Raw genomic sequence first — 57671 nt, 5'->3', positions numbered from 1 at the left:
GCTTGCTTTGCGTGTGTGACGTGGCTTACATTCGGCCATCGATCGCTCAGAGGGAGACCCGCCACCCATGCCCCAGCCCACCACCGTCTGTGCAGCGTTCCAACGCACCGTCACGGTCCAGCCGTCCGCCGTGGCCCTGCGCACGCCGGGTGATGCCGTCTCCGTCACCTGGCAGGAGTACGCCGACCGCGTCCGCAAGGTTGCCGCGGGCCTGGCCAAGCTCGGCCTGGAGCGCGGGGACACCCTTGCGCTCATGCTGACCAACCGCCCCGAGTTCGCCTGGGTCGACGCCGGAGCCATGCACCTCGGCGTGATCGCGTTCTCGATCTACAACACCTCGTCGCCGGACCAGATCGACTACCTCTTCGGCAACGCGGAGAACACGGCAGTGGTCACCGAGACCGCGCTGCTCCCGGCGATCCTCGCCTCCGGGATCTCGCTCGAGCACGTGATCGTGGTCGACGGGAAGCCTGAGGGAGCCACGATGAGCCTCGAGGAGCTGGAGGCCTCGGGCGACCCGGACTTCGACTTCGAAGCCGCCTGGCGGGCGGTCCAGCCCGACGACGTCCTCACCCTGATCTACACCTCGGGCACCACCGGACCGCCGAAGGGCGTGCAGCTGACCCACGCCAACATCATCGACACGGTGGAGTCCGCGTTGAAGGTGGTGCCGGTCGAGTTCGGCGACCGGATCACGTCCTTCCTGCCCGCGGCCCACATCGCCGACCGTGCGTCCGCGCAGTACTTCGCGGCCACCAGCGGCGTACAGGTCACCTATGTGGACGACCCGCGCGCGATCGCGGCCGCCCTGCCCGACGCCCGGCCGACGATCTGGTTCGCCGTGCCGCGGGTCTGGGAGAAGATCAAGATGGCCGTCGAGGCGAAGCTCGCCGCCGAGGAGTCCCCGGTCAAGAAGAAGATGTTCGCCTGGGCCCTCGAGCTGGCCGCGATGCGTGCCGAGGCCGTGCTCACCGGCAAGCAGCTCGGCACCCTCGACCGCCTGCAGGTCGGGCTGGCCGACAAGCTCGTGCTCTCCAAGGTGCGCGAGGCGCTCGGCATGTCCGAGCTCAAGTGGGCCTGGTCGGGTGCCGCCGCGATCGCGCCCGAGACGCTGAAGTTCTTCATGGGCCTGGGCGTCAACGTGTGCGAGCTGTGGGGCATGTCGGAGCTCTCGGGGGCCGGCACCATCAACCCGCCCGGCAAGGCCAAGGTCGGCAGCGTCGGCCCCGGACTGCCCGGCACCGAGATCCGCATCGCCGAGGACGGCGAGGTGCTGTTCCGCGGGCCCGGCGTCATGCCCGGCTACCGCAAGGACCCGGAGAAGACACGCGAGGCGATCGACGAGGACGGCTGGCTGCACACCGGCGACGTCGGCACCCTCGACGCCGACGGCTACCTGACCATCGTCGACCGCAAGAAGGAGCTGATCATCAGCTCCTCGGGCAAGAACATGTCGCCGTCCAACATCGAGAACACGCTCAAGGTGACCACCCCGTTGGCCGCCACGATCACCGTGATCGGCGACGGCCGCCCCTACAACGTGGCCCTGGTGACGCTCGACCCCGACGCTGCTGCCGCGTTCGCCGAGAAGGCGGGCGTGGCGGCGGACCCGGCCACGCTGGCCAAGCACCCGGAGCTGCTCGCTGCCGTGCAGGCCGGAGTCGACGCGGGCAACGCCAAGCTGTCGCGGGTCGAGCAGGTCAAGAAGGTAGAGGTGCTGCCGGAGTTCTGGCTGCCTGGCAGCGAGGTGCTCACCCCGACCCTCAAGCTGCGCCGCAAGCCGATCAACGACAAGTACGCCGACGTGATCACGCGACTCTACGAGTGACATGAGCCAGCCGCAGCAGGAGAGATCTCGGGCCACCCGGCAGCGGTTGCTGGACGCCACCATCGACAACCTCGCCGAGGTCGGCTGGTCGGGCACCACGGTGGTGGCGGTGGCCGCGCGCGCGGGCGTGTCCCGCGGCGCGGCCCAGCATCACTTCGCGACCCGCGACGACCTGGTGCGTGCCGCCGTCGAGTCGGTCACCGACGAGCTCACCCGCGAGATGCGCGAGCAGGAGGCGCACTTCGCCGAGGGAGGGAACCGGCCGCTGGCCGTGGTCGAGCTGCTCACCGACATGTGGGCCGGACGCTTCGGGCGGGCGGCCACCCAGCTGTGGGTCGCCGCCGCCACCGACCCGGGGCTGCGCGCCCTGGTGCTGCCACTCGAGCAGCGCTTCAGTCGCGAGCTGTTCCGCACCACCGCCGAGCTGCTGGAGGTCGACCGGAGGGAGCCGCGGGCCGCCGAGTCGGTGCGGTTGACCATCGATCTGACCCGCGGCGTCGGCCTCGGTGCCCTGTTGCGCAGCGACCTGCAGCGCCGCAAGGCCGACCTGGCGCAGTGGGCTGCCGTGCTGGCCACGCTCCCCGGCATCGGCTCCTAGTCAGACTCGACTGACGTAGAGCCAGTACTTCTCCTCGCGCGTGCCGAGCTGGACGTCGTACGACAGGGGCTCGCAGTTGCCGAACACCTCGGTCATCGCGGTCTGCAGCGTGGAGGTCTCGGCCGCCGACCAGATGGCCAGCACCTGACGGGTCACCCGACGTGCGGCCTGCAGGAACGGCGGCAGGTAGATCGCCTCGTTGGCGTCGTGCACGAGGTAGTCGGGGCCGTTGTCGACGTCGAGCAGGACCAGGTCGTACGCCGAATCGTCCGCCTCGGCCAACGCGGTGGCGACGTCCGCGACGACCACGTCGAGGCGTTCGTCGGCCAGCAGCGCGGGGCCGTGCGAGATCGTGCCGTCGCGCATCCAGTCGACCAGTGACTGTTCCAGCTCGACCACGGTGCAGGACTCCACGCGGCGATCGGCGAGCACCTCGGCAAGCGTGAAGCCCAGCCCGAGTCCGCCGACCAGCACGCTGCCCGGGCGGTCGACCAGGCCGAGTGCGGCGGTGGCCAGGGCTCGTTCACTGCTGGTCTCAAGGGTGTCCATCACGAACACGCCGTTGACCCGCAGCTCCAGCACGGTAGGGGCGTTGTCCTCGCGGCGTTCGCGCAGCACGACCTCGCCGCGCGGGGATTCGTGGCGCGCGATCTCGACGGAATCCATGGGTCCACTCTGGCGGATGCGACTGGCCGTCGGGTGTGGCGGGTGCGTCGGACGGGCAGGATGTCCCCATGAAGTGCCTTCTCGCCGCGTTCGTCGTACCAGCCCTGTTCCTGGCGGGGTGCTCCGACGACCAGGGGGCCTCCGGGCGCGCCGGCGACCCGGCGTCCGCGGCCTCCTCGTCCGACTCACCGACGGAGTCGACGACGGAGATCCCGACCGAGCCCACGGACGACAGCGGCATGGCGCAGAGCGACGACGACTGCGAGGCACTGCTCGACGCCGACGAGGTCCGCGCGATCGCCACGCCCGACGAGGTGCGGCTGTTGACGGTCGCGGGTTCGCCCACGTGCGTGGCCAGGCTGAGCGGCGACCTGAGCCAGCTGAACGTGTCGATCACGCCGGCTGACGTCTGGGCGCGCACGGTGAAGGTGGCGATCAGGCAGGTGATCGACCAGGGCCTCCTCGACGACGCGGAGAACCAGGCCAAGCTGCAGGAGGGACTCGACCTGCTCGAGTCGGGTGACGGGCTCGACCCCGACCAGGCCTGCGACCTGTTCACCACGATGGTGGTCGACATCCAGGGCCGACCCGAGGGATCCAACAACGTGGTCAACGTCGTGCCGTCACCCGACGAGCCGCTCAGCATCAACGCGCAGGCCTGCTCTGACGGCGTCTACACGTCGGTGTCGGTGATCGCACCGAGCCCGATCAAGAACCCTGAGGCGCTCCAGCCGAAGATGATGGCCGCGCTGGACCACTTCCACGAGGGTCCGCTGCGTTGATCTCCGGGCCCGTCAGCGCCCCGGTCCGGACCACCACGCGTCGATCGGCAGCGCGTCGTCCGGGGTGAACCTCTGGCCGGGCATCGGCGCCGCCACGCGCACGCCGTCCGCCTCGCGCACCAGCCACTCGATCGGCTCGGCCCAACGATGGAAGGCGAGGTCGAACGTGGCCCAGTGGATCGGCAGCAGCGCGTTGCCGCCGAGCACCCGGTGCGCGCGCAGTGCCTCGGCAGGGTCCATGTGGACGTCGGGCCAGCGCTTGTCGTAGGCGCCGATCGGCAGCACGGTCAGGTCGAAGGGGCCGTACGCCGACCCGATGGCCTCGAACGCGTCGGTCCAGCCGGAGTCCCCTCCGAAGAAGACCCGCCGTTCGCCGGCGGCCACCACCCACGACGACCACAACGTCGGGTTCGGGGCGAAGAGTCGGCCGGAGAAGTGCTGTGCCTCGGTGCAGGTGAGGACGAGGTCGTCGACGGTGTGCGACTGGCCCCAGTCGAGCTCGACGATGCGCTGCTCCGGGACTCCCCAGTGGCGCAGGTGGCTGCCGATGCCGAGCGGCACCACGAAGACGACCTCCTGGTGCCGGGCCAGCCATTCGATGGTCCCGGTGTCGAGGTGGTCGTAGTGGTCGTGCGAGATGAGCACCGCACTCAGCCGCGGCAGCTCACGCAGCGCCAGCGGCACCGGGTGGTGCCGGCGCGGACCCACGCGCGACGCGGGCGAGACACGGTCGCTCCACACCGGGTCGGCCAGCACCCAGTGGCCGCCGACCTCGAGCAGGACGGTGGCGTGGCCGAGCCAGGTCGCGGCGCACTGGTCGGCCGTCGCCGGCAGTGCGGGTGTGGCCAGCGGGACCGGGCCGCTGGGCCTGCCCGTGCGGCCCTTCCGGGCGAAGTCGCGGGCGATCGAGGCCCGGCTCGTCTCCTCGACCATGAGGGATGGTCGACTGTTGTGGAAGGACCCGTCGCGGTATTGCGGGGAGTCCGCGAACGCATCGGCGGGAGGTCGCGTGCCGAGGCTGCGGAGCAGGGGGAGTCGCTGGAGGGTCACGCTCCTGATTCTCGCTCACCCGCCCAAGCACCGCGGCCAGGGCGAGTAGGTTCGAAGGATGACCCTGTCGAACACGGAGACCGTCCGCGCCATGTTGGGTGCCTTCCGGGCCCAGGACCTGCCGACGGCCACCGGGCTGCTGGCCGACGACGTGACGTTCACGAGTCCCCAGGACGACCACATCGACAAGGCGACCTACCTCGAGGTGTGCTTCCCGACCGCCGACCGGTTCACCTCACAGGAGGTCCTCCACGTCGTGGAAGCCGGCGACGGCGGGGTCTTCCTCATGTACGAGTACGAGCTGACGACCGGGGAGCGCTACCGGAACACCGAGCTCATCACGGTGCGTGACGGCCTGATCACCGAGATACAGGTGTTCTTCGGCGGTCGGGCCTGACCGGGCCGGTGCCCGGCACACTGGGCATGCCGGGGCGGCCGGATCAGTCGAAGAGCTCGCTGAGCCAGCTCTCCTTCTTCTTCTTGCGGTAGGGCTGCTGCTGGTAGGAACGGTCGCGGTCTCGGTCGTACGACGATGACGAGCGGTCGCGGTCGTCGTACCGCTGCTGCGGGGGAGCAGGTGCGGCGGGGGCCGGAGGAGCCTGGGTCATCGACCGGTCGATGATCTTGTCCAGCTCGCCACGGTCGAGCCAGACGCCGCGACAGGTCGGGCAGTAGTCGATCTCGATGCCGCTGCGCTCGCTCATCACGAGGGTGGCGCCGTCGGTGGGGCACTGCATGGGGGATTCCTTTCGTTGCCTGCCCAGCCAACGTACGGCGACCGCCCGGCGTTCCCTCAGGCCCTCAGTCGTCCACGTCCGCCGGTCAGTCTTCCTTGGAACGCACCCGGATGCCCGAGATCGGGATGTTCACCGCGCCCGACGGGTCGGTGAAGAAGTCGTTGCCCTTGTCGTCGACCACGATGAAGGCAGGGAAGTCCTCGACCTCGATCTTCCAGATCGCCTCCATGCCGAGCTCTTCGTACTCCAGCACCGAGACGTCCTTGATGCAGTCCTGGGCCAGGCGCGCCGCGGGCCCGCCGATCGAGCCGAGGTAGAAACCACCGTGGGTGTGGCACGCCTCGGTGACCTGCTTGCTGCGGTTGCCCTTGGCCAGCATCACCATCGAGCCACCGGCCGCCTGGAACTGGTCGACGTAGGAGTCCATGCGGCCCGCCGTGGTCGGACCGAACGAGCCCGACGGCATGCCCTCGGGCGTCTTGGCCGGGCCGGCGTAGTAGACGGGGTGGTCCTTGAGGTACTGCGGCATCTCCTCGCCGGCGTCGAGCAGGTCCTTGATCTTGGCGTGCGCGATGTCGCGGGCGACCACCAGCGGGCCGGTCAGCGAGAGCCGGGTCTTGACCGGGTGCCTGGCCAGCTCGGCGAGGATCTCGCTCATCGGCTGGGTGAGGTCGATCTTCACGACGTCGTCGGCCGCGGCCAGCTGCTCCTCGCTGGGCTCGGGCAGGTACTTCGCCGGGTCGGTCTCGAGCTGCTCGAGGAAGACGCCCTCGGCGGTGATCTTGCCCAGCGCCTGGCGGTCGGCCGAGCACGACACGGCGATCGCGACCGGGCAGCTGGCGCCGTGGCGGGGGAGCCGGACCACGCGGACGTCGTGGCAGAAGTACTTGCCGCCGAACTGCGCACCGATGCCGAACGACTGGGTGAGCTTGAAGACCTCGTCCTCGAGCTCGAGGTCGCGGAAACCGTGGGCGCTCATCGTGCCCTCGGTCGGCAGGTTGTCGAGGTAGTGCGCGCTCGCGTACTTCGCGGTCTTGAGCGCGAACTCCGCGCTGGTGCCGCCGATGACCACGGCCAGGTGGTACGGCGGGCACGCGGCGGTGCCGAGCGAGCGGATCTTCTCGTCGAGGAACTCCAGCATCCGCTTGGGGTTCAGGATCGCCTTCGTCTCCTGGAACAGGAACGACTTGTTGGCCGAGCCGCCACCCTTGGCCATGAAGAGGAACTTGTACTCAGGCCCCTTCTCACCCTGGGCCGTGGAGTAGAGCTCGATCTGGGCCGGCAGGTTGGTGCCGGTGTTCTTCTCCTCGTACGTCGTGAGGGGTGCGAGCTGGGAGTAGCGGAGGTTCAGCTTGGTGTACGCGTCGTACACGCCCTTGCTGATCGCCTCGCCGTCGTCGGCGCCGGTGAGCACGCCCTCGGACTTCTTGCCCATCACGATCGCGGTGCCGGTGTCCTGGCACATCGGCAGCACGCCGCCGGCGGAGATGTTGACGTTCTTGAGCAGGTCGGTGGCCACGAAGCGGTCGTTGCCCGACGCCTCGGGGTCGTCGATGATCTTGCGCAGCTGCGCGAGGTGGGCCGGGCGCAGGTAGTGGCTGATGTCGTGCATCGCCTCCGCGGTCAGCTTCTGGATCGCCTCGGGGTCGACCTGCAGGAACGTCTTCCCGTTCGCCTCGAACGTGGAGACGCCCTCGGTGGTGATCAGCCGGTAGGGCGTGTCGTCCTTGCCGGTCGGGAGCAGGTCGGAATAGCGGAATTCAGGTTCGGTGGCCACGGACGTCAAGATTACTCCGGTCGGCGGGCGGTCCTGACTCCGGATCAGAGGAGCGTCCTGGCGAGATCCGAGACGAAGGCGTCAGCCGCCTCCAGGGGCTTCCGGTCCGCCGGAGCGGGAGCACCGCTCGAGGTTCGGTAGATCCCGCTGCCTCGTGCCGGCCAGACCCTCAGGTCGACGGCCAGCAGGCCGGGTTCGCCCATGGCGTCGCGTGCGACGACGTACGACCGTGCGTCCTCGTCCCTGTTGACGTGGGCCGGGTGACCGCCGAGCTCGTCCCCGTCGCGGAATTTCACCGTCGAGTCAGTGGTGATGACGACCGAGATCTCCAGGGTGTGCGTCGGATCTGCGAAGGAGCACTGTGTGGTGCCGTCGCGAGCATCGTCGGCCGCCAACACCAGGCTGTTCGGGGGCGCGACCGTGGTCACGCCGGTGAACGAGTCACCGAAGTGCTCGCGCACGACGGGCGTCGCCGCGGCGCACAGCACGTTCGGGTCTGCCTCGGCCTCCATGATGAGGTCGCGGCGGTTGTCCGGCACGTCGGCGTCTTCGGTCGGAGCACACTCCAGCTCTGCCTGGTCCTGGATGTCGACGCAGGCACCCACCGCAGACGTGTCCGCCTCGTCCCACGCATGGAGGAGGTCGACCGGATCGCGGTCCGGGGACGGGACCTTCGTCGCCGTCGGGATCAGGGCCCTGGCGAACGTGAGGCCCCGCTGGCACGACTCGGCGGTCACGAAGGCGACGAGCTTGTCCCCGTCACGCACGGCGACGTCAGCCTCGCCGAGCGTCCACTCCAGGTAGCAGCCGGTGCTGTCGCCGTTCGCGCGGACCGTCGTCCCGGCCACCTCGTGGGTCGTCTGGTAGTCCTGCACGTCCGTGCTGCGGTACCGGAGCTCGAGATCGGCCCCTGACTCCTTGTCCTGGCACCGGTCGAGCACGGTGTAGTTGGTCGCGCCCTCGTAGGGAACCGGGGTGCGGCCGGCCCGCTCGATCAGGTCGCAGGTCGCGGCGCGTTGCAGCCCTCGCGGCCGCGTGGCTCGCGCGGGGTGGCCCTGCAGCAGGCCGGCGGCGGCTTCGGCGTACGCCGTCACGGTGGCGCACGGTGCCAGTCCACTGAAGCTGATGGCGCGGGTGTGACTGATCGGCAGGTGGACGAGGCACTGTCCGGAGTCCAGGTCGGCTCGGTAGGAGACGGTGCCGGCCAGGTCGCGTCGGGCCAGTCGGTGCCGTTGCGTCTCGCTCAGGAGGGTGTAGACGTCGGCCTTGACCGAGCTGTCGGACATCCAGCAGGAGTGGGGCTTGTCGGCCTGCGGGACGGCTCCCGTCGTACGCGCGCCCGCTGGATCGGCCGCCCGTAACAGCGCGCACGGGTCGAGGGCGGCGGCCTTCTCGGCCACCTCGACGGCGTTCCGGTCGGGGTTGGTCTGCGCGGCGCGCTCGACCCGGGGGAGTGCCGACAGCGCCTCCTCCTCGTCGTCACCGAAGCAGCCGCTCAGGAGCAGCACCGCGAGGACGGCGACCAGGGTGGAGATGTGGCGACGGGGCATGTCGCGATGCTCCCCAGCGCACGGCTCCGCCAAACTCGTGATAAAAGTATAGTGACTCGGGTGACTTTGGAGGCTTTGCGTGAAGAAGAGAACAGTGGCAGCGATCCTCGGGACGGCCGTGCTCGCACTCGCCACGTTCGTGGGCGCGGCGCCGACCGCGGGCAGCGCCCCACCGGACGATGAGACCGAGGCCCGCCCCAACATCGTGTTCATCCTGATGGACGACTTCTCCACCGAGCTCCTGGAGACCATGCCGACTGCGCAGCAGATGAAGGCCGAGGGCGCGTCGTACGACAACTCGTTCGTCATCGACTCGCTCTGCTGCCCGTCGCGGGCGGCCCTGCTGACCGGCCAGGCCCCGCACCAGACCGGCGTCCTGACCAACACGCCCAACGATCCGGACAACCCGATCGGTGGCTACGAGGCGTTCGAGCAGTACGGCAACACCGCTAAGCAGTTCAGCGTGACCCTGCAGGACAGCGGCTACACGACCGGGTTCATCGGCAAGTTCATGAACCGCTACGAGGCGAAGACCGTCGACGGTGAGCTGGTCGCACCCCCGAAGGTGCAGGGATGGAGCGACTGGGAGGCGATCCTCGGCGGCGGCTACAACGGGTGGGGCTACAAGAGCACCTATCTCGACGACAACGGCGACGTGCAGCTGCGCAACCATCCGAAGCCGGCGCTGACCCAGCCCGTCGAGGCCCGCGACCAGCGCTACGCCACGAATGTCGCGGCAGACAAGGCGATCGACTTCATCGAGCGCCACGACGACGAGGACGCGCCGTACTTCCTCGAGATCGCGACGTACGGACCGCACAGCCAGCTCCAGGCCGCCTACCCCGACAGCCCGCAGTTCCCCTCGGCGTTCGCGGACCGCGCGCCGGCCGGCGATCCGACCGGCGGCAACTGCGGCCTCGCCGCCTGCGGTGACCTCACCCTCGACGACCTCGTCGGGTACGGCGACGACCGCACCGACAACGCCCCGACGTACCTGCACCGCGACGGGCGTACGTCGCCCGCACCGGCCTGGCGCACCAACGAGGTCTCGCTGACCGACGACCAGGCGCTGACCCGCTACCGAGACCGGGCCCGGATGGTGCAGTCGATCGACCGGCTGATCGCGCGGGTGCGCGCGGCGGTCGGTCCGAACACCTACGTCTTCCTCACGGCAGACAACGGCTTCCACCTCGGCCAGCACCAGCTCAACGGCGGCAAGGGCACGCCCTACGACAGCGACAGCCGGGTTCCGCTGGTGGTGGTCGGTCCCGACGTCCAGCCCGGCGCGCGCAACCAGTTCGTCAACAACATCGACCTGGCGCCCACCTTCGAGGCGCTGGCCGGAGTGGAGAGTCCGGCGTTCCGGGCAGGCAACTCGTTCGCGGGGTCGCTGAGCGCGCCGAAGGTGGCCGGCGGGCGCTACGCGTTCTTCGAGCACACCTACGCCAAGACCCAGCCCGGCGAGGTCGACACGGACCAGGGGTCCGGCGGCACCATCGACATCATCCCGTCGTTCATCGCCGTGCGGAGTGCCCGCGGACTGCTGGTGCGATTCGACCTCGACAACGCCTGGACCAGCACTGACCACGCATGGGAGCTCTACCGCTACGACGTGCCGTGGGAGGACCGCAACGTCTTCGCGGAAGACCACGCCGAGCCGTGGGTGCAGGACCTCAAACGGCGCATCGAACGCTTCGACGGGTGCCGCCCGGCAGTGTGCAGGTCCTTGAGCCGCTGATCGCATGGCCGGCTCCGGCCGGTCGATGCCCGATTCCGCTGCGCGCGTGGGTAGTCTCCTGCCAAAATGCAGTGAAAGACTGCAGAAACATCGGGGGAGAACAATGGGGCGCAGGTCCTGGGGAGCCGCTGCGTCCTGCGGCGTGCTGTTGCTCGTCGCGTTGGTGCTCGGCGGCCTGCCGACGCGCGGTCCCGCGGCCGTTCGGGACGACGCCACGATCTCCCAACAGCGCGTGGACGATCGTCCCGACATCGTCCTGATCCTGATGGACGACTTCTCCATGGAGCTGTTGTCGACGATGCCCGAGGCGCAGCGCATGGTCCGCGAGGGGGCGGCGTACCGGAACTCCTACGTGGTCGACTCGCTGTGCTGCCCCTCGCGGGCCGCGCTGCTGACCGGGCAGGCGCCGCACCAGACCGGGGTGCGCACCAACACCCGCAACGGAACGCCCGCCGTCGGTGGCTACCCGGCGTTCGCCGCGCACGACAACCCGCGCAAGCAGTTCAGCGTGGCCCTGCAGGGCAGCGGCTACACGACAGGGTTCATCGGCAAGTTCCTCAACGTCTACGACGTGCGCCGGGTCAACGGGAAGATCGTCCCGCCGCCCAAGGTGCCCGGTTGGGACGACTGGCAGGCGATCCTCAGCGGTGGCTACAACGGTTGGGGCTTCCGGTCGACGTACCTCGACGAGGACGGCACGATGCGGTTGCGCACCCACGCCAAGCCACCGCGGAACGCCTCGCACGAGGAGCGTGACCGCGGCTACGCCACGAACGTCACTGCCGACATGGCGGTGCGGTTCCTGCGCGATCACCGCGACGACACCTCGCCGTACTTCCTCGAGATCGCCACCTACGGCTCGCACGCCCAGATCCGCAAGGCCTACCCGGGCAGTCCCGCCTTCCCCTCGGCCTTCCGGGACCGGGCTCCCCGCGGAGACCTCGACGGCGGCAACTGTGGCCTGAAGCGTTGCGGCTCCCTGAGCCTGCGCGACCTGTTGGGGTACGACGACCCGCGCGACGACAACGCGCCGACCTACCTGCGTCCCGGCGGGCGAACGGCGCCGGCACCGGCCTGGCGCACGAACCCGATCATCCTCTCCGACAAGTCGGCGCTGCGGCACTACCGCGACCGGGTCCAGATGGTGCAGTCGATCGACCGGTTGATCGCCCGCGTGCGACGCGAGGTCGGCCCGGACACGTACGTCGTGCTCACCGCCGACAACGGGATCCACCTCGGCCAGCACCAGCTCAACGGCGGCAAGGGCACGCCGTACGACTCCGACGTACGGGTGCCGCTCGCCGTCGTCGGGCCCGACGTGGTGCCCGGCCGTCGGTCCCAGTTCGTCAGCAACATCGACCTCGCCTCGACCTTCGAGGAGCTGGCCGGCCTGGAGAGTCCGGCCTTCCGGTCCGGCACGTCGTTCGCGGCCAGCCTCCGGGCACCGCAGGCCCGGGGCGGGCGCTACGTCTTCTTCGAGCACACCTGGTCGAGGGCGCGCCCCGGCGAGTTCGACCCGGACAAGGAGTCCGGTGGGTCGACAGACGTCGTGCCGTCCTACATCGCGGTGCGCAGTGCCCGCGGGCTGCTGGTGCGCGTCGACCTCGACAAGGACTGGCGCGGCACGGACTATGCGTGGGAGCTCTATCGCTACGACGTGCCGTGGGAGGACCGCAACGTCTTCGCCGAGGACCACGCCAAGCCCTGGGTACGAGACCTCAAGCGGCGCATCGAACGCTTCGACGGGTGCCGCCCCGCGGTCTGCCGGGCACTGTCCCGCTGAGATGTGCCGGTGACCGGGCGGTGGGTGTCGCCACCGCCCGGCCGCCACCGGGTCAGACGCCGGCGGGCACCCGGTCGAGCTGACGCACCAGGAAGTCCGCGGCGGCAGCCCGCTGGTCATTGCATCGGGCCACGGCCAGCGACATCCAGAAGACGCCGTGGGCCAGCCCGTCGAACCGCACCACCCGGGTGTCGACGCCGCTCTCGGCGATCTTCGCGGCGAGCAGCTCGGCCTCGTCGCGAAGGGTGTCGCACTCATTGGTGATCACCAACGTCGGCGGGAGTCCCGACAGGTCCGCGGTGTCCAGGGCCAGGCGCGGGTCGGCCAGGTCGTCGGGCGACCCGACGTACTGCTCGCCGAACCACGCAAGGTCGTCGAGCCCGATGATGTGGTCGGTGGCGAACTCCTGACGGGACGCGGTCTCGATGCTGGCGTTGACCAACGGGTAGACCAGCACCAGGCCTGACAGTTCCGGGCCGTCCTTCGCGGCCCGGAGCGCAGCGGCGGCGGCGAGGGTGCCACCTGCCGAGTCGCCGGCCAGGGCGATGCGACGAGCGTCACCGCCGTGGGAGGCGATGTTCTCCGCCGTCCACAGCAGGGCGGCGTACGCGTCGTCGTGGGCGGCCGGGAACCTGTGTTCCGGAGCGCGGCGGTAGGTCGCGGACACCACCATCGCTCCGGTGCGCACCGCGAGGTCACGGGCCGGCTCGTCGGCCACGTCGAGGCTGCCGCCGACGAAGCCGCCACCGTGCAGGTAGACCAGCACCGGCTTCTCGTGACCGTCGGACTCGGGCGTGTAGATGCGCACCCGCTGGTCTGCGTGCTCGCCGTACGACGCCTCGACGACGCGAGCGACCTCCTTCTTCGGGGCCTGCATCTCGACGAAGGACTCCACGACCGCGCGGGTGCCCTCGACTCCTACCGCCCGGAAGCCGGTGAACTGCTGGTCCTTGAGCGCCTGGACCACGAACATCACCGACGGGTCCAGCGCCCGCGAGCAGCCGGCACCGTCCAGCTGTCGTGAGGTCTCGGCGAACCGGAACCCGCGATAGTCGTGCGCCTGCACGTTCTCGCAGATCGCCCGGTAGCGCGGCGCGCCGCCCAGGTAGACGAGGACGCGACGCGGCTTGCCGGGGATGTTGGCACCCATGTACCAGGACGAGGCCGACTTCGGCAGCAGCGTCATCTCGGAGATGGCCGTGGTCTCCGCGACCCACTGGTCCTGCGCCTGCTCGCTGGCGTCGATGACGTGGTGGCCGTGCTGGGCCATGTAGCTGATCGTGTCGCCGATGAGGTCTATGTGGTCCTCGATCGCCAACGGCATGTTGTAGAGCACCGACGGGCTCTGCGGGCCGGTCACCATGAACAGGTTCGGGAAGCCGTGCACCGTGACGCCGAGGTAGGTCTGCGGGCCGTCGGCCCACTCGTCGGCCAGCCGTACGCCGTGACGCCCGGTGATGTCCATCGCCAGCAGGGGGCCCGTGCAGGCGTCGAACCCGGTGGCCAGGATGAGCACGTCGAACTCGTGGACCGAACCGTCGGCAAGTCGCACGCCCTCGGGCACGACCGCGGCGATCGGGTTCGCGGCGACGTCCACCAGCGAGACACTGTCGCGGTTGAACGCCTCGTAGTAGTCCGTCTCCAGCGGGGGTCGCTTGGTCCCGTAGGGGTAGGTCGTGGGGGAGAGCAGGTCAGCGGTGGTCGGGTCGGTGACCCGTTCGCGGATCCGCGAACGGATGTAGTCGGCGGCGGTGTCGTTGGCGTCCTGGTCGAGCAGCACGTCCGCGAAGCTGTCGATGAAGAGGCGGAAGCCGCCGCGGTCCCAGCGGTCGTCGAAGATCGCCCGGCGCTCCTCCGCGCTCACCGCGAGGGCAGACGGCCGTACGTCGGAGTACGGCACGCCGAGGAAGTGGTTGCGTGACGCTGCGCGGAGCTCTGCGTAACTCGCCTTCTCGGTGGCCTCCTCGGCCGGGTCGGTGGCGTAGTTGCCGATAGGGGTCGCGAAGTTGGGGGTGCGCTGCAGCACGGTGAGGGAGTCGGCCACCTTCGCGATCTCGCTGATCGCCTGGATCCCGCTCGAACCGGTGCCGATGATGCCGACCCGCTGGCCGGACAGGTCGACGTCCTCGCGCCAGTTGCCGGTCAGCAGGGTACGGCCGGCGAACGTCTCGATGCCGGGGAAGTCCGGGGTCTTGGGGACCGAGAGGGTGCCGCCGCCGGAGACGAAGAACCGTGCGGTGTGCTCGCGGTTGTCGTCGGTGGTGACCCGCCACAGGCTCGCGTCGTCGTCCCAGGTCACCGAGGTGACCCGGGTGTCGAACGTGACGTCGCGGCGTACGTCGAAGCGGTCGGCGACATGGTTGAGGTACTCCAGGATCTCGGGCTGCGCCGGGTAGCGCTCACTCCAGTGCCACTCCTGCTGGAGTTGCTCGTCGAAGGAGTAGGAGTAGTGCACGCTCTCGATGTCGACCCGGGCGCCCGGGTACCGGTTCCAGTACCAGGTGCCGCCGACGTCACTGGCGGCATCGAAGGCGTGGACGTCGAGGCCCATCTGGTCGCGGAACTTGTGGATGGCGTAGATGCCGGCGAATCCGGCACCGACCACGATGACGTCGTGGGTCTGGTCCTGGGTCATGGTTTCTCCTCCAGTCGGCGGAGCGCCATCGTGACCGCGGTCACACGGCCGGGGCGCGGGTGGAACCACCCGTTCGCCCACCCGTTTCCTCCCGCGGGTGGGCAGAGCGTGGCACGGGTCACAGTGCGCGACTAAGGTCTCCCAGCATGAGCCCCGGCACCGGTGAACGGCTGACGACCTTCATCGGCCGTGACGACATGTTGCGCGACGTGCGCTCGCTGGTGGGCTCCTCACGGCTGGTCACGCTGACCGGGACCGGCGGCGTCGGCAAGACCCGGCTGGCCCTCGAACTGATCGAGCGCACCCGGCACCTCTTCGCCGACGGCGGTGTCTTCGTCGACCTGGCCAGCCTGGCCGGAGCCGCGGCGGTGGCGCCCGCGATGGTGTCTGCCCTCGAAGTCGCGGACCAGTCGACCCGCACGCCACTGGAGCAGCTGTGCCGGCACCTGGTCGGCAAGGCGATGCTCCTGGTGATCGACAACTGCGAGCACGTGCTCGACGAGGTGGCGGACCTGGTCTCCGAGCTGCTCGACGTGGCGCCCGCGCTGCGGATCGTGACCACCAGTCGGGAACCGCTGGGCCTGGCGAGCGAACAGGTCTTCCCGGTCGGACCGCTCGATCTGCCCGAGGCAGTGCGGCTGCTGGTGGACCGCACCAGACACCAGGTTCCCGACTTCGCCGTCACCGAGGCCAATCACGACGACGTGGAGCGGCTGTGCGCGACGCTGGACGGGCTCCCGCTGGCGATCGAGCTCGCGGCCACCCGGTTGCGCAGCCTGTCGGTCAGCCAGCTGCTGGAGCGGCTCGACCACCGGTTCCAGCTGCTGAAGGGTGACGTCAGGGGCCGTCTACCGCGACACCAGGCGCTCTGGGACCTGGTGGACTGGAGCCATGAGCTGTGCGGTGCGGAGGAGCGGCTCCTGTGGGCCCGGTTGTCGGTGTTCCGCGGAAGCCTCGACCTGGCCGCGGCGGAGGCTGTGTGCGGGTTCGACAACCTGGCGCCGGAGCGACTGCTGGACGTGCTCGACCAGCTGGTCGCCAAGTCGATCGTCATCGCGGAGTCCGGCGGTGCCGAGATGCGGTATCGCATGCTGGTGACGATGCGGGAGTACGCCGCGGAGAAGCTCGACCAGTCCGGCGAGGCGGACGAGCTGAGCCGTCGGCATCGTGACCACTACCTGGCCCGTGCGGAGTCGATGGTCGCGGCCTGGTGCGGGCTGGGCCAGCCGGCGGCCCTGGCGGCGATGCGGCGCGACCACGCCAACGTGCTCGCGGGCCTGGAGTGGTCGACCACCACCACGGGAGAGGAGGAGCAGGCGGCTGCGTTCGGTTCGCTGCTGCGCTACCACTGGATCGCCGGCGGCTTCCTCAGCGACGGACGGCGCTGGCTGGAGCGGATCCTGGCCCTCGATCTCGGACGGACCCCGGAGCACGGAGCGGCGCTGTGGGTCGCGGCGTGGGTCTGCCTCATCCAGGGTGATCGTCAGGCGGGGAGCGTCCATCTCGAGCATGGTCGTGCCCTGGCGCTGGAGCTCGAGGACGAGCACCTGCTGGCGCACGTGGACGCCTGGACCGGGATCCATGGGTTGTTCAGTGGCAACCTCGGTCCCGCGATCGCGGCGTTCCGGCGTGCGCTGGTCACGTTCGAGAAGGTCGGCGATGATGCCGCTGCCCAGACCGCGATGTTCCAGCTGGCGATGGCGGAGTACTTCGAGGTGGGGCCGACCGAGGCCTTGGCCACGTGCCGTGAGGTGCTCGCGCTGAGTGCGCCGCGCGGCGAGGGCTGGTGCCGGGCCTACACCCTGTGGATCGCCGGCATGTGCCACTGGCGCCTCGGCGACCAGGTCTCGGCCAGGGCGGCTGCGGTCGAGGCGCTGGAGCTTCAACGCGACTTCCAGGACGGGATCTGCATCGCGCTCACCCTCGAGCTCACGTCATGGATCGCGGCGGCCAACGACCACCTCGAGAACTCGGCTGCCCTCTTCGGGGCGGCCACAGCGGTGTGGCGACTGCTCGGCACCGACATCGACGCCTTCGGGCCCGACATCAGCGCCGACAGTCGGCGCATCGTCTCGCACGTGGACGCCGCGATCGGGCACCCGCAGGCCGAGCGGCTGCGTGAGGCGCAACGGGGGCTCGACCGCGTGGGGGCGGTGATGCTCGGGCTCGGCACCGCTGCCGTCGCCACCGACAGCCCCCGGGACAGTCCGCTCACCAAGCGCGAGCAGCAGGTGGCCGAGCTGGTCGCCGAGGGACTGAGCAACCGGCAGATCGCCGAGCAGCTGGTGATCTCCAACCGCACCGTCGACGGTCACCTGGAGCGGATCCTGGCCAAGCTGGAAGTGCGCTCACGGACCCAGGTGGCCACCTGGGTGATGGGCCAGCGGTCCTGACCCGCGGCACGGCATAACCGCCGGGCGTCGGGCGTTGACGTGGGTGTGCACATCCTCGACTCCCTCGTGATCGGCGCCGGGCAGGCGGGGCTCTCCACGAGCTTCCACCTGCGCCGCCTCGGCATCGACCACGTCGTGCTTGACGCCAATCCGCAGGCGGGCGGGGCCTGGCAGCATCGTTGGGACTCGCTGACGATGGCCGACGTGCACGGTGTCGCGGACCTGCCCGACGCGCCGGCGCCCGGTCGGTCGCACGACCGGGCGAACGAGGTCGTCCCGTCCTGGTTCGCCGACTACGAGGGCGCGCACGGACTGCCGGTGATCCGCCCGGTCGACGTACAACGTGTGGAGGACGACGACGGGCTGCTGCGGGTGACCGCCGGCCCGCGCCACTGGTTCACCCGCACCCTGGTCAACGCCACCGGCACGTGGACCCGGCCGTTCGTGCCGGCGTACCCGGGCATCGAGACCTTCGCGGGGGAGCAGTGGCACACCGCCGACTACCCCGGCCCGGAGCACCTCGCCGGGAAGCGGGTGCTTGTCGTCGGTGGTGGCGCCTCGGCCGTGCAGTTCCTCGGTGAGCTGGCTCCGATCGCGGACACCGTCTGGGTGACCCGGCGGGAGCCGATCTGGCGCACCGACGACTTCACCCCCGAGATCGGTCGGGCCGCGGTCGCCATGGTCGAGGACCGGGTCCGCCGAGGGCTGCCGCCCCGCAGCGTGGTCAGCGTGACCGGTCTGGTGCTGCGCGAGCAGGAGCGTGCGGCCGAGCGGCTGGGCGCCTACGACCGGCGCCCGATGTTCGCCCGGATCGAGCCGTACGGCGTGCGCTGGGAGGACGGCACCTTCGAGGCTGTCGACGTGATCCTCTGGGCGACCGGCTTCCGGCCGGCGGTCTCGCATCTCGCGCCGCTCCACCTGCGCAGCGAGTACGGCGGCATCCGCCTCGACGGCACCACAGCGGTGGCCGACCCGCGAGTGCAGTTGGTCGGCTACGGACCCTCGGCCAGCACCATCGGCGCGAACCGGGCCGGACGTCGTGCCGCGGTGGCGGTCTCGGGCTTCCTCGGGTCCGACGGGCTGACCGCCGCGGGCTGAACCGCTCCGACTGACCCCTCGGGCGGCTCGCCGAAGGATGGACCCGGTCGGGGATTCGTCACTGCCGTGTGTGAAACTGTAGTAAGTCACTACAGATAAGGGTTTTAAGAATGCGGTACAGGTTCTCGGGCGGCGTCCTCGGCACACTTCTGCTCGTCGTGACCCTCGTGATGGGTCCCTTCTCGTCGGCTGGCCAGAGTGCCGGCCAGCCCTCGTCGGCCGGTGCGGCCGGCGACCGGCGCCCCAACATGGTGCTGATCCTGATGGACGACTTCTCCATGGAGCTCCTCTCGACGATGCCGAACGCGCAGCGCATGGTGCGTCAGGGAGCGTCGTACCGGAACTCCTACGTCGTGGACTCACTGTGCTGCCCCTCGCGTGCTGCCCTGCTGACCGGCCAGGCGCCGCACCAGACCGGAGTGCTGACCAACACGCGCAACGGCTCGCTGGCCGTCGGCGGCTACCCGGCGTTCGTCGCGCACGACAACCCGGGCAAGCAGTTCAGCGTGGCCCTCCAGGGCAGTGGCTACACCACGGGGTTCATCGGCAAGTTCCTCAACCTGTATGAGGCACGTGACGTCGACGGGCACACCGTGGCGCCGCCGAAGGTTCCCGGGTGGGACGACTGGCAGGCCATCCTCGGCGGTGGGTACAACGGCTGGGGGTTCCGCTCCACCTACCTGGACCAGGACGGCAACCTGCGGCTGCGCAACCACCCGATCCCGCCGTTGCGTGCGCCCCGACGAGTGCGAGACAGCCACTACGCCACCAACGTGACCGCGGCCAAGGCGGTGCGGTTCATCCGCGGGCACCGTGACGACGCGGCGCCGTACTTCCTCGAGATCGCGACCTACGGCTCGCACGGCCAGCTCCGCAAGGCCTACCGGAACAGCCCGACCTTCCCGCCGGCGTTCCGCGACCGCCCGCGCGCTGGCCTGGCCAACGGCAACTGTGGGCTCAAGGCGTGCGGGTCCCTCAGCCTGCGCGACCTGTTGGGGTACGGCGACCCGCGGCGTGACAACGCGCCGACCTACCTGCGTCGCAACGGACGGACCGCGCCGGCTCCTGCCTGGCGGACGAACCGGATCACGCTGACCGACCGGGCGGCACTGGGCCACTACCGCAACCGGGCCCGCATGGTGCAGTCCATCGACCGGCTGATCGGCCGGGTCCGTGCCGAGGTCGGCCCGAACACGTATGTCTTCCTCACCGCCGACAACGGCATCCATCTCGGCCAGCACCAGCTCAACGGGGGCAAGGGCACGCCCTACGACTCGGACGTGCGGGTGCCCCTGGTGGTGGTGGGTCCGGGAGTGGCGCCGGGCCGGCGTGGCCAGTTCGTGAACAACATCGACCTCGCCCCGACGTTCGAGGCGCTGGCCGGCCTGGACAGCCCGGAGTACCGCTCGGGCTCCTCGCTCAAGGCCAGCCTGCGCGCGCGACGGGCCCCGGGTGGGCGGTTCGCGTTCTTCGAGCACACCTGGTCGAAGTCGCGGCCCGGTGAGGTCGATGCCGATCGTCAGACCGGTGGCATGACCGACCTCGTGCCGTCGTACATCGCGGTGCGTGGGCGTCGTGGGCTGCTGGTGCGCTTCGACCTCGACAACTCGTGGCGCGGCACCCGCTACGCCTGGGAGCTCTACCGCTACGACGTGCCGTGGGAGGACCGCAACGTGTTCGCCCAGGACCACCGAAAGCCCTATGCGCGCGAGCTCATGCGTCGCCTGCGGGCCTGGGACCAGTGCGCTCCGGCCCGCTGCCGGGCACTGACCAGATGAGGGTGCGGCCGCTAGTCTGACGGGCATGGAGGGCACGCCGGGACCCCACGAGATGCGCATCTCTGACGCCGACCGTCACAAGGTCGCCGAGGTGCTGCGCGACGCCGCGGCCGAGGGACGGCTCGACTTCGACGAGCTCGACGAGCGGCTCGACGCGACGTACGCCGCGAAGGTGTACGCCGACCTCGTGCCGATCACCGCGGACCTGCCGATGAAGGGCGTCGAGCCGGTCCGTCCACAGGAGCCCGTACGCCAAGCGGCGTCGTTTCCGGCCAACGTGCGTGCCCCCGTGCACCGGTCGTCGCTGGCGATCATGGGCGGCCAGGACCGCCGTGGGGTCTGGCAGGTCAACGGCACGCACACCGCCTTCGCGATGATGGGCGGCATCGACATCGACCTGCGCCAGGCGATCCTCACCGAGCATGAGACCACGATCATCGCCAACACGGTGATGGGCGGCATCGACGTCATCGTCAACGCGTTCACCGTCGTGGTGGTCGAGGGCTTCGGCATCATGGGCGACTTCAGCCAGGGCCGCGACCGTGTCGAGGCCCAGCTCGGTCCGGACTCGCCGATCGTCCGGGTCAAGGGCTTCGCGCTGATGGGCGGCGTCACGGTCGTGCGCAAGCCGATGCCCGGCGAGGGCAGGCGCTGGCGCGGGCACGGCGCGCTGCCCGGCCACTGAACCCACGGTTCTCATGGCCTGCTGATTGCGCTATGGTCGCAGCACATTCCACCACGGGTGCTCGCGGCAGCGGGCTGAGATGGGGCTGAAGCCGCTCTGACCGTTGAACCTGAACCGGGTAATGCCGGCGCAGGAAGCGAGGAGCGATTTCCGTGCTTGCACGTATTTTCTGTCTGGTCGACACGACCGACGACCTGTCCCTGCTGCCCGCTCTCGCCGACGCGGGAGTAGACGGCTTCCAGGTGCGGGCGAAGTCCGCGACCACCCGCTCGCTGATGGCGTGCGTGGCGGCAGCGCTCGACACGGGCGCGATGGTCGTGGTCAACGACCGGCTCGACGTGGCGCTGGCTGCCGGCGCCCACGGTGTGCACCTCGGTGCCTCGGACCTGCCGGTGGCCAGCGCCCGACGGCTGGCGCCCGACCTGGTCATCGGGGCCACCTGCCGTGACCTCGCGTCACTGCACCAGGCCGCTCTCGACGGTGCGACCTACGCCGGGTTCGGACCGTTGTTCGAGACCACCTCCAAGGCCGGACTGCCTGCCCCACTCGGTCTCTCGGCCCTGTCCGCCTGTGTCGGCCCACTGCCGCTGATCGGCATCGGCGGGGTCTCGGCGGCCACGGCACCGGCCGTCCTCTCGGCCGGCGCCCACGGTGTGGCGGTCATCGGCTCGATCTGGCGACAACCCGATCCCGTGCAGGCAGCGAAGGAACTCGTGAACGCGGTCGCCTGATGCGGGTGCTCGTGCTCGGCGCAGGGATCATCGGGCTCTCGTGCGCTGAGGAGCTGTTGCGCCGCGGGCACCAGGTGTCCGTGGTCGACCCCGCGCCGGGCGCCGGTGCGTCGTACGCCGCCGCCGGGATGCTCTCGCCGTCGAGCGAGGTGTGGCACACCGATCTCGACCTGCTGCGACTCGGGCTGGCGAGCCTGCAGCTGTGGCCGTCGTACGCCGCCGGGCTGGGGGTTCCCGTGCACCGCACCGGAACCCTGCTGGCCGGCTTCGACGGCGGCGACCTGCAGCAGGTGCAGCGGCAGGTCGCCCTGCTCGACACCGTCGGCGTCTCGGTCGATCTGCTCAGTGGGTCCGCCGCGCGGCGGATCGAGCCCACCCTGTCGCACCGTCTGACCGGTGCCGCGCTTCTCCCTGACGACCACAGCGTCGATCCTCGCGCGGTGGTCGCGGCACTCCTGTCTCGTGTGGGAGGTGCCCAGGACGTCGCGGACGTGGGGGATCACGACGTCACGGTGATCGCCACCGGTGCCCGGCTGCCCGAGCCCTGGTCGCACCTCGTGCGGGGTGTGCGCGGCGAGATCCTGCGGGCCCACACCGACGATCCGCCGACACGGACGATCCGCGGTTGGGTGCACGGCGAGCCGCTCTACGTCGTCCCGCGGGCCGACGGTGGCGTGGTCATCGGGGCCACGTCGGAGGAACACGACGCCGACCCCGTCGTGACGCTCGGCGGCGTCGCCCGGCTTCTCGAAGGCGCCCGACTGCTGGTGCCGGGCCTGGACCGGGCCACGTTCGTCGAGGTGTGCGCCCGCGACCGCCCCGGCACTCCGGACAACCTGCCGCTGGTCGGTCCGGCGCCGGGTCGCAGCGACGTGGTCCTGGCCGCCGGCTTCTTCCGGCACGGCGTGCTGCTCGCGCCCCTGGCCGCCCGCCTGGTCGCCGACCACCTCGAGACCGGGCACCTCGACCCCGCCCTCGACCCTCGCCGCTTCGACCTCGCCGCTGGGCGGGTCGACGCGGACCGACTCGTCCATGCGCCGAACGGGCGCGATTCGACGTACAGGAAGGACAACGCGTGAAGATCACCCTCAACGGAGAAGCCGCCGACCTGCCCCCCGGGAGTGCGGTCGCCGTGCTCGCACCGTGCGCCGGGAGTGCCGTCGCGGTCAACGGCAGTGTGGTGCCGCGAAGCGCGCACGCCACACGACACCTCGAGGACGGCGACGTGGTCGAGGTCGTGACGGCGGTGCAGGGCGGATGAGCCTCGTCATCGCAGGAGTTCCCCTGCCGTCCCGACTGTTCCTCGGCACCGGCGGCCTGCCGCAACTGTCCCTGCTCGACCCCGTGCTCGACGCCGCCGCACCCGCGCTGGTCACGGTGAGCATGCGACGCGCGTCGAGCACGGGGCCCGGTGGACTGCTCGACGTGCTGACCCGGCGCGGCCTGCGCATCCTGCCGAACACCGCCGGTTGCCTCTCGGCCCGAGAGGCAGTTCTCACCGCCGAGCTGGCCCGCGAAGCGCTGGAGACCGACTGGGTCAAGCTCGAGGTGATCGGCGACGAGACCAGCCTGATGCCCGATGCCGTGGAGCTGCTCGAAGCAGCGGAGACCCTTGTGGGCAAGGGATTCTCGGTCCTGCCCTACACCACCGACGACCCCGTCCTGGCTCGGCGCCTGGCCGATGTCGGGTGCGTCGCGGTGATGCCGCTGGGCTCGCCGATCGGCTCGGGGCTGGGCGTGCTCAACCCGCATGCGATCGAAGCCGTGGTCGCCGCCGTCGACGTGCCCGTGGTGCTCGACGCCGGGGTCGGCACGGCCTCGGACGCGGCGCTGGCGATGGAGCTCGGGTGCTCGGCCGTCCTGGCGGCCACCGCGGTCACCCGGGCCGACGACCCGGTGGCGATGGCGCGGGCGCTCTCCCTCGGCGTGCAGGCCGGCTTCGCAGCCCGGTCGGCCGGTCGGGTCCCGCGGCGCTCGGTGGCCCGCGCCTCCAGCCCGGTGAGGGGGCGGATCGCATGACCGCCCTGCCGAGGCTGATCCTGCTGACCGACCGGTCCCAGCTGCGGCTCGGTCGCGGGCTGGCCCGCACGATCACCGAGTGCGTCGATGCCGGGCTCACCCATGTCGTCGTACGCGAGCACGACCTGCCTGCGCCCGCGCGTCACGCGCTGGTCGGCGCCCTGGTCGGCGTACCGGGCCTGACCGTGATCAGCAGCCGGATCCCGGACCCCGCCGCCCACGGCCTCCACCTCCCCGCCCACGCCCACCCCGCCGGGCACTTCCCCACCGGCAGTAACGCGGGGTTATGGTCGCTGAACACGCGTCAGAACACGTGTGAAGCGACCATAACCCCGCGTTACTCGGGCGGGGGTGGGCTGGTGGGGCGGTCCTGCCACACGGCTGCGGAGGTACGCCGGGCAGCGGATGACGGGGCCGACTACGTGACCCTCTCGCCGTTCGCGACCACACCCAGCAAGCCGGGCTACGGGCCACCGCTCGCGGCCGAGGCGTACGCCGGGCACGGCGTGCCGGTCTACGCGCTCGGCGGCATCACGTCCGACAACGCCGCCGGAGCACGCGACGCCGGTGCTCACGGGGTCGCCGTGATGGGGGAGATCATGCGCGCGGGCGACCCGGCCGCGACGGTCGCGCGACTGCTGGAGGTGGTCGGATGACGCCGACCGTCGTGCTGTCGGTGGCCGGCACCGACTCCGGTGGAGCTGCCGGGCTGGCCGCGGACCTGACCACGTTCGCGGCCCATGGGACACACGGTGCGCTCGTGGTCACCGCGGTGACCGCCCAGGACACCACCGGCGTGCACGCGATCCACGTGCCGCCGTACGACGTGGTGGCGGGGCAGCTCGAGGCCGTCCTCGACGACCTGCCGGTGGCCGCCGCGAAGACCGGCATGCTCGGCTCTCCCGAGACGGTGCGCCTGGTCGCCGAGCGACTGGGCCACCTGCTGCTGGTGGTCGACCCCGTGCTGGTCGCCACGAGTGGTGCCGTGCTCGGGAACGAGGCGGTGCGGGCGGCGTACGTCGACCACCTGCTTCCGGTGGCCACGGTGACCACGCCGAACCTCGACGAGGCCCGGGCCCTGCTCGGCTGCGAGGGCGCGCCGGACCAGCTGGCTGCCAAGCTCGCCGCGCTGGGGCCGGCGGTGGTGCTGACCGGTGGACTGGAGTGGGTGCCCGAACCGACTGCGAGCGACGCCGCCACCGGACTCGTCTGCACCGACTGGCTCGCTCTCCCGGGCGAGGAACCCCTGCCGCTGAGCCACCCGGCCCTACCCACCACCAACGACCACGGCACCGGCTGCACGTTCAGCGCTGCCCTTGCCGCACTGCTCGCCCGCGGGCTGCCGATCCCGGCCGCCATCCGTCGCGCGGCGGCGTACACCTCCTCCCAGCTGGCGCTCAGCCGTCGCTGGGACCTGGGCCGCGGACGCGGCCCGATCGCACACCTGACCCCCCTGCACCACCGACACGAGGAGACACCATGACCGTTCACGACGCCCACAGCCGCATCCACGTCACCGGCCCGCGGCCCGACATCCGGGTGCCGCAGACCCGCGTGCACCTGACCAACGGCGAGACCTTCGACCGCTACGCCACCGAAGGCCCCGGGTCCGCGCCCGAGGTCGGGCTGCCCGGGCTGCGCGCCGACTGGATCGTCGAGCGCGGCGACACCGAGGCGTACGACGGCCGCGAGACGCAGCTGCTCGACAACGGCCGCTCCGCCGTACGACGCGGTGCGGCCGCCGAGGAGTGGCAGGGTGAGAATCCCCAGCCCCGCAAGGCGATTGCCGGGAAGAACGTCACGCAGATGCACTACGCCCGCAACGGGATCGTGACGCCCGAGATGGAGTTCGTGGCGATCCGCGAGGGCTGCGACGTCGAGCTGGTGCGCAGCGAGGTCGCAGCCGGTCGGGCAATCATCCCGGCCAACATCAACCACCCCGAGGCCGAGCCGATGATCATCGGCAAGCGCTTCCTGGTGAAGGTCAACGCCAACATCGGCAACAGTGCGGTCACCAGCTCCATCGCCGAGGAGGTCGACAAGCTGACCTGGGCGGTCACCTGGGGCGCCGACACCGTGATGGACCTCAGCACCGGCGACGACATCCACACCACCCGTGAGTGGATCGTCCGCAACAGCCCCGTCCCGATCGGCACCGTGCCGATCTACCAGGCACTCGAGAAGGTGAACGGTGAGGCCGACAAGCTGACCTGGGAGATCTTCCGGGACACGGTCATCGAGCAGTGCGAGCAGGGCGTCGACTACATGACGGTCCACGCCGGTGTGCTGCTGCGCTATGTGCCGATGACCGCAGACCGCGTCACCGGCATCGTCTCGCGCGGGGGCTCGATCATGGCGGGCTGGTGCCTGGCGCACCACCAGGAGAACTTCCTCTACACGCACTTCGACGAGCTCTGCGAGATCTTCGCGCAGTACGACGTCTCGTTCTCCCTCGGTGACGGGCTGCGGCCCGGCTCGACCGCGGACGCGAACGACGAGGCGCAGTTCTCCGAGCTGCGCACCTTGGCCGAGCTCACCGAGCGCGCCTGGAAGTACGACGTACAGGTGATGGTCGAGGGGCCCGGCCACGTGCCGCTCAACCTGGTCGAGGAGAACGTCGTGCTGCAGCAGGACTGGTGCAAGGGTGCGCCGTTCTACACCCTCGGCCCGCTGGCCACCGACATCGCGCCCGGCTACGACCACATCACGTCGGCGATCGGTGCGGCCACCATCGCGATGCACGGCACCGCGATGCTCTGCTACGTCACGCCCAAGGAGCACCTCGGCCTGCCGAACCGCGACGACGTGAAGACCGGTGTGATCACCTACAAGCTGTCCGCGCACGCCGCGGACGTCGCCAAGGGCCACCCGCGGGCCCGTGACTGGGACGACGCCTTGTCGAAGGCCCGCTTCGAGTTCCGCTGGCGTGACCAGTTCGCGCTCTCGCTCGACCCGCACACGGCCGAGGCCTTCCACGACGAGACACTGCCGGCCGAGGCCAGCAAGACCGCGCACTTCTGCTCGATGTGCGGCCCGAAGTTCTGCTCGATGAAGATCAGCCAGGACGTGCGGGAGCGGTTCGGGTCGGCACTCGAGCCCGGCCTCGACCCCGAGGTGGGCATGAAGGAGAAGTCCGAGGAGTTCATCGAGCTCGGGGGCACGGTGTACGTCGAGCCGCGCGCCTGACGGCATGAGGTACCGAACTGCGGCAGTTCGTCACGATCGGCCACGCGATGAGCGTGCGTGGCGGTCCGGACCAGACGAACTGCCGCAGTTCGTCACCGCTGGCAGACTGACCTCCATGACGGTGATGGGTGACGACGGACTGGCCAGGCCGACCTGGGCGGCGACCGATCCGATGATGCGCGACTACTACGACACCGAGTGGGGCATGCCGATCCGCGAGGAGACCGCGCTCTTCGAGCGGATCAGCCTCGAGGCGTTCCAGTCGGGACTGTCGTGGGCCACGATCCTGCGCAAGCGGCCGAACTTTCGCGCCGCCTTCGACGGGTTCGACGCCGAGAAGGTCGCGGCGTACGACGACGCCGACCGCGAGCGCCTGATGGCCGATGTCGGCATCGTGCGCAACCGGCGCAAGGTCGACGCCACGATCACCAATGCCCGGGCCACGCTCGCGTTGCGCGACGAGGGTGGGCTGGTCGACTTCGTCTGGTCCTTCCAGCCGTCCGAGACCCCCGAGCCGACGACGTACGCCGACGTGCCCACCCAGTCGCCCGAGTCGCTGGCGCTCTCGAAGGCGTTGAAGAAGAAGGGGTTCGCCCACGTCGGGCCGACCACGATGTACGCACTGATGGAGGCGGTCGGCATCGTCGACACCCACCTGATGGCCAGCCATCGCCGCGGCTCGTCCGAGGTCTGGCCGCGCTGACTCGCGCGGGTCCCGGCGCCGATAGGGTTCGGACATGACTCGTGGTGCCCTTCTCGTCGCCGGCACCACCTCCGACGCCGGCAAGAGCATCGTGACCACCGGGCTGTGCCGCGCACTGATGCGACGGGGCCTGAAGGTGGCGCCGTTCAAGTCGCAGAACATGTCGAACAACTCCATGGTCTGCGGCGACGGCGCCGAGATCGGGCGGGCCCAGTGGATCCAGTCGTTGGCCGCCGGGGCCGAGCCCGAGGCGGCGATGAACCCGGTGCTGCTCAAGCCCGGGGGCGACCGGCGAAGCCATGTCGTGGTGATGGGCCAGCCTGCCGGTGAGATCTCCAGCCGCGACTTCGTGGACGGACGACGCCACCTCGCGCACGCGGCGTACGACGCCTTCGACGACCTGTCCGCGCGCTACGACGTGGTGATCGCCGAGGGCGCGGGCAGCCCGACCGAGATCAACCTGCGTGAGAGCGACTACGTCAACATGGGCCTGGCCCGGCACGCATCGATCCCGACCGTAGTCGTCGGCGACATCGACCGGGGTGGTGTGTTCGCCGCGATGTTCGGCACCGTCGCGCTGCTGGAGCCGGCCGACCAGGCGTTGATCGCCGGGTTCGTGGTCAACAAGTTCCGGGGCGACGCCACTCTCCTGACCCCCGGCCTCGACCAGCTCGAGGCGCTCACCGGTCGGCGCGTGTTCGGCGTACTGCCGTGGAATCCCCACCTCTGGTTGGACTCTGAGGACGCACTCGACCTCGAGGGACGTCGTACGCCGGACGGCGCTGCAGCCATGAAGGTGGCAGTGGTCAGGCTGCCCAGGGTCTCGAACTTCACCGACGTCGACGCACTCGGCATCGAGCCGGGCCTCGACGTGGTGTTCGTCAGCGACCCGCGGGCGATGGCCGACGCCGACCTCGTGGTGCTGCCCGGCACCCGCGCGACGATCTCCGACCTGGCCTGGCTGCGGTCGCGTGGGCTGGACCGCGCGATCCTCGACCACGCCGCGGCAGGAAAGCCGGTCCTCGGCATCTGTGGTGGCTTCCAGATGCTCGGTCGTCGGATCATCGACCCGACGGGGGTGGAGGGCGTGGCCGGCGCCGATGTCGAGGGCCTGGGCCTGCTCGACGTGGCCACGACGTTCGCCGAGGAGAAGGCGCTGCGGCTGCCGACCGGTGAGGCGCTGGGTGTGGAGACGACCGGCTACGAGATCCACCACGGCCGCATCACCCGGAGCTCCGGCGAGGAGTTCCTCGGTGGAGCGCGTGCGGGCGCAGTGTTCGGCACGATGTGGCACGGCAGCCTCGAGGGCGACGAGTTCCGGCGCGCCTTCCTCGCAGCCGCAGCGAGCGCCGCGGGGCGTGAGTGGCGCTCCTCCGACGTGAGCTTCCCCGAGCAGCGTGAGGCCCGGCTCGACCTGCTCGGCGCGCTCGTCGAGGAGCACCTCGACGTCGACGCCCTCCTCGAGCTGGTCGAGCGCGGTGCACCGGCCGACCTCGCGATCCTGCCCCCGGGAGCGTCGCGATGAACGTCCTGCTCCTCGGCGGCACCGGCGAGGCGCGTGAGCTCGCCCTCCTGCTCGAACAACGCGGCGCCACCTTCACCTCGTCGCTGGCCGGGCGGGTGGCGCGTCCGCGGCTGCCCGTCGGACCCGTGCGCATCGGTGGCTTCGGTGGCGTGGACGGACTGGTCGGCCACCTTCGTGACGAGCACGTGACTGCGGTCGTCGACGCCACGCATCCCTTCGCGGAGGGCATGACCCGCAACGCGATCGCGGCGTGCGCGGCGACCGGCGTGCCCCTGCTGCGTCTCGAGCGACCCGGCTGGGCCCAGGCGCCCGGCGCAGAGACGTGGCACTGGGTCGACGACCACGACGAAGCGGCCGCGTTGACCGCCACGCTGGGGGAGCGGCCCTTCCTCACCGTGGGCCGGCAGTCGCTCGCCCGCTTCGTGGAGCCGTTGGCCGAATCGTCAGCGTTGGTGCGGGTTGTGGACCCTCCCGACCTCGAACTGCCGGCCCCGTGGACCCTGCTGACGAGTCGTGGTCCCTATCGCCTCGACGGCGAGCTGGCCCTGATGCGCGAGCACGCCGCCGATGTCGTGGTCACCAAGGACTCCGGTGGCTCGTTCACCTGGCCCAAGATGGAGGCCGCGGCAGAGTTGGGCGTGCCGGTGGTCGTCGTACGCCGTGCCGCGTCGGCGTCCCACGTCGAGGTGGTCACCGACCCCGCTGCCGCCGACGCCTGGCTGGTTCGCCGCGGCGCCTAGTCGTCAGCGACCTCGTCGGGCCATCGCCAGGGCGGCCGCGACGACGACCGAACCCCGATCAACCCGGTCGGCGAGTCGGACCGCCCTGGCGATGTCTGTGGCCCCGGGAGCACCGCCGCTCCCGAGGGTGTGCCGGTCCTCGACCCGTGTGCCGTAGGTGTTCACACCACCGAGCCGTACGCCGAGCGCCCCGGCGAACGACGCCTCGACCGGCCCGGCGTTGGGGCTCGGGTGATGGCGGGCGTCCTTGCGCCAGGCGGCGAACGCGGCGCGCGGCGAGCCACCAACCGTGGGCGCGAGACCTGCTGCGAGCAGGGCGGACAGCCGCGCACCGGCGAGATTGAGCAGGTCGTCGAGGCGTGCGGAGGCCCAACCGAAGTTCTCGTAGCGCTCGTTGTGGTGGCCCACCATCGCGTCGAGCGTGTTGGCAGCGCGGTAGCCGACGAGACCGGGAACGCCGAACACCGCTCCGAGGACCAGTGGCGCGACCACGGCGTCGGAGGTGTTCTCGGCGACGGACTCGATGGTGGCCCGGGCAACCCCGGACTCGTCGAGACGCGAGGTGTCACGGCCGACCAGGTGGGTGAGCCGCTGCCGTGCCGCGGGCAGGTCCCCGTCGTGCAGTCGGGAGTGCACGGCCTCGGCCTCACGACCGAGTGACGTGCCGCCCAGGACGGCCCAGGTGGCGGTGGCGGTCAGCAGGGTCCGCACGACCGGACGGTCACGGGTGGAGCGTTCGGCCAGGGCACCGGTGAGCCCGACGCCGCCCACCAGGAGGGCGCTGTGGAGGGCACCGCGGGCCCGCGAGTCGGCGTACGTCAGCTTCTCGACGCGGGTCGCGAGCCGGCCGAAGCCGGCCACCGGGTGGAACCGTGCAGGGTCCCCGAGCGCGCGGTCGGCCGCGAACCCCAGGAGCAGTCCCAGGGCACGCGGCACGGAATGCTTCAACGGTGGCTCAGATCGACGCGGCGAGTTCGCGGCGTTCGGCCCGGGCCACGGCGACCGCGTCGAGGCGGCCGACCAGGCCGGTGAGCACGACGCCGATGACGCCCCAGATGGTGGCCAGGGTGAACAGCGACGACAGGCGGAAGTACCACAGCGTGTCGGCCGGGAAGTCGCCCAGCTCGTTGACCGTCGGCATCGCGACCGCGGCGAGTACGACGACCGCGAGGTAGGCGCCGGCGCCGATCACGACGCTGGCGTACACGCTGACCTGGGTGAGCAGGCGACGGGCCAGGAACGTGGCGGCCACGGCGGCCAGCACCGAGATGGCCAGGAAGATGAAGTAGTAGCCGGTGCGCTCGCCGATCGTGTCGCCCGACCCGACGGCCGGGGGAGCCGCGGGGTACTTGAAGAACGGCACCAGGGCGAAGGACGCGAAGCCGATCGCGGTGACCAGTGCCGTCGATGCGGCGGGACGCAGCCGGCCGACCCGGCCGATCGCGGCTGCGGAGATGAGCGCGATGAGCCCGCCCAGCGCCGTACCGACGATCAGGGTCCCGGTGAGCAGGCCCCAGGTGCGCTGGTTGCCTCGGGAGACCTCGGCCGCCTCGCCGTGGCTGTGCCCGGCCTCGTGGCTGTGTTCATGCGCTGTGCCGCCCGCCTCTGCGGCGTCGTGCTCGTGGGCCGCGCCTTCTTCGTGGCCGTGTTCCTCGGGCGCCTCGGCTTCGTCAGCCGTGCCTGCCTCTTCGAGGGCGATCGCCTTCTCGACGTGCGGTTCGCCGACCTGGTGGGCGACGAGGAAGCCGAAGATGCCGGCGATGAATCCGGCGATGAGCCCCCGGATCAGGATGTTGCGTGCAGTCATGGGTCGTTCCGATCAGAGAGGGGCGCGCACGTTGCGGTGCGGCGACCGGAGCAGCCTGCACGCAGGACGTTGCGCTGGACGTCCTGCGGAGCGGTCGCCGGAGCGACCGGCGTGCAGGACGTGGCGACGGAGGTCCTGCGGAGTGGTTGCCGGAGCAGCCTGCACGCAGGACGTTGCGCTGGACGTCCTGCGGAGTGGTTGCCGGAGCGACCGGCGTGCAGGACGTCAGGCGTGGATCAGTGGCAGGGGTAGCCGAGCAGGTGGCGACCGTCGTGGACCCACTCGTGGATCGCGGTGCCGGAGATCAGCGAAGTGGCGCCCTGGTCGGTGCTGATGAAGAAGAGCGCGAGCAGCGCGACGAGACCGTAGAAGAGCGCCCACGGGGCGATCTGGGCCAGCGGGATCGAGGGGAGCTCGATCGCGTCGGGGCCGGCCGTCGAGATGGCGGGGGTTGCCTGAGACATGTGTCCTCCTGAGGGATGGTGCGTCCCTGAACTAGTGGGGATTCCGCTGGGCCCTCGGGTCTGACTCCACCGCCGGAGCGATGTCACAGTAGCGCGACTGTGCCGGAGTTACACCGGCTTCCTCGAGCCCAACGTGCTTCACCCTAGAGCATCGAGGTCGCCACCGACACCGCCGGCCGGACATTGGACACGACCGGCGTCACCGAGCTCGATCCCCAGCACCGACAGGAGTTTGCGCGTGGGCTCGGGAGCGCGCACGGCGATGCGGATCCACGTCTCGTCCAGGCCCGGGAACGTGTCGGCCCGGCGGACGGCGAACCCGGCCGTGCGCAGCCGCGCCCGGAGGCCCGGGTCGACCCGGGCCAGCACGAACGGCCCGTCCGAGGCGAGATGGTCGACGCCGAGCTCGGCCAGCCCGTCGGTGAGGACCTTGCGGCGTACGACGACCTGCCGGGCACGTTCGGCCGCCTCCGATGCGGCGTCGTCACTGCAACAGGCCACCATCGCAGCGGCCGCCGTCGTCGAGACCGACCACGGCACCTGCTGGGCCCGCAGGTCGTCGACGACCGCGGCCTCCGCGAGCACGTAGCCCGCGCGCACCCCCGGGATCGACCACAGCTTGGTGAGGCTGCGTACGACGACCAGGCCCGGTGTCGTGGCGCCGGCGAGGGACTGGGTCTCACCCGGCACGGCGTCCATGAACGCCTCGTCGACCACGACCAGTCGCCCCGGTCGCAGCAGGGCACGGATGGTCGCCGCGGGGTGGAGTGCGCCGGTCGGGTTGGTCGGGTTGCCGATCACGACGAGGTCGGCGTCATCGGGCACCTGGGTGGGGTCCAGGCGGAATCCGTCGTCCGGGTCACAGGGCACGTGCGCGGGTCGGTGGCCGGCCATCGTCAGCGCGACGTCGGGCTCGGTGAACTGCGGGTGCACGACGACCGGATGCCGCCACGGGCGCATCCGGGCGATCAGTGAGAACGCCTCGGCCGCACCGGCGGTGGCCAGCACCTCGCCATCGCGTCGACCGTGTCGGCGGGCGATCGCGTGCTCGGCCTGAACCGCGGTGGGGTAGGCGCCGATCCCGTCGAGACTGGCGAGGAGCGCCTCGTGCAGCCAGGCCGGCCGCGGGCCGTCGTACACGTTGACCGCGAAGTCGACCAGGCCCTCCCCGGCCTCGGTGTCCCCGTGGTGCCGCAACGGATCCGCTGGTCGACCAGGGCGCTCGGCGACGGCTCCCGCTGGTTGAGGAAGGCGCTCTGCGCCTGTCTCGAAACCACAGGCCCCAAGGTTTCGAGACAGGCCTTGACGGCCCTCCTCAACCAGGGGGGCGCTGCCCTCCTCAACCAGCGGGCCAGGGGCCTCCGCATACGCACACGCCGCATCCGCGAAGCGCTGCGCCAGTTGAGGATGCCCGGCCCAGTGTGTGTGCAGGTACGACGCATGCACGGTGTCGGAGGCGAACCCGATCGGCTGGTCGTCGACGTGCCAGGCCGGGACGTCGGACGCGGCCGGCGTCACCGTCGTCCGGTGGAACTCGTGGCCGGTGACGACCTCGCCGGGGCGTCCCAACAACGTCGCGACGGGTGACTCCGCGCGGCGGTAGGACAGCGTGAGGCGCGGGGTCATCCGGGCGTCCGCGGGCAGCGCGCCGACCATGGCGGCGTGGTCGACGGTGCGGCAGAGGTAGAGCAGCCCGGCACACTCGGCGACCGTCGGCATGCCCGACGCAATGGCAGCGGAGAGTTCGCCCATCAAGGCCTCGTTGGCGCTCAAGCCGGCGGCGTGGACCTCGGGGAATCCGCCGCCCAGATAGAGGCCGGCCGTGCCCGCCGGCAGCGCGTCGTCGTGGAGTGGGTCGAAGGTGACCACGTCGCACCCGGCGGCGCGCAGCAGCTCCTCGGTCTCCGCGTAGCGGAACGTGAACGCACGCCCACCGGCCATCGCGATGACCGGTCGTCGATCGGGACGTCCTGCATCGTGGTCGTCGGGGCCACCGCCTCGCAGGACGTCCGGCGTTGCGTCCTGCACCGGGGTCGCCGGAGCCGCCGCTCTGCAGGACGTCTGCAGGGCGACAGTCGGGTCCCAGGGCTCGGCGTCGAGACGAGGCGCCAGATGGGCGAGGGCCAGGACGGCGTCGAGGTCGATCCGCTCGGTGATCCGGTCGGTCAATCGCTCCAGGGTCGCCGCTGCCTCGTCGCGCTCGTCGGCCGGCACCAGCCCGAGGTGTCGCGAGGGTGCGACGATGCCGTCGTCGCGGTGGAGCACGCCGAGCACCGGCAGGTCGATCGAGCGGCGTACCTCGTCGGCATGCCGCACCGACCCGGCCTTGTTGAGGATGACCCCGGCGATCTCGACCGACGAGTCGTAGGACGCCATGCCCTGCACGACGGCACCGATCGACCGTGACGCGTGGGAGATGTCGACGACGAGGACGATGGGGGAGCGGGTCACCGTGGCGAGGTGGGCGGTGGAGGCGAATCCGTCGCCGCCGATCTGGCCGTCGTACAACCCCATGACGCCCTCGATCACCGCGACGTCTGCACCCCGGGCGCCGTTGAGCAGCAGCGGCACCAGCAGCTCCTCGCCGACCAGGTGGGGGTCGAGGTTGCGGCCGGGACGCCCGGTGGCCAGCGAGTGGTAGCCCGGGTCGATGTAGTCAGGCCCGACCTTGTGGCCGCTGATCGACAGGCCGCGCCGCGAGAGCGCAGCCATCAGGCCGGTCGCGATCGTGGTCTTGCCGTGCCCCGAGGCGGGTGCAGCGATCACCAGCCGGGGCAGCGCTACCATTCGATGCCCCGCTGGCCCTTCTGGCCGCGGTCCATCTGGTGCTTGACCTTGGTCATCTCGGTGACCAGGTCGGCGGCCTCGACCAGCCTCGGGTTCGCGCGGCGGCCGGTGATCACGACGTACTGCCGACCCGGTCGGTTGACCAGCGTCTCGACGACGTCGTCGACATCGACCCAACCCCACTCCATCGGGTAGGTGAACTCGTCGAGCACGTAGAGGTCGTGGCGCTCCTCCGCGATGCGGCGCTTGACCTCCGCCCAGCCCTCGGCGGCGTCGCGGGCGTGGTCCTCGTCGGTGCCCTCCTTGCGGCTCCACGACCAGCCCGAGCCCATCTTGTGCCACTCGACCGGGCCGCCCTCGCCGGTCTCGGTGTGCAGCTCTCCGAGCCGTTCGAGCACGGTCTGCTCGCCGATGCGCCACTTGGCGGACTTCACGAACTGGAAGACGCCGACGTTCCACCCCTGGTTCCAGGAGCGGATGGCCAGCCCGAACGCGGCCGTCGACTTGCCCTTGCCGTCGCCGGTGTTGACCATCAGCAACGGCTGGTTGCGGCGCTGCGCCGTGGTCAGCCCGTCGTCGGGGACGTGTGCGGGGACTCCCTTGGCCATCAGGCCGCTCCTTCTGTCGTGCCGAGCGATCCGTGGACGGCGCCGGTCAGTGCACTGGCGCTGACCTCGCCGACGGGCACGTACTCGGCCATCAGGTCGGTGGCCAGCGCGTCGGCCAGGCCCATCCGGAACCGGCCGACCTCGCAGTCGATGACCAGCGACGCCGTGCCCTGGGCAGCGAGGTGCGTCGCCACCTGCCGCGAGCGTTGTACGGCGTCCGCCCCGGACGTGGCCCGTCCGTCGGTGACCACCACCAGCAGCGGACGGCGACGCGGGTCGCGGATGCGCTCGAGGCGCAGCACCTCGGCCGCCTTGAGCAGGCCCTCGGCGAGCGGCGTACGACCACCGGCGGGCAGCTGTTCGAGCCGGGCGGCGGCGATGTCGACCGAGTTCGTGGGCGGCAGGGCGAGCTGTGCGTCGTTCCCGCGGAAGGTGATCAGCCCGACCTTGTCGCGGCGCTGGTAGGCGTCGAGCAGCAGCGAGAGGATCGCGGTCTTGACCTGCTCCATGCGCTTCTTCGCAGCCATGGAGCCGGACGCGTCGACACAGAAGAGGATCAGGTTCGACTCGTGGCCCTCCTTGGTCGCCACGCGCAGGTCGCTGGCCCGGAAGGTCAGCGCGCCCCCGACCCGGCCGCGGATCACCTGATGGGGTGCGGCGGCCCGGATGGTCTCGGTCAGGTGGATCGAACCGCCCCGGCCGGTCGCCTTCGTCGCGCCGATCCGGCGGCCCGACGAGGTGACCGCGCGGCTGCGCCGCCCGGACTCGCCCGCTCCGGTGCCGGTGACCGTGAACAGCTTGGGGCGGTACGGCGCGTGCGTGCGGGCCACCTCCTCGGCAACCGGGACGTCCTGCGCGCCAGCCTCGTCGGTCGAGGAGGTGGCGCCCGCTTCCTCGTTGGTCGAGGAGGGCGCGCCTGCTTCCTCGTTGGTCGAGGAGGGCGCGCGGCCTCCTTCGTTGGTCGAGGAGGGCGCGCCAGCGCCCGTCTCGAGACCATCGTCGCCCGCGTTGTCGTCGCCCGGCCCACCGTCGCCAGTTCCACCGTCGCCAGTTCCACCGTCGCCAGTTCCACCGTCACCCGGCCCACCGTCGCCCGGACCGTCGTCATCAGGGCCGTCCGGCTCGGGCGGGAAGTCGTCGTCACCGAGCAGCTGGTCGAGCAGGTCCTCGTCGATCCCGGGTGCGTCGAACGGGTTGCGGCGTCGCCGGTGCGGCAACGACAACCGGGCCGCCGCACGGACGTCCTCGCGGGCGACCGACGTACGACCGTGCCAGGCGGCGTGCGCGACCGCGGCGCGGGCCGTGACGATGTCGGCGCGCATGCCGTCGACGTCGAACGCGGCGCAGATCTCGGCGATCTTGAGCAGGGCGGCGTCGCCGAGGGCAACCTGGTCGACCAGCTTCTGGGCGGCCAGGATCCGGTCGGTCAGTGCCCGCTCGGAGTCGGCGTACGCCGCGGCGAAGGCGGCAGGGTCGGTCTCGAACGCGATCCGGCGGCGGACCACCTCGACCCGCAGGGCCGGGTCGCGCGGTGCGGCGACCTCGACGGTCAGGCCGAAGCGGTCGAGCAGCTGCGGGCGCAGCTCGCCCTCTTCGGGATTCATCGTGCCGACCAGCACGAAGCGGGCGGCGTGCTCGACCGAGACGCCGTCACGCTCGACGGTCGAGCGGCCCATCGCGGCGGCGTCGAGCAGCAGGTCGACGAGGTGGTCGTGGAGCAGGTTGACCTCGTCGACGTAGAGGATGCCGCGATGCGCGCGGGCCAGCAGGCCGGGTTCGTACTCGGCGACGCCCGACGAGAGCGCCTTCTCGAGGTGCAGCGAGCCGAGCACGCGGTCCTCGGTGGCGCCGACCGGCAGCTCGACCAGGCGCACTGGTCGGGTCTCGGTGTCGACGTCCGCGGCGAACGGGCCGTCGGGGGAGAGGGGGTGGGCCTCGTGGGGATCGGTGGAGAACCGGTCGCCGGCGATCACCTCGATCGACGGCAGCACTGCGGCAAGTGCGCGCACCATCGTCGACTTCGCAGTGCCCTTCTCCCCGCGCACGAGGACTCCGCCGACGGACGGGGAGATCGTGGTGAGGACCAGGGCGAGGGCCATGTCGTCGGAACCGACGACCGCGCTGAAGGGATAGCGCTGGACAGGGTGGGGCTGTGGCATTGGGGGCTCCCGCTCTCATTCGCCAACGAACTGGTGGCGGCGCGAGGCCGGTCTTCGGACTTCTCGAGGTCACTCCGTCGGACGGAATGCCTGAGTCACCGCAGCGGGCCCTGTGCCGGATTCTCACCGGCTTCCCAGATTCTCCCCTCGACCTCCGTCGGATGACGGCGACCTTCGGGGCACCTCGTGCCTTCGGCGCCACGGTATCCGGTCGCGCCACCGGGTTGTCCACGTGGCCACCACCCGGGCAGGAAGGCCCGGTGTACGTCGTACGGTTGCGTGGTGAGCGCAAGCAATGCCGGCCATGCCCTGGAGCTGCGCGACGTCGCCTTCACCCGCGGCGGTCGCACCCTGCTCGACGACATCTCGCTGACCGTCCGCCGTGGTGAGCACTGGGCCCTGATCGGACCCAACGGTGCCGGCAAGACCACCCTGCTCAACATCCTCGGCGCGGTCACCTTCCCGAGCCGGGGCGAGGTGCACGTGCTCGGCCACAAGCTGGGCCGGGTCGACCTGCGCGAGCTGCGGCGCTCGATCGGTCACGTGAACCCGCGCCACCAGATCGGCACGAACCTCTCCGTGGAGCAGGTCGTGCTCACCGGCGAGACCGGCACCAACGAGATGGTGCCGCGCTGGACCCCGTCGTCCGAGACCCACGAGCGAGCACACCTGCTGATGAAGACCCTGGGCATCGACGCCGACGACCCGCACTGGCACACCATGTCGCAGGGGGAACGCGGTCGCGCACTGATCGCCCGGGCGCTGATGCCCGACCCGCCGTTGCTGCTGCTCGACGAGCCGAGCACCGGGCTCGACGTGGCCGCCCGCGAGCAGATGATCCACACCATCACCGACCTGCCGAACGTGATTCCGGGGCTCACGTCGGTGACGGTCACCCATCACTTCGAGGAGCTCCCGGCGTCGATCACCCACGCCGTCCTCCTGCGCGCGGGTCGCATCGTCGCGGCCGGTCCGGTGGAGCAGACGCTGACCTCCGACCTGGTCACGGAGACGTTCGACCACCCCATCGAGGTGGGGCGTCGCGGCGGACGCTGGTTCGCGATGGCTCGCTGACCGATTAGGGTCGGCCCCATGTCAGCAGTCACCGTCATCGGTATCGGCGCGGACGGCTGGCCCGGCGTCACGGCCGCCCTCCGCCAGCGCGTGCTCGACGCCGAGGTGGTCCTCGGCGGGACCCGCCATCTCGACATGCTGCCCGACGTGCCCGGCCAGGTGCGCGAGCCGTGGCCCTCTCCGCTGCGCGACGGCCTGCCCGCCCTGTTGTGGAAGTACGACGGCCGACGCGTGGTCGCCCTGGCCTCGGGTGACCCGTTCGTCTCGGGCATCGGCGGCACCCTGGTCGACCTGCTCGGGCGCAGCGCCGTCGTCGTCGAACCCGCCGTCTCCTCGGTGGCACTGGCCCGCGCCCGCATGGGCTGGGACTCCGAGGCGGTCGACGTGGTCAGTGCCGTCGGTCGCGACGCCCACGCGGTGCTGCGCGCACTCGCGCCCGGGCACCGGCTCGTGGTGCTCTCCTCCGACGCCGGTACGCCGGCAGAGGTCGCCGCACTGCTCGTCGGTGCCGGCTACGGCGAGTCGAAGATGACCGTGCTGGCCGACCTGGGTTCGCGCGACGAGACCCGCCTCAACACGACGGCTGCGGAGTGGGGAGGCCGCGCGCCCCAGCTCAACGTGATCGCCCTCGAGCTCGTCGGGCCCCTCGTCGGCGGCTGGTCGGCGGGCCTTCCCGACGACGCCTTCGAGCACGACGGACAGCTGACCAAGCGCGACCTGCGTGCCTCGGCACTGGCCCGGCTCGCCCCCACCCCCGGCGCACTGCTCTGGGACGTCGGCGCCGGTGCCGGCTCCGTCGGCATCGAGTGGATGCGGGCCCACCACACCTGCCGCACGATCGCCGTCGAAGGCAACGCCGAGCGTGCCGCCCGCATCACGCGCAACGCGCTGGCCCTCGGCGTACCCGCGCTGAAGGTCGTCGAAGGGCGGGCGCCCGCGGCCCTCGCCGGCCTGCCGAAGCCCGATGCGATCTTCGTCGGTGGCGGTGCCACAGTTGACGGGGTGATCGAGAATTCCCTTGCTGCACTGGGATCTGGCGGTCGTCTGGTCGTCCACGGAGTCACCGTCGAGACCGAGGTCGTGCTGGCCGCGGCCCACAAGGAGTACGGCGGCGAGCTGACCCGGCACCAGGTCGAGACCGCGGCACCGATCGGCACCTTCACCGGGTGGACCCCCGCCCGCACCGTCACCCAGTGGGCCCTCGTCAAGGAGCAGTCATGACCATCCACTTCGTCGGCGCCGGCCCCGGTGCGGCCGACCTGATCACCCTGCGCGCGGCGACGTTGTTGTCCGGGGCCGATGTCGTGCTCTATCCCGGCACCTATCTCGACGACGAGGTGCTCTCGCACTGCCGAGCCGACGCCGTCCGCGTCGACACCCAGGACCTCGACCTCGACCAGATGACGGCGGTGATGGTCAACGCGCACGCGTCCGGGCAGGACGTCGTACGCCTCACCTCGGGGGACCCGTCGGTCTATTCGGCGCTGGCCGAGCAGACCCGACGACTCGACGCCGCGCAGGTGCCGTGGGACGTCACGCCCGGCATTCCCGCGTACGCCGCCGCGGCCGCCGCGCTCGGCCGCGAGCTGACCGTGCCGAAGCTGGCCCAGTCGGTGGTGCTCACCCGCGCTCAGGCCCGGTCGACGGAGATGCCGTCGGGGGAGACCCTCGACAACTTCGCGGCCACCGGCGCGACGCTGGTGCTGCACCTGGCCATCACCCGCGCCCGTGAGCTGGCGACGCGGCTGGCGGAGCACTACGGGCCCGGCTGCCCGGCTGCCGTGGTGTCCCGGGTGAGCCAGCCGTCGGAGCTGGTGCTGCGTGGCACCCTCGCCGGCATCGCCGACCAGGTCGAGGCCGCGGACCTGCGCCAGGCCGCGTTGATCATGGTCGGTCCCGCCATCGACCCGTCGCTCGTCACGCACGAGATGGCCGAGTCCTACCTCTACGACCCCGCCCGCGACCGTTCCCTCAAGCGCTGACCCGTCGCCAGTCTCGATCGACCTGTCGCCAGTTCTGAGTGACCTGTCGCCAGTTCAGCGCCCGAACCGAAACTCACGACGGGTCGACGAAGCGGGGCGTCCAGACCTGGCCGTTCGCCGTACGCCGGGTGCTCGAGGCGCCGATGATCAGCAGGCACTTCATGTCGATCGTCGCGGGGTCGAGCTCACCGAGCGTGGTGACGGTCAGCGACTCCTCGGCGCGACCGATGTCACGCCCGACCACGACCACGGTCTCCGCGGAGCGGTGTGCGAGCAGCACCTTGTGGGCCAGGACGATCTGGTCCGTGCGCGAACGTGAGGCGGGGTTGTAGATGCCGAGCACGAGGTCGGCCTCGGAGACGGCACGCAACCTGTCCTCGATGACGGACCACGGCTTGAGCCGGTCGCTCAGGCTCATCACCGCGAAGTCGGCGCCCACGGGAGCACCGGCACGGGCTGCGACGGCCTGGATCGCGCTGACCCCGGGGAGCACGCGCACGGGCACGTCGTCGTACTCGCCCTCGGCCGCCTCGAAGACCGCCGACGCCATGCCGAAGACGCCCGCGTCACCGCCGGAGACCACCGCGACCCGTTCGCCCGAACGGGCCAGCTCGAGCGCGAGCCGGGCCCGGTCGACCTCCACGGTGTTGCCGGACGCGTGGCGGGTGAGACCCGCTCGCTGCGGCACACGGTTGACGTACGGCGCGTAGCCGATCACGTGCTGCACGTCGGCGAGTGCCGCGCTGGCCTCGGGGGTCAGCCAGTCGTCCGGGCCGGGCCCGAGCCCGATCACGAGCAGTTCGGCAGCCGCCGGTCGAGGAAGTTGCGCACCCTGCCGGGCCTCCGCAACCAGCGCCGGCCTCCGCCCGCCGGGGTCGTCGGTCAGGGAGTCACCGGGCACGACGATCAGCGAGAAGTACGGAACCGACGACGGGTCGACGTCGGTCACCTTCATCCAGCGCTCGGCGGGCATCGAGGCGCGCTCGATGTACCACGCGTGCTCGAGACGTCCGGCCTGCGCCAACGCGTCGACCACACCCGGGAACCGCCGTCCCAGCTTCATGATGATGGCACCGTCTGTGTCGGCCAGCCGGCGGGCCAGCTCGGGCACCGGCAGGGTGCCCGGCAGGACGGTGAGGACGTCGGTCTGCCGCACCAGCGGTGTCGCGACGACGGCCGTGGCGGCGGCGAACGCGGGCACCCCCGGCACGACCTCGGTCGGGAACCTCGGTGAGAGCCGGTCGTGGAGGTACATGAACGAGCCGTAGAACAGCGGGTCGCCCTCGGCCAGTACGACGACCGTGCGGCCGGCGGCCAGATGATCAGACAGCCGGGAGGCACAGGACTCGTAGAACTCGGCCATCGCGCCGGCGTACCCACCCGGGTGGGCGGTCGGGCCGGTCGTGACGGGGTAGCGCAGCAGTTCCTCGACGACGCCGTCGGGGATCAGGTCGGCCGCGATGCGTCGCGCGTTCGACTCCTTGCCGACCCCTGCGTGGTAGGCGATCACGTCGGCCTCGCCGATCAGCCGGGCGGCCTTGCGGGTGATCAGCTCGGGGTCGCCGGGGCCGAGCCCGACGCCGTAGAGACGGCCGGTCATTCCTGCTCCTGGGCGAGTGCGTTGAGGGCGGAGGCGGTCATCGCGGAGCCGCCCCGGCGGCCGCGGACGGTCAGGAACGGGATGTCGATGCCGTGGTCGTCGGCGAAGGCGGCCAGCGCGTCCTTCGACTCGGCGGCGCCGATGAACCCGACCGGGCAGCCGATGATCGCGGCCGGCCGGGGAGCCCCGTCGGCCAGCATCTCGAGCAGGTGGAACAGTGCGGTCGGGGCGTTCCCGATGGCCACCACCGATCCTTCGAGCCGGTCGCCGAGCAGCGAGAAGGCGGCCGCCGACCGCGTCGTGCCGAACTCTCGCGCCAACCCGGGGACGCGCTCGTCGCGCAGAAGGCAGACCACGTCGTTGTCGCGGGGGAGCCGGGCTCGGGTGACACCCGAGGCGACCATGTGGGCGTCGGTGATGATCGGCGCGCCGGCGCCCAACGCGTCGCGCGCAGCCCGCACCAGACCCGGATGGATGACCAGGTCACCGGTCAGGTCGGTCTGCCCGGTGCCGTGCACCATGCGGACGGCGACCTTCTCGGCATCGGCCGGGAGGTGGTCGAAGCGCGACTCCGCGCGGATCGTCGCGAACGAGTCGACGTAGATCGCGGAGCCGTCGTCGATGTAGTCGTAGCAGCGCGGGGGCCGGGACGGTGCAGCCGGTGCGGACATGTTCACTCCTCGGGGTTCTCGCCCCAATGCGGCAGTGTGCGGGATTGTCCTGGCGTCAGTGTCTGGCTTGGCCCTCTCGGGCTTCACAGTGGCGGAACCGCCCCGGACTCGCACCGGGTTCCTGGCTCCAGAACGGGCTCAGACTACGCGTTGACGACGAGCACGCTGCGCCACGGTGTGACCACGAGATGCTGCGGAGCGTCCACGAGCAGGCGCTGGACGAGCGAGCGGGTCAGCAACCCGTCGGGTACGGCGACGTGCTCGACGCGGTGGGTGAGTGCGCCGTACGCCGGTGGCCGGGCATGCACGCGCGTACGGGGATCGCGTGGATGCGCCTCGGGTGGCGCGGACAGCTCGTCGACGTGCCACGCAGCCGAGGCACCTTGTCCGCGCACGGTGAGGAACGCCCGGGCCAGCCCGACCAGGCGTGCGGCTGATTCGTCCAGGGGCACCACCGGCCCCCAGGCGCGGGTGCCGATGCGCAGCTGGCACTCGGTCTCGGAGACCGCGACCAGGCCCAGGTCGAGCGGGCGATCCAGGAGGTCGCCGCGACCGTCATCGAGGACGAAGAGGAAACGCCCCGGCAGGGCGGCCAACGAAGGGTGGGCGCACAGGCCCTCGTCGAGTGCTCGGGCGACCGGACGCAGGTTGGCCCGGCCACTGCGCGGAACATCCCAGTCACCTGGTGCCTGCGATGTTCCACGTTGGTCCGGGAGCAGCCCGCTGAGTGGCGAGACCATGATGTTCCGGACCAGCTCGTGGGTGGGCGAGGGCAGCAGGCCGGTCGCCTCGATGGCGGCCACCACCTCGGGCGCCAGGCAGCCGTCGTCGGTGGGAAGGGCACGCAGCTGCAGGTTGGCGCGCTTGGTCAGGTGCACGGTGCCGTCGCCGTACGTCGTCGCGACGTCGAGCAGCTGGGCCAGCGCTGCGGGCGTGATCTCACCACCGACCAGGCGCAGCCGCACGAGCGCACCGTCATCGGCCGGCCAGGGGCGCAGGACTCCCGGGCACAGGTCAGCGCGATGGCGTGCTGCTGGCGAACTCACGGCGGCATCGTCCCACGGCGCCCGGAACTGGCGACGGGTCGCCCGGAACTCACGACGGGTCGCCCAGAACTGGCGACGGGTCGACGCGGTGGGCGGGGGCGTTGATACGGTGCCAGTGCCGTGGTGTTCGGGAAGCCGGTTCGATGCCGGCGCGGCCCTCGCCACTGTAACCGTCGAGTTGACGGCCCTTGCGGTGCTCACCCCTGAGAACGGGGAGGGCGCCGGACCACTGGGAGAAGTCCCGGGAAGGTCGGCCAGAGACGCTGAGACGGAAGCCAGGAGACCGGCCACGGCGCGTCATGTTCCACGAGGGTTTGGAGACCGCCGGTGACGGCACTCGTATTGGTTGGAATGTCCGTCCGTGAGGCCGACGCGCGCAACCGGCTGACGGCAGTTGCCGCGCGCCACGACGGCACCGTCGCGTTCCTGCAGATGGGCGATCCGTCGCTGGACCGTGAGCTGACCCGGCTGGCCGACGCCGGCGCCACACACATCACGCTGGTCGGGGTCAGCCTCGGCACCCTCGCACCCGCGAACTCGTGGCTGCGTCGGATCGCCTCGCACTGGTGGCGCGAACGGGCCGGTGAGCCTCCGGTGATCGAGGTGGCCACGGCGATGATGCGCAACGATCTCGACCTCGATCTCGTCCTCGACGTCACCCGCCCCATCGCGGGCACCGAGGCGCCGTTGACCTCGGCGGCCTGGGAGGACGTGCCGGGCCACCGTCACCAGCTGTTCGTCTGCCGGGGGCCGCGCTGCACGGCGCTCGGCTCGGACAAGACCGCGGAGGCCTTCGCCCTCGAGCTGATGCGTCTCGAGCAGGGGGACGACGAGGTGCTGATCACCCAGACCGGCTGTCAGTTCCCCTGCAACCACGCACCCGTCGTCTCGGTGCAGCCCGACGACGTCTGGTACGGCGGCGTCACGCCCGACGTCGCCCGCACCATCGCCACCGACCACCTCGTCACACACCAACCCGTCGAGGCGTACCGCCTGCCGCGACAAATCCAGTCCGACGACGCTCGGACGATGAACCTCCAGGAGAAGTCATGACTCGCATCGCCCTGCTCTCGACCTCGGACACAGACCTGCTCTCCGCACGCGCTGCCGGGCCCGACTTCGCACTCGGCAACCCGTCGCGCCTCGACGTCGAGGCTGACCTGCCCGGTGTGATCGAGGGTGCCGACCTCGTCGTCGTACGCATCCTCGGCAGCGCCCGCTCCTGGCAGGCCGGACTCGACACCGTGCTGGCCGCCGGCGTCCCCGTCGTCGTGCTGGGCGGTGAGCAGACCCCCGACGCCGAGCTGATGGGGCACTCGACCGTCCCGGTCGGTACGGCGGCCGAGGCCCACGCCTACCTTGCCCAGGGCGGGCCGGTGAACCTGACCAACCTGCACGCGTTCCTCTCCGACACGGTGCTGCTGACCGGTGAGGGCTTCGAGGCCCCGCAGGTGGTCCCCGAGTGGGGCTGGTCGGAACGCCCGTCGCCCGCGGGCGAACCGGGCACGGCGAGGGTCGGAGTGCTCTACTACCGGGCCCACGAGGCCAGCGGCAACAACGCGTTCGCGCACGCGCTGGCCGACGCGATCGACGCCACCGGTGAGGCGGTCGGCCTGCCGATCTTCTCCTCGTCCCTGCGCGCCGCACCCGACGAGCTGTACGACGCCCTCGGCACCCTCGATGCGGTGATCGTGACGGTGCTCGCCGCGGGTGGCACCACGCCGGGCACCGCGAGCGCCGGTGAGGACGACGAGGCGTGGGACGTCGAACGCATGAAGGCGCTCGACATCCCTGTCCTGCAAGGGCTCTGCCTCACCTCGAGCCGCGCCGAGTGGGAGGAGAGCGACGACGGCGTGACCCCGCTCGACTCGGCCAACCAGATCGCGATCCCCGAGTTCGACGGGCGGATCATCACCGCCCCGTTCTCGTTCAAGGAGATCGACGAGGACGGCCTGCCGCGCTACGTCGCCGACGAGGAGCGCTGCGCCCGGGTGGCCGGAATTGCGGTCAACCACGCGCGCCTGCGCCACATCGAGCCCAAGGACCGCCGGCTCGCGCTGATGCTGTCGGCGTACCCGACCAAGCACAGCCGCATCGGCAACGCGGTCGGCCTGGACACCCCGGTCTCGACGATCCGGCTGCTCCGCAAGCTGCGCGACGCCGGCTACGACCTCGGTGCGCCCGCACGTTCGACGGAGGGGGCCACGTTCGACGTCCACGAGCTCCTCGCCATGGACGACGACACCGCCGCCGGCAACGCACTGATCCACGCCCTGATCGCGGCCGGCGGCCAGGACGAGGAGTGGCTCACCTCCGCCCAGCTCGACGAGAGCCATGTGCGAATCCCCAAGCAGGACTACGAGAAGTGGACTGCCGACCTCCCGGACGAGCTCAAGGAAGAGATCGTCGAAGCGTGGGGAGCTGCCCCCGGCACGTTGTTCGTCAACGACCAGCAGGAGATCGTGCTGGCCACGCTCCGGGCCGGCAACATCGTCCTGATGATCCAGCCGCCGCGCGGGTTCGGTGAGAACCCGGTGGCGATCTACCACGACCCCGAGCTGGCCCCCAGCCACCACTACCTCGCGGCGTACCGCTGGGTCGAGAAGGGCTTCCGCGCCCACGCCGTCGTGCACCTCGGCAAGCACGGCTCGATGGAGTGGCTGCCCGGCAAGAACGCCGCCCTGGCCGCCACCTGCGCGACCGACGCGGTGATCGGCAACCTGCCGCTGATCTACCCGTTCCTGATCAACGACCCGGGCGAGGGCGCCCAGGCCAAGCGCCGCGCGCACGCCACCATCGTCGACCACCTGATCCCGCCGATGGCGCGCGCCGAGTCGTACGGCGACATCGCCAAGCTCGAGCAGCTCCTCGACGAGTACGCCAACATCGCCGCGATGGACCCGCCCAAGCTGCCGATGATCCGGGCCCAGATCTGGACGCTCATGCAGGCCGCCCAGATGCACAAGGACCTCGGCCTCGAGGCCCAGCCCGGCGACGAGGAGTTCGACGACTTCATCATGCACGTCGACGGCTGGCTGTGTGAGGTGAAGGACGCGCAGATCCGCGACGGCCTGCACATCCTCGGCCAGGCACCCGAGGGCGAGGCCCGGGTCAACCTGGTGCTCGCGATCCTGCGGGCCACCCAGATCTGGGGCGGCACCCAGGCCTCCCTGCCCGGCCTGCGGCACGCCCTCGGACTGGGTCTCGATACGACCCCTCGTTCCTCGGGATCTACTCGACCACCGAGTGAGCCGACGACAACCGAGGTCGACGCCATCGAGACACGCGCCAAGGCCCTGGTCCAGGGCATGGAGGACGCCGACTGGCAGCCGGACGCAGTGGCCCGGGTGATCGCCCGGCACGAGTCCGAGAGCGCTCCCGAGGTCGCGGCCATCCTCGGCTTCGCCGCCACCCAGGTCGTGCCCCGGCTGGCGAAGACCACCGACGAGCTCGATGCCGTGCTGCACGCCCTCGACGGCGGGTTCATCCCGGCCGGCCCGAGCGGATCGCCGTTGCGCGGGCTGGTCAACGTGCTGCCGACCGGGCGCAACTTCTACACCGTCGACCCCCGCGCCGTCCCGTCGCGCCTGGCCTGGGAGACCGGTGTCTCGATGGCCGAGTCGCTCGTGCAGCGCTACCTCACCGAGACGGGGGAGTACCCGAAGTCGGTCGGCCTCTCGGTGTGGGGCACCAGCGCCATGCGCACCTCCGGCGACGACATCGCCGAGGTCCTCGCCCTGATCGGCATCCGCCCCGAGTGGGACCCCGCGTCGCGTCGGGTCAACGGACTGACCGTGATCCCGCTCGACGAGCTGGGCCGCCCGCGCGTCGACGTCACGGTCCGCATCTCCGGGTTCTTCCGTGACGCCTTCCCCCACGTGATCGCCATGCTGGACGACGCGATCCGGATGGCCGCCGAGCTCGACGAGCCGCTCGACCAGAACTTCGTCCGGGCCCACGCCCAGGCCGACCTGGCCGAGCACGGCGACGTACGCCGCTCCACGACCCGCATCTTCGGCTCCCGCCCGGGCGCGTACGGCGCGGGCATCCTGCAGGTCATCGAGTCCGGCAACTGGCGCGACGACAAGGACCTGGCCGAGGTCTACACCCAGTGGGGTGGCTTCGCCTACGGCCGTGGCCTCGACGGCGCCCCGGCCGCCGACGCCATGCAGGCCAACTACCGCCGGATCAACGTGGCCGCGAAGAACATCGACACCCGCGAGCACGACATCGCCGACTCCGACGACTACTTCCAGTACCACGGCGGCATGATCGCCACCGTCCGCGCGCTCACCGGCAACACCCCGCGGGCGTACGTCGGCGACTCCACCACGCCCGACGCCGTCCGCACCCGCACGTTGGCCGAGGAGACCGCCCGCGTCTTCCGGGCCCGGGTGGTCAACCCACGCTGGATCGGTGCGATGCAGCGGCACGGCTACAAGGGTGCGTTCGAGCTGGCCGCCACCGTCGACTACCTCTTCGGGTTCGACGCCACCGCCGGCGTCGTCCACGACTGGATGTACGACGCGCTCGCACGCGAGTACGTCCTCGACGAGACCAACCAGGAGTTCATGAAGGACGCCAACCCCTGGGCGCTGCGCGGCATCATCGAACGGCTGCACGAGGCCGCCGAGCGCGACCTGTGGGCCGAGCCCGACCCCGAGGTGATCGCCGCCATGCAGCAGGTCTACCTCGACCTCGAGGGTGACCTCGAGGACCGCGGGTGACCCGCCGCGTGCGCCTCGTCGGGATCGGCTCGGGCCACCCCGACCAGCTCACCCTGGCGGCCGCGGCCGCGATAGAGGGCGTCGACTTCGTCATCGCGGCGGCGAAGTCCGCCGAGGACCCGCTGCTCGAGTCTCGCCGAGAGATCTGCCGTCGGCACGGCAACCCCGAGCTGGTGCCGGTCCCCGACCCGCCGCGCGACCGCAACGACCCGGCCGACTACACCGGCGCGGTCGGTGACTGGCACGACGCCCGGGCCGCGGCGTACGAGAAGGTGCTGCTCGAACGCGACGGCGACGCGGCGTTCCTGGTGTGGGGAGACCCGGCCTTCTACGACTCCACGATTCGCATCGTCGAGCGCATCCTGGCCCGCGGCAACGTCACGTTCGACTACGACGTGCTGCCCGGCATCTCCAGCCTGCAGGTGCTGGCCGCGGCACACCGCATCGTGCTGCACGAGGTCGGCCAGCCGATCCTGGTCACCACCGGGCGACGGCTGGCCGAGGCAGTCGACCAAGGGCACGACAACCTCGTCGTCATGCTCGACGGCTCGCTGTCCTGCACGACGTTGAAGGACCAACCCGGCTGGCACATCTGGTGGGGGGCGAACCTCGGGACCCCCGACCAGGCGTTGGTCGCCGGGCCCCTGGTCGACGTACTCCCCGAGATCGAGGCCGCCAGGGCGCACGCGAAGGCGACGTCCGGCTGGGTGATGGACACCTACCTGTTGCGCCGCTCCTGAAATGGCAGTGAGCGGGTGGCCGTCGAAACAGCCACCCGCTCACCAGGGGTCAGTTGCCCTCGCGCACTCGCGTGATCTCGGGCTCCTCGCTGGGCCCGCCCCCGGGTGCGCGGGTCGTGTCATCGGCCTGCTCGTTGTCCTGGACGGTGCGCTCCAGGGTGAGGTTCTCGCCCGTGGCGGGGTCGAACAGGTGGATCTTGGACGCGTCGACCCAGATCCTGGCGTCGTCGCCGGCGGCCACCATGGACGCGCCGTCGAGAGAGACCACGAGCTGGGTGCGCATCGACTCGCCGTCGAGGTCCTTCTCGAGCTGGGTCAGCTGCTCCTGCACCTCGGGCGGGGCCTCGAACGGGATGTAGGCGTAGGCCTCGTTGCCGAGCCACTCCACCACGTCGACCTTGGCACTGAACGTGGAGCCCTCGTCGGCGTTCGCCGCCACGGAGGCGTCCTCGAAGTGCTCGGGCCTGATGCCGGCGATGAGCAGCCCCTTGCCCTGCGCCTTTGCCGCCTTGTCCGGCGGAAGGTTCACCTTGCCGAACGGCAACGAGATGGTGTTGCCCTCGACGGTGGCGGGCAGGAAGTTCATCGGCGGCGAGCCGATGAAGCCGGCCACGAACAGGTTGTTCGGCTGGGTGTAGAGCTCGCGCGGGGTGGCCAGCTGCTGCAGGATGCCTCGCTTGAGCACGGCGACCCGATCGCCCAGCGTCATCGCCTCGGTCTGGTCGTGGGTGACGTAGACCGTGGTGATGCCCAGGCGCTTCTGGAGCCGCGAGATCTCGGTGCGCATCTGGCCACGGAGCTTGGCGTCGAGGTTCGACAGCGGCTCGTCGAAGAGGAACGCGTCGGCCTCGCGGACGATCGCCCGCCCCATCGCGACTCGCTGGCGCTGACCGCCTGACAGGTTGCCGGGCTTGCGGTCGAGGTGCTCGTCGAGCTCGAGCGTCTTGGACGCGTGGCGCACCTTCTCGTCGATCTCCTTGTCGGGAACCTTGGCGAGACGGAGCGGGAACGCGATGTTCTCGTAGACGGTCAGGTGAGGGTAGAGCGCGTAGTTCTGGAAGACCATCGCCAGGTTGCGCTCCTTGGGGGCGAGGTCGTTGACCCGTCGTTCGCCGATCATCATGTCGCCCGACGAGATGTCCTCGAGCCCCACGATCATCCGCAACAGGGTCGACTTGCCGCACCCGGACGGCCCGACGAGGATCACGAACTCCCCGTCGGCCACGTCGATGCTGACGTCGTTGACCGCCGGGAACCCGTCGCCGTACTTCTTGACGATGTTCTTCATCTGGATCTTGGCCATGAGGTTCTCCCTAACCCTTCACTGCGCCGGAGGTCAGACCGGCGACGATCTTGCGCTGGAACACCAGCACGATGACGATGATCGGGATCGTGGCAATCACGGCCCCGGCGGCGAGCAGGGATGCCGGCCGGTTGAACGGGTCGGCGCCGACGAAGAACGACAGCGCCGCTGGGATCGGTCTGGCGTTCTCGGTGGAGGTCAGCGAGATCCCGAAGACGAAGTCGTTCCAGGCGAAGAAGAAGGTCAGGATCGCGGCGGTGAACACACCGGGTGCCGCGAGCGGGACGATGATCTTGCGGAACGCCTGCCATGACGTGGCGCCGTCGACCTGGGCGGCCTGCTCGAGCTCCCACGGGATCTCCCGGAAGAACGCGGTGAGGGTCCAGATCGCCAACGGCAACGTGAAGCTCATGTAGGGGATGATCAGCCCCGGCCAGGTGTCGTAGAGGCCGAGCGTGCGCCACATGTCGAAGAGCGGGCCGACCAGGGAGACCACCGGGAACATCGCGATCGCCAGTGCCGTGGTGAGCACGAACTTCTTGCCCTTGAACTCGAGCCGGGCGATGGCGTAGGCGGCCAGCGTGCCGAGGATGACCGAGGCCACCGTGGCGATCAGCGCGATGCCGACCGAGTTGAGGATCGCCCGGCGGAACTGCTCGTTGTCCCAGACGTCGATGTAGTTCTGCCAGCCGGCGTTGGTGCCTTCGGCGGGCAGGAACCCGGGGTTGCCCACCGTGATGGACTCCTGCGTCTTGAACGACAGCGAGATGATCCAGGCCACTGGCAGCAGGCACCACACCAGGATCAGGAGGCACCCGACTGCGGTTCCGAGTTTGCGCACCATGTCTCAGCCCTCCTGCCGTGCCGCGGCGAGGTCGACGCGGAACAGTTTGACGATCAGCCAGGCGATCAGCAGCACGGAGAGGAAGAGCAGCACGGAGAGTGCCGATCCCATGCCGAGCTGGAACTGCTCGATGGTCTGCCGATAGGTCAGGAACGAGATCGACTCCGTCCCGGACGCACCATTGGTCATCACGAAGATGTTGTCGAAGATGCGGTAGGCGTCGAGGGCCCTGAAGAGTACGGCGACCATGATGGCTGCCTGCATGTTGGGCAGGATCACCTTGAACAGTCGTTGGGTCCAGGAGGCACCGTCCACCTTGGCGGCCTCGATCATGTCCTCCGAGACCTGGGCGAGCCCGGCCAGCAGCAGGAGTGACATGAACGGTGTGGTCTTCCAGATCTCGGAGACCATGATCGCGATCACCGCCGGTGTGGTCTCACCGAACCAGTTGAACTGTTCGCTGATGCCCGGCAGCCACCCGTTGACGAAGCCGTTCTGGTAGCTGAACGCGAACTGCCAGGCGAAGCCCGAGACCACGGTGATGATGCCGTAGGGGATCAGGATCGACGTGCGGATGAGCCCGCGGGCGAAGATCACCCGGTGCATCACCATCGCGAAGACGAACCCGATCACGAGCTCGACGGAGACGGTGACCAGCATGTAGAGGACGGTCACCCCGGTGTCGCGCCAGAACAGCGGGTCGGTCAGTGCGGTGATGTAGTTGCTCAGCCCGACGAACTCGCGGTCGTCGGGTGCGGTGAGGGTGTAGTTGAACACCGAGAGGTAGAGCGCCCGGAGCATCGGGAACGCGGTCACCAGCAGCATCACGAAGATGGCCGGTGCCACCAGCTTCTGGCCCAGGCTGTTCTCCGCCCTGGCCCGGTCACTTGCCCGGACCTTGCCCTTGCCCCGGGCAGGCTTCTCGACGGTTGCCGTGCTCACAGGAGTGCCTTTCCGTTGAGGACGTCCGAGAGGAAGTCGGCCGAGTCACCCGGAGTGGAGTCCGGATCGACGTCGAAGGGAGAGTGCCACTGGCTCTGGATCGCAGCCGAGATCGTGGCGTAGTAGGCGCTCTTGGGCCGGGGTCCGCCGGTGTCGACGCTCTCCCGGAAGAGCTTGAGCAGATCCGGCGGATAGGCCTTGGCCAGTGCCGGGTCCTCGTACGCCGACGCGCGGGCCGGCATCAGGCCGGACTCGACGGCCAGCGCCACCTGGGCCTCCGTGTTGGTCACGCACTCCGCCGCCGCCATCGCGAAGTCGGGGTGCTCGGAGTAGGCGCCGACGCCGATGTCGATGCCGCCGATCGGCGGCTTGGAGTCCTCGCCGGCCACGGTCTCGGGGTAGCGGGCGTAGCCGAGGTCGCCGAACGCGTCCTTGTCGACCGGGCCGCCCGGCTTGCCGATCACGCCCTCGTAGTTCTTGTAGACGAAGGTCCAGTTCGTCATGAACTCGCCCGGGGCCCCCTCCGGGAACATCGCGCCCAGGCTGGTGCCCTCGTTGGAGGTCGACAGGTCAGGCTGCTTCGCGTCGGAGTCGGCGAGCTGCTTGATCACCTCGGCGGCCTTCTTGCCGGCATCGGAGTCGATGTCGATCTTGGCGTCCTTGCCGGCCTCGTTGTCGGAGATGATGTCGCCGCCCGCGCCCTGGATCAGCGCGTTGATCCACACGACGTACGCCTCGTACTTGTTGGCCTGGACGCCGACCGTGCCGCCGGCCTTCTCGGCGGCTTCGATGACCTCGCTCCAGGTCACCGGCTTGGTCATGTCGAGTCCTGCCTTCTCGGCCAGCGACTTGCGGTACCAGAGCACCTGGGTGTTGGCCCACTGCGGGAACGCGTACACCGCGTCGTCCCACTTGACGGTCTCGGCGGCACCGGTGAGGACGTCTTCGTCGACCGCCTTGGCCGCCGTGTCCTCGGGGAGCTTCTCCAGCCACCCGGCGTTGGCGAACTCGGCGACGAACACGGGGTCGAGGCTCATCAGGTCGGTCGACGAGTCCTTGGCGGCGAGCCGGCGAGCGAGCTGCGTGCGCTGATCCGTTGCACCGGACGGCAGCAGCTGGATCTCGATGTCATAGTCGTCGGTGCTGCACTGCTTGGCCAGCTTGGTCAGGGTCTCGACACCGTCGGGATTGACGTACCAGTTGAGCGTCGGCGGGCCGGAGTCGTCTCCGAACGCCGAGCAGGATGTCAGCAGACCGGCCGTACAAGCCAGTGACGCTAGGGCCGCAATGGTGCGACGCGAGCGCCCTCTGTGCGTTGAGGGTTGCTTCACGAGTGCCTCCCTGTCGTGGTCTACCTCACACTCGACCTCTTGCGCCGATTTGGCAAGCCACTTGTAGGGGGTTGCGACACCTGCTAGGGCGGATCAGATGTTGCCGCGGTCCGCCGTACGACGGATGGCGTCGGTCACTGATTCCCAGAGCTCGGGTGGCAGGTCGTGGCCCATGCCGTCGACGAGCAGGAGCTCCGACCCGGGGATCGCCGCGGAGGTCGCCCGACCACCGGAGACGTGCACCATGCGGTCGCGCAGTCCGTGGATGACCTGGCTGGGAATCGTCAACGAGTGCAGGGCTTTCGAGCGGTTCGGCTGGGTCAGCACGGCCATCATGTGGCGCAGGACGCCGGGCCCGTTGAGGCCGCGGTCGAAGGTGTCCTCGGCCCGCTTCGTGGCCCGCTCGGTCGGCTCCGGGTAGCTGGGGGAGCCGATCAGCTTCGCGAACGCCACGGACGTGTCGACGTACGCCTGACGGTCCACCTGCTTGCCGGCCAGCAGTCGCGGCAGCAGCTTGGGGTCCTGCCACCCGACGCTGCGCTTGCCGGTGGTCGACATGATCGACGTCAGCGAACGCACCCGGCCCGGGTGGTCGAGGGCCATCGTCTGCACGATCATGCCGCCCATCGAGATACCCACCACGTGGGCGGAGTCGATGGCGAGGTGGTCGAGCAGGCCGACGCCGTCGGAGGCCATGTCCGAGATGCCGTACGGCGCCGCGCCCCGGCCGGTGAGGAAGGCCCGGACCAGGTCGGGCCGACGGACCCGACCGCGCACGTGGGAGGACTTGCCGGTGTCGCGGTTGTCGTAGCGGATGACGTGGAAGCCCTTGCCGGCAAGGAGCTTGCAGAACTCGTCGTCCCACCAGATCATCGGCCCGCCCAGGCCCATCACCAGCAGCAGGGGGTCGGCGGAAGGATCGCCGAAGGTCTGGTAGCACAGCTCGACACCGCCGCCGACGGGGGCGAACAGTTCTTCGGAGACATGGACGTCGCTCATGCATTCATCCAACACGACGCTCCGAGAGGAGCGGGAATTGCCTGTCCGCGGGGTCCTGCCGTTCTACGGTGGCGACGTGGCGAACAGCATCGGCGACTTCCTGGCACCTGCGGGCTACCACCAGCCCGGGGCGCTCAGTCTGGTCCGTGAGCTCAGCGTGTGGCCCGAGGCCGGGCGCGCGATCCGGCGCTCCCTCGCCGACAAGCGTGAGCTGTTGGGCACTCCCTACGTCAGCCGCGCTCCGCAGCGCTCGATCGAGCCAGTCCTGCTGGTGCCGGGATTCCTGGCCGGCGACTACACGCTGCGGCTCATGGCGCACACGCTGCGCCGCCACGGCTACCGCACCTACCGCTCCCACATCCACACCAACGTGTCGTGCCTGACCACCAACGCGGCACTTCTCGAACGGCGCCTCGAGGCGATCGCCACCAAGCGCGACAGCCGGGTCCGCATCGTCGGGCACTCACTGGGCGGCATGCTCGCCCGCGGGCTGGCCGTACGCCGACCCGACCTGGTGTCCGGCATCATCACGATGGGCAGCCCGATGATGGCGCCCGGCACCGCCCATCCGTTGCTGCTCGGTGCCGCCGACGTGCTCGTCCGGCTCAACCAGGTCGGCGTACCAGGGGTGATGGGGGAGTCCTGCGTCCGCGGTGACTGCGCACGCTCGGCCTGGCACGAGTCGCGTCAGCCGATCCCGTCAGGCGTCGACTTCACCTGCATCTGGTCGGCCGGTGACGGGCTGGTCGACCCGGCGTCGTGCGTGGACCCGTTGGCGACGTCGATCGAGGTGCATGCCAGTCACATCGGCATGGCGATCGATCCGCGGGTGGCCGACCACGTGGTCGCCGAGCTGGCCGCCCAGCGCCGAACCACCCGCGCCGCAGCCCCCGCCGACACCGCCTGACCCCACCGCATGTAATGCGCCGTCCGTGCCGCTGTGCACCCTGCTGACGGGGGTGGAAGTGTCAACAGGGGCGCACAAGTGCCGACGTACACGGGCTCCCGCCGGCGTACGCCGACTCCCCGCCGACCGACTGTGCTCAGTCGAAGTCGATGGCGCTGTAGGCGCGCAGCTTGCGCAGGCGGTGCTCGCTGGTGATGTTGCGGATCGTGCCGCTGCGCGAGCGCATGACCAGTGAGTGCGTGGTCGCCCCGCCCGCGCGGTAGCGGACCCCCTTGAGCAGCTCGCCGTCGGTGATGCCGGTGGCCACGAAGAAGCAGTCGTCACCGGTGACCAGCTCGTCGGTGGTCAGGATCGCGTCGAGGTCGAGCCCGGCATCGATCGCGCGCTGGCGCTCCTCGTCGTCGGTCGGCCACAGGCGACCCTGGATGGTGCCGCCGATGCACTTCATCGCGCAGGCGGTGATGATGCCCTCGGGAGTGCCGCCGACGCCCATCAGCAGGTCGATACCGGTGTCGGGGCGGGCCGCCATGATTGCGCCGGCGACGTCGCCGTCGCTGATGAACTTGATGCGGGCACCGGTCGCCCGGATCTCCTCGACGAGGTCCGCGTGGCGCGGACGGTCGAGGATCACGACGGTGACGTCCTCGGGGCTCGAGCCCTTGGCCTTCGCGACGAGGTTGATGTTCTCGGCGGCGGGCAGACGAATGTCGACCACGTCTGCGGCCTCGGGTCCGGTGACCAGCTTGTCCATGTAGAACACGGCCGACGGGTCGTACATCGTGCCGCGCGGGGCGACCGCGAGCACCGAGACCGCGTTGGTCATGCCCTTGGCGGCGAGGGTGGTGCCGTCGATCGGGTCGACCGCGACGTCGCACTCGGGGCCGCTGCCGTCGCCGACCTCTTCGCCGTTGTAGAGCATGGGGGCGTTGTCCTTCTCGCCCTCGCCGATCACGACGGTGCCCTTCATGCCGATGCTGGAGATCATCACGCGCATGGCGTTGACCGCCACGCCGTCCGCACCGTTCTTGTCGCCCCGGCCGACCCAGCGGCCAGCAGCCATCGCGGCCGCCTCGGTGACCCGGACCAGTTCCAGGGCGAGGTTGCGGTCGGGGGACTCGGGGGCAACACGGAACTCAGGGGGGCGCGTAGGCATGGGCGAATGCTATCGGCTCATCACGAGGGCGCGGTGTAGGACCGCACCGATGTCTGCTTGACGGACAGCCACACCACCCGTCCGACCGACAGTCCGAGCTCGACGGCGGCCGCCGGCGTCACGTCGGCGAGGAGCTCCGGACCGTCGTCGGCCACGTGTACGACGACCCGCATCGCGGCGCCGTGCGGGGTGACCACGACGATCGTGCCCCGCCAGTGGTGCCGGGCCGAGCCGCTGGGTTCGTTCAGGTCGACCGTGACCGCCGTGGGCTCGAACGCACGCAGCTCGGTGCCGTCGCGCAGGACGTTGAGGCCCACGAGCCGGGCCACGTGGTCGGTGACCGGACGCTGGGTGACCTCGTCGGGGGTGCCGAACTGGGCCACCTCCCCGCCGTCGAGCACCAGCACCCGGTTCGCCACGGTCAGGGCGTCGAGCGCGTCGTGGGTGACCAGCAGCGAGATCCCCCCGAACTCGGCGAGGTGCCTGGCCAGCTCGATGCGCAGGGACGCCGCGACCCCGACATCG

The 57671-nt window shown here is 70.5% G+C and carries 49 protein-coding genes and 5 riboswitches (1 of these 54 cut by a window edge); of the genes, 27 read left to right on the top strand and 22 right to left on the bottom strand.

The genetic code is table 11. The annotated features are described in order from the left end of the window. The first annotated feature begins 67 nt into the window (after window positions 1–67). A complete protein-coding gene (locus tag ASH02_RS12135) occupies window positions 68–1828 on the top strand; it encodes an AMP-binding protein (RefSeq protein WP_056681464.1) in 1761 nt (586 codons plus the stop codon). A 1-nt stretch (window position 1829) separates the two neighbouring features. Then, window positions 1830–2426 (top strand): TetR/AcrR family transcriptional regulator, encoded by a 597-nt coding sequence (locus ASH02_RS12130; RefSeq protein WP_056681463.1) that lies wholly within the window; start codon window positions 1830–1832, stop codon window positions 2424–2426. Here ASH02_RS12130 and ASH02_RS12125 read toward each other — a convergent pair whose 3' ends face one another. Continuing rightward, complete coding sequence (locus ASH02_RS12125) at window positions 2427–3092, bottom strand: hypothetical protein (protein WP_056681462.1); 666 nt, start codon at window positions 3090–3092, stop codon at window positions 2427–2429. A gap of 68 nt (window positions 3093–3160) precedes the next feature. On the opposite strand from ASH02_RS12125, the gene ASH02_RS12120 reads away from it, so the two are divergent. Next, window positions 3161–3874: a hypothetical protein gene (locus ASH02_RS12120; protein ID WP_056681461.1), complete on the top strand. Its 714-nt coding sequence runs from the start codon at window positions 3161–3163 to the stop codon at window positions 3872–3874. A gap of 12 nt (window positions 3875–3886) precedes the next feature. Here the strand turns inward: ASH02_RS12120 and ASH02_RS12115 are convergent, their stop codons facing one another. After that, entirely contained in the window at window positions 3887–4924 is a 1038-nt protein-coding gene (locus ASH02_RS12115; protein WP_200951143.1) for an MBL fold metallo-hydrolase, read from the bottom strand. Window positions 4925–4982: 58 nt separating this feature from the next. Between ASH02_RS12115 and ASH02_RS12110 the strand changes: the two genes are divergently transcribed. After that, the gene (locus ASH02_RS12110) at window positions 4983–5321 is read left to right on the top strand and encodes a nuclear transport factor 2 family protein (protein WP_056681459.1); all 339 of its coding nucleotides are present in this window, start codon (window positions 4983–4985) and stop codon (window positions 5319–5321) included. A gap of 43 nt (window positions 5322–5364) precedes the next feature. Here ASH02_RS12110 and ASH02_RS12105 read toward each other — a convergent pair whose 3' ends face one another. The 3 genes from ASH02_RS12105 to ASH02_RS12095 all read right to left on the bottom strand — a co-directional run bounded on the left by ASH02_RS12105 (window position 5365) and on the right by ASH02_RS12095 (window position 8988). Then, window positions 5365–5661: a TFIIB-type zinc ribbon-containing protein gene (locus tag ASH02_RS12105; protein ID WP_056681458.1), complete on the bottom strand. Its 297-nt coding sequence runs from the start codon at window positions 5659–5661 to the stop codon at window positions 5365–5367. Window positions 5662–5746: 85 nt separating this feature from the next. Beyond that, the gene (locus tag ASH02_RS12100; protein ID WP_200949831.1) at window positions 5747–7438 is read right to left on the bottom strand and encodes a fumarate hydratase; all 1692 of its coding nucleotides are present in this window, start codon (window positions 7436–7438) and stop codon (window positions 5747–5749) included. Between the two features lie 44 nt (window positions 7439–7482). Continuing rightward, window positions 7483–8988 (bottom strand): hypothetical protein, encoded by a 1506-nt coding sequence (locus tag ASH02_RS12095; protein ID WP_056681456.1) that lies wholly within the window; start codon window positions 8986–8988, stop codon window positions 7483–7485. A gap of 79 nt (window positions 8989–9067) precedes the next feature. Here ASH02_RS12095 and ASH02_RS12090 point away from each other — a divergent pair, with 79 nt between their 5' ends. Further along, window positions 9068–10726 carry a sulfatase-like hydrolase/transferase gene (locus ASH02_RS12090; RefSeq protein WP_156388505.1) on the top strand — a complete coding sequence of 553 codons (1659 nt, stop codon included), beginning with the start codon at window positions 9068–9070 and terminating at the stop codon, window positions 10724–10726. 103 nt (window positions 10727–10829) lie between these two features. Beyond that, entirely contained in the window at window positions 10830–12509 is a 1680-nt protein-coding gene (locus tag ASH02_RS12085) for a sulfatase-like hydrolase/transferase (protein ID WP_162250954.1), read from the top strand. Between the two features lie 52 nt (window positions 12510–12561). On the opposite strand, the gene ASH02_RS26370 is transcribed toward ASH02_RS12085, so the two are convergent. After that, window positions 12562–15144, bottom strand: a complete 2583-nt coding sequence (locus ASH02_RS26370) for a flavin-containing monooxygenase (protein ID WP_082563777.1) — start codon at window positions 15142–15144, stop codon at window positions 12562–12564. 146 nt (window positions 15145–15290) lie between these two features. On the opposite strand from ASH02_RS26370, the gene ASH02_RS12075 reads away from it, so the two are divergent. From ASH02_RS12075 to ASH02_RS12010, 14 genes are all read left to right on the top strand, one after another. Next, window positions 15291–17537 carry an ATP-binding protein gene (locus ASH02_RS12075; protein ID WP_056681453.1) on the top strand — a complete coding sequence of 749 codons (2247 nt, stop codon included), beginning with the start codon at window positions 15291–15293 and terminating at the stop codon, window positions 17535–17537. A gap of 45 nt (window positions 17538–17582) precedes the next feature. Beyond that, window positions 17583–18635: an NAD(P)-binding domain-containing protein gene (locus ASH02_RS12070; protein WP_056681452.1), complete on the top strand. Its 1053-nt coding sequence runs from the start codon at window positions 17583–17585 to the stop codon at window positions 18633–18635. Between the two features lie 110 nt (window positions 18636–18745). After that, window positions 18746–20413: a sulfatase-like hydrolase/transferase gene (locus ASH02_RS12065; protein WP_056681451.1), complete on the top strand. Its 1668-nt coding sequence runs from the start codon at window positions 18746–18748 to the stop codon at window positions 20411–20413. A gap of 25 nt (window positions 20414–20438) precedes the next feature. Continuing rightward, on the top strand, window positions 20439–21098 hold the full coding sequence (locus ASH02_RS12060; protein ID WP_056681450.1) for a DUF1707 SHOCT-like domain-containing protein: 660 nt from the start codon (window positions 20439–20441) through the stop codon (window positions 21096–21098). 43 nt (window positions 21099–21141) lie between these two features. Continuing rightward, window positions 21142–21252: riboswitch (TPP riboswitch) on the top strand. After that, window positions 21251–21829 (top strand): thiamine phosphate synthase, encoded by a 579-nt coding sequence (locus ASH02_RS12055; protein ID WP_056681449.1) that lies wholly within the window; start codon window positions 21251–21253, stop codon window positions 21827–21829. Its footprint overlaps the riboswitch before it by 2 nt. After that, window positions 21829–22908, top strand: a complete 1080-nt coding sequence (thiO, locus tag ASH02_RS12050) for a glycine oxidase ThiO (protein WP_056681448.1) — start codon at window positions 21829–21831, stop codon at window positions 22906–22908. Before ASH02_RS12055 ends, thiO begins: the two co-directional genes overlap by 1 nt. After that, window positions 22905–23090: a sulfur carrier protein ThiS gene (gene thiS / locus ASH02_RS12045; RefSeq protein WP_056681447.1), complete on the top strand. Its 186-nt coding sequence runs from the start codon at window positions 22905–22907 to the stop codon at window positions 23088–23090. Before thiO ends, thiS begins: the two co-directional genes overlap by 4 nt. Next, window positions 23087–23848, top strand: a complete 762-nt coding sequence (locus ASH02_RS12040) for a thiazole synthase (RefSeq protein WP_056681446.1) — start codon at window positions 23087–23089, stop codon at window positions 23846–23848. The genes thiS and ASH02_RS12040 overlap by 4 nt, the downstream gene beginning before the upstream one ends. Beyond that, entirely contained in the window at window positions 23845–24504 is a 660-nt protein-coding gene (locus ASH02_RS12035; protein WP_056681445.1) for a thiamine phosphate synthase, read from the top strand. Before ASH02_RS12040 ends, ASH02_RS12035 begins: the two co-directional genes overlap by 4 nt. Continuing rightward, complete coding sequence (gene thiD, locus ASH02_RS12030; RefSeq protein ID WP_056681444.1) at window positions 24501–25331, top strand: bifunctional hydroxymethylpyrimidine kinase/phosphomethylpyrimidine kinase; 831 nt, start codon at window positions 24501–24503, stop codon at window positions 25329–25331. Before ASH02_RS12035 ends, thiD begins: the two co-directional genes overlap by 4 nt. Further along, window positions 25328–27034 (top strand): phosphomethylpyrimidine synthase ThiC, encoded by a 1707-nt coding sequence (gene thiC, locus ASH02_RS12025; protein WP_056681443.1) that lies wholly within the window; start codon window positions 25328–25330, stop codon window positions 27032–27034. Before thiD ends, thiC begins: the two co-directional genes overlap by 4 nt. A 115-nt stretch (window positions 27035–27149) precedes the next feature. Continuing rightward, the gene (locus tag ASH02_RS12020) at window positions 27150–27737 is read left to right on the top strand and encodes a DNA-3-methyladenine glycosylase I (RefSeq protein WP_056681442.1); all 588 of its coding nucleotides are present in this window, start codon (window positions 27150–27152) and stop codon (window positions 27735–27737) included. Between the two features lie 34 nt (window positions 27738–27771). Beyond that, entirely contained in the window at window positions 27772–29262 is a 1491-nt protein-coding gene (locus ASH02_RS12015; RefSeq protein WP_056681441.1) for a cobyric acid synthase, read from the top strand. Then, a complete protein-coding gene (locus ASH02_RS12010) occupies window positions 29259–30002 on the top strand; it encodes a cobalt-precorrin-6A reductase (RefSeq protein WP_056681440.1) in 744 nt (247 codons plus the stop codon). Before ASH02_RS12015 ends, ASH02_RS12010 begins: the two co-directional genes overlap by 4 nt. Before the next feature lie 3 nt (window positions 30003–30005). Here the strand turns inward: ASH02_RS12010 and ASH02_RS12005 are convergent, their stop codons facing one another. From ASH02_RS12005 to ASH02_RS11980, 6 genes are all read right to left on the bottom strand, one after another. After that, window positions 30006–30938 carry a cobalamin biosynthesis protein gene (locus ASH02_RS12005; protein ID WP_200951142.1) on the bottom strand — a complete coding sequence of 311 codons (933 nt, stop codon included), beginning with the start codon at window positions 30936–30938 and terminating at the stop codon, window positions 30006–30008. A gap of 19 nt (window positions 30939–30957) precedes the next feature. Beyond that, entirely contained in the window at window positions 30958–31809 is an 852-nt protein-coding gene (locus tag ASH02_RS12000; RefSeq protein ID WP_056681438.1) for a CbtA family protein, read from the bottom strand. A 236-nt stretch (window positions 31810–32045) separates the two neighbouring features. Beyond that, window positions 32046–32273 (bottom strand): CbtB-domain containing protein, encoded by a 228-nt coding sequence (locus tag ASH02_RS11995; RefSeq protein ID WP_056681437.1) that lies wholly within the window; start codon window positions 32271–32273, stop codon window positions 32046–32048. A gap of 44 nt (window positions 32274–32317) precedes the next feature. Beyond that, a riboswitch (adenosylcobalamin (AdoCbl) riboswitch) is annotated at window positions 32318–32407 on the bottom strand. 4 nt (window positions 32408–32411) lie between these two features. Next, window positions 32412–35060: a cobyrinate a,c-diamide synthase gene (locus tag ASH02_RS11990; protein WP_056681436.1), complete on the bottom strand. Its 2649-nt coding sequence runs from the start codon at window positions 35058–35060 to the stop codon at window positions 32412–32414. Further along, window positions 35054–35668, bottom strand: coding sequence for a cob(I)yrinic acid a,c-diamide adenosyltransferase (cobO, locus tag ASH02_RS11985; RefSeq protein WP_056681435.1), 615 nt, complete (start codon window positions 35666–35668; stop codon window positions 35054–35056). Before cobO ends, ASH02_RS11990 begins: the two co-directional genes overlap by 7 nt. Then, the gene (locus ASH02_RS11980) at window positions 35668–37827 is read right to left on the bottom strand and encodes a VWA domain-containing protein (protein WP_056681434.1); all 2160 of its coding nucleotides are present in this window, start codon (window positions 37825–37827) and stop codon (window positions 35668–35670) included. The genes cobO and ASH02_RS11980 overlap by 1 nt, the downstream gene beginning before the upstream one ends. Before the next feature lie 28 nt (window positions 37828–37855). Further along, window positions 37856–38019, bottom strand: a riboswitch (cobalamin riboswitch). Between the two features lie 90 nt (window positions 38020–38109). On the opposite strand from ASH02_RS11980, the gene ASH02_RS11975 reads away from it, so the two are divergent. The 3 genes from ASH02_RS11975 to ASH02_RS11965 are packed head-to-tail and all read left to right on the top strand — an operon-like array spanning window position 38110 to window position 40883. Beyond that, on the top strand, window positions 38110–38901 hold the full coding sequence (locus ASH02_RS11975) for an ABC transporter ATP-binding protein (protein WP_082563945.1): 792 nt from the start codon (window positions 38110–38112) through the stop codon (window positions 38899–38901). Window positions 38902–38919: 18 nt separating this feature from the next. After that, complete coding sequence (cbiE, locus tag ASH02_RS11970) at window positions 38920–40122, top strand: precorrin-6y C5,15-methyltransferase (decarboxylating) subunit CbiE (RefSeq protein ID WP_056681433.1); 1203 nt, start codon at window positions 38920–38922, stop codon at window positions 40120–40122. Beyond that, window positions 40119–40883 (top strand): cobalt-precorrin-4/precorrin-4 C(11)-methyltransferase, encoded by a 765-nt coding sequence (locus tag ASH02_RS11965; protein ID WP_056681432.1) that lies wholly within the window; start codon window positions 40119–40121, stop codon window positions 40881–40883. The genes cbiE and ASH02_RS11965 overlap by 4 nt, the downstream gene beginning before the upstream one ends. Before the next feature lie 73 nt (window positions 40884–40956). Here the strand turns inward: ASH02_RS11965 and ASH02_RS11960 are convergent, their stop codons facing one another. The 3 genes from ASH02_RS11960 to ASH02_RS11950 all read right to left on the bottom strand — a co-directional run bounded on the left by ASH02_RS11960 (window position 40957) and on the right by ASH02_RS11950 (window position 44200). After that, window positions 40957–42483: a precorrin-2 C(20)-methyltransferase gene (locus tag ASH02_RS11960; protein WP_056681431.1), complete on the bottom strand. Its 1527-nt coding sequence runs from the start codon at window positions 42481–42483 to the stop codon at window positions 40957–40959. Next, window positions 42480–43154, bottom strand: a complete 675-nt coding sequence (locus tag ASH02_RS11955) for a precorrin-8X methylmutase (RefSeq protein WP_056681430.1) — start codon at window positions 43152–43154, stop codon at window positions 42480–42482. Before ASH02_RS11955 ends, ASH02_RS11960 begins: the two co-directional genes overlap by 4 nt. Window positions 43155–43190: 36 nt before the next feature. Next, window positions 43191–43320: riboswitch (cobalamin riboswitch) on the bottom strand. Further along, on the bottom strand, window positions 43298–44200 hold the full coding sequence (locus ASH02_RS11950; protein WP_056681429.1) for a hypothetical protein: 903 nt from the start codon (window positions 44198–44200) through the stop codon (window positions 43298–43300). (Overlaps the previous riboswitch by 23 nt.) A gap of 104 nt (window positions 44201–44304) precedes the next feature. Further along, a riboswitch (cobalamin riboswitch) is annotated at window positions 44305–44506 on the top strand. A gap of 45 nt (window positions 44507–44551) precedes the next feature. On the opposite strand from ASH02_RS11950, the gene ASH02_RS11945 reads away from it, so the two are divergent. Genes ASH02_RS11945 through cobF form a run of 3 tightly spaced genes read left to right on the top strand, consistent with a single transcriptional unit; the run spans window position 44552 to window position 49667 of the window. Next, window positions 44552–45253: a (2Fe-2S) ferredoxin domain-containing protein gene (locus tag ASH02_RS11945; RefSeq protein ID WP_056681428.1), complete on the top strand. Its 702-nt coding sequence runs from the start codon at window positions 44552–44554 to the stop codon at window positions 45251–45253. After that, window positions 45250–48927, top strand: a complete 3678-nt coding sequence (cobN, locus tag ASH02_RS11940; protein ID WP_056681427.1) for a cobaltochelatase subunit CobN — start codon at window positions 45250–45252, stop codon at window positions 48925–48927. The genes ASH02_RS11945 and cobN overlap by 4 nt, the downstream gene beginning before the upstream one ends. Continuing rightward, complete coding sequence (gene cobF, locus ASH02_RS11935) at window positions 48924–49667, top strand: precorrin-6A synthase (deacetylating) (RefSeq protein WP_056681426.1); 744 nt, start codon at window positions 48924–48926, stop codon at window positions 49665–49667. Before cobN ends, cobF begins: the two co-directional genes overlap by 4 nt. A 49-nt stretch (window positions 49668–49716) precedes the next feature. On the opposite strand, the gene ASH02_RS11930 is transcribed toward cobF, so the two are convergent. The 5 genes from ASH02_RS11930 to ASH02_RS11910 form a co-directional block, all read right to left on the bottom strand. Next, a complete protein-coding gene (locus ASH02_RS11930) occupies window positions 49717–50970 on the bottom strand; it encodes an ABC transporter ATP-binding protein (RefSeq protein WP_056681425.1) in 1254 nt (417 codons plus the stop codon). Window positions 50971–50980: 10 nt separating this feature from the next. Then, window positions 50981–51814, bottom strand: coding sequence for a carbohydrate ABC transporter permease (locus ASH02_RS11925; RefSeq protein ID WP_056681424.1), 834 nt, complete (start codon window positions 51812–51814; stop codon window positions 50981–50983). Between the two features lie 3 nt (window positions 51815–51817). Then, window positions 51818–52756: a carbohydrate ABC transporter permease gene (locus ASH02_RS11920; RefSeq protein WP_056681423.1), complete on the bottom strand. Its 939-nt coding sequence runs from the start codon at window positions 52754–52756 to the stop codon at window positions 51818–51820. Beyond that, complete coding sequence (locus ASH02_RS11915; protein ID WP_056889866.1) at window positions 52753–54087, bottom strand: extracellular solute-binding protein; 1335 nt, start codon at window positions 54085–54087, stop codon at window positions 52753–52755. The genes ASH02_RS11920 and ASH02_RS11915 overlap by 4 nt, the downstream gene beginning before the upstream one ends. Before the next feature lie 93 nt (window positions 54088–54180). Beyond that, window positions 54181–55086 carry an alpha/beta fold hydrolase gene (locus ASH02_RS11910; RefSeq protein ID WP_056681421.1) on the bottom strand — a complete coding sequence of 302 codons (906 nt, stop codon included), beginning with the start codon at window positions 55084–55086 and terminating at the stop codon, window positions 54181–54183. Window positions 55087–55162: 76 nt separating this feature from the next. Between ASH02_RS11910 and ASH02_RS11905 the strand changes: the two genes are divergently transcribed. Then, window positions 55163–55993 (top strand): esterase/lipase family protein, encoded by an 831-nt coding sequence (locus ASH02_RS11905; RefSeq protein WP_162250951.1) that lies wholly within the window; start codon window positions 55163–55165, stop codon window positions 55991–55993. Window positions 55994–56129: 136 nt separating this feature from the next. Here the strand turns inward: ASH02_RS11905 and glpX are convergent, their stop codons facing one another. Next, window positions 56130–57146: a class II fructose-bisphosphatase gene (glpX, locus tag ASH02_RS11900; RefSeq protein ID WP_056681419.1), complete on the bottom strand. Its 1017-nt coding sequence runs from the start codon at window positions 57144–57146 to the stop codon at window positions 56130–56132. 20 nt (window positions 57147–57166) lie between these two features. Continuing rightward, window positions 57167–57671, bottom strand: partial view of an ABC transporter ATP-binding protein gene (locus tag ASH02_RS11895; protein WP_056681418.1) — the 3' portion only. It continues 470 nt past the right edge of the window; the window shows 505 of its 975 coding nt (coding positions 471–975); the start codon falls outside the window, past its right edge; it ends in the stop codon at window positions 57167–57169.

It is taken from the genome of Nocardioides sp. Soil796 (assembly GCF_001429525.1).
Taxonomy (GTDB): Bacteria; Actinomycetota; Actinomycetes; order Propionibacteriales; family Nocardioidaceae; genus Nocardioides.
The sequence above is the reverse complement of the archived record's forward strand: the minus strand, read 5'-3'. Positions and strand labels throughout refer to the sequence as shown.

Bases quoted from the DNA above. Each gene is read 5' to 3' on its own strand.
- ASH02_RS12135 (WP_056681464.1), top strand. From the start codon at position 68: ATGCCCCAGCCCACCACCGTCTGTGCAGCGTTCCAACGCACCGTCACG.
- ASH02_RS12130 (WP_056681463.1), top strand. From the start codon at position 1,830: ATGAGCCAGCCGCAGCAGGAGAGATCTCGGGCCACCCGGCAGCGGTTG.
- ASH02_RS12125 (WP_056681462.1), bottom strand. From the start codon at position 3,092: ATGGATTCCGTCGAGATCGCGCGCCACGAATCCCCGCGCGGCGAGGTC.
- ASH02_RS12120 (WP_056681461.1), top strand. From the start codon at position 3,161: ATGAAGTGCCTTCTCGCCGCGTTCGTCGTACCAGCCCTGTTCCTGGCG.
- ASH02_RS12110 (WP_056681459.1), top strand. From the start codon at position 4,983: ATGACCCTGTCGAACACGGAGACCGTCCGCGCCATGTTGGGTGCCTTC.
- ASH02_RS12105 (WP_056681458.1), bottom strand. From the start codon at position 5,661: ATGCAGTGCCCCACCGACGGCGCCACCCTCGTGATGAGCGAGCGCAGC.
- ASH02_RS12095 (WP_056681456.1), bottom strand. From the start codon at position 8,988: ATGCCCCGTCGCCACATCTCCACCCTGGTCGCCGTCCTCGCGGTGCTG.
- ASH02_RS12085 (WP_162250954.1), top strand. From the start codon at position 10,830: ATGGGGCGCAGGTCCTGGGGAGCCGCTGCGTCCTGCGGCGTGCTGTTG.
- ASH02_RS26370 (WP_082563777.1), bottom strand. From the start codon at position 15,144: ATGACCCAGGACCAGACCCACGACGTCATCGTGGTCGGTGCCGGATTC.
- ASH02_RS12075 (WP_056681453.1), top strand. From the start codon at position 15,291: ATGAGCCCCGGCACCGGTGAACGGCTGACGACCTTCATCGGCCGTGAC.
- ASH02_RS12065 (WP_056681451.1), top strand. From the start codon at position 18,746: ATGCGGTACAGGTTCTCGGGCGGCGTCCTCGGCACACTTCTGCTCGTC.
- ASH02_RS12060 (WP_056681450.1), top strand. From the start codon at position 20,439: ATGGAGGGCACGCCGGGACCCCACGAGATGCGCATCTCTGACGCCGAC.
- thiO (WP_056681448.1), top strand. From the start codon at position 21,829: ATGCGGGTGCTCGTGCTCGGCGCAGGGATCATCGGGCTCTCGTGCGCT.
- ASH02_RS12040 (WP_056681446.1), top strand. From the start codon at position 23,087: ATGAGCCTCGTCATCGCAGGAGTTCCCCTGCCGTCCCGACTGTTCCTC.
- ASH02_RS12035 (WP_056681445.1), top strand. From the start codon at position 23,845: ATGACCGCCCTGCCGAGGCTGATCCTGCTGACCGACCGGTCCCAGCTG.
- thiD (WP_056681444.1), top strand. From the start codon at position 24,501: ATGACGCCGACCGTCGTGCTGTCGGTGGCCGGCACCGACTCCGGTGGA.
- thiC (WP_056681443.1), top strand. From the start codon at position 25,328: ATGACCGTTCACGACGCCCACAGCCGCATCCACGTCACCGGCCCGCGG.
- ASH02_RS12020 (WP_056681442.1), top strand. From the start codon at position 27,150: ATGACGGTGATGGGTGACGACGGACTGGCCAGGCCGACCTGGGCGGCG.
- ASH02_RS12015 (WP_056681441.1), top strand. From the start codon at position 27,772: ATGACTCGTGGTGCCCTTCTCGTCGCCGGCACCACCTCCGACGCCGGC.
- ASH02_RS12010 (WP_056681440.1), top strand. From the start codon at position 29,259: ATGAACGTCCTGCTCCTCGGCGGCACCGGCGAGGCGCGTGAGCTCGCC.
- ASH02_RS12000 (WP_056681438.1), bottom strand. From the start codon at position 31,809: ATGACTGCACGCAACATCCTGATCCGGGGGCTCATCGCCGGATTCATC.
- ASH02_RS11995 (WP_056681437.1), bottom strand. From the start codon at position 32,273: ATGTCTCAGGCAACCCCCGCCATCTCGACGGCCGGCCCCGACGCGATC.
- ASH02_RS11990 (WP_056681436.1), bottom strand. From the start codon at position 35,060: ATGGTAGCGCTGCCCCGGCTGGTGATCGCTGCACCCGCCTCGGGGCAC.
- cobO (WP_056681435.1), bottom strand. From the start codon at position 35,668: ATGGCCAAGGGAGTCCCCGCACACGTCCCCGACGACGGGCTGACCACG.
- ASH02_RS11980 (WP_056681434.1), bottom strand. From the start codon at position 37,827: ATGCCACAGCCCCACCCTGTCCAGCGCTATCCCTTCAGCGCGGTCGTC.
- cbiE (WP_056681433.1), top strand. From the start codon at position 38,920: ATGTCAGCAGTCACCGTCATCGGTATCGGCGCGGACGGCTGGCCCGGC.
- ASH02_RS11965 (WP_056681432.1), top strand. From the start codon at position 40,119: ATGACCATCCACTTCGTCGGCGCCGGCCCCGGTGCGGCCGACCTGATC.
- ASH02_RS11960 (WP_056681431.1), bottom strand. From the start codon at position 42,483: ATGACCGGCCGTCTCTACGGCGTCGGGCTCGGCCCCGGCGACCCCGAG.
- ASH02_RS11955 (WP_056681430.1), bottom strand. From the start codon at position 43,154: ATGTCCGCACCGGCTGCACCGTCCCGGCCCCCGCGCTGCTACGACTAC.
- ASH02_RS11945 (WP_056681428.1), top strand. From the start codon at position 44,552: ATGTCCGTCCGTGAGGCCGACGCGCGCAACCGGCTGACGGCAGTTGCC.
- cobN (WP_056681427.1), top strand. From the start codon at position 45,250: ATGACTCGCATCGCCCTGCTCTCGACCTCGGACACAGACCTGCTCTCC.
- ASH02_RS11930 (WP_056681425.1), bottom strand. From the start codon at position 50,970: ATGGCCAAGATCCAGATGAAGAACATCGTCAAGAAGTACGGCGACGGG.
- ASH02_RS11925 (WP_056681424.1), bottom strand. From the start codon at position 51,814: ATGGTGCGCAAACTCGGAACCGCAGTCGGGTGCCTCCTGATCCTGGTG.
- ASH02_RS11910 (WP_056681421.1), bottom strand. From the start codon at position 55,086: ATGAGCGACGTCCATGTCTCCGAAGAACTGTTCGCCCCCGTCGGCGGC.
- glpX (WP_056681419.1), bottom strand. From the start codon at position 57,146: ATGCCTACGCGCCCCCCTGAGTTCCGTGTTGCCCCCGAGTCCCCCGAC.